At 44.7% G+C, this 57,671-nt stretch carries 52 protein-coding genes and 1 riboswitch (2 of these 53 cut by a window edge); of the genes, 50 read left to right on the top strand and 2 right to left on the bottom strand.

Going from position 1 to position 57,671, the window contains the following annotated elements:
• The 9 genes from NE665_RS06890 to NE665_RS06850 all read left to right on the top strand — a co-directional run.
• Positions 1-1,231, top strand: partial view of a PRD domain-containing protein gene (locus NE665_RS06890; protein WP_117444324.1) — the final stretch only. Its footprint begins 1,487 nt before the window's first position; only the last 1,231 of its 2,718 coding nucleotides appear in the window; its start codon lies beyond the left edge, outside the window; it ends in the stop codon at positions 1,229-1,231.
• Positions 1,232-1,651 (top strand): PTS fructose transporter subunit IIA, encoded by a 420-nt coding sequence (locus NE665_RS06885; protein WP_117444325.1) that lies wholly within the window; start codon positions 1,232-1,234, stop codon positions 1,649-1,651.
• 12 nt (positions 1,652-1,663) lie between these two features.
• Positions 1,664-2,128, top strand: a complete 465-nt coding sequence (locus NE665_RS06880) for a PTS sugar transporter subunit IIB (protein ID WP_117444326.1) — start codon at positions 1,664-1,666, stop codon at positions 2,126-2,128.
• Between the two features lie 20 nt (positions 2,129-2,148).
• Positions 2,149-2,913 carry a PTS sugar transporter subunit IIC gene (locus NE665_RS06875; protein ID WP_117444327.1) on the top strand — a complete coding sequence of 255 codons (765 nt, stop codon included), beginning with the start codon at positions 2,149-2,151 and terminating at the stop codon, positions 2,911-2,913.
• On the top strand, positions 2,897-3,712 hold the full coding sequence (locus tag NE665_RS06870) for a PTS system mannose/fructose/sorbose family transporter subunit IID (protein WP_117444328.1): 816 nt from the start codon (positions 2,897-2,899) through the stop codon (positions 3,710-3,712). Before NE665_RS06875 ends, NE665_RS06870 begins: the two co-directional genes overlap by 17 nt.
• Before the next feature lie 8 nt (positions 3,713-3,720).
• A complete protein-coding gene (locus NE665_RS06865) occupies positions 3,721-4,365 on the top strand; it encodes an RpiB/LacA/LacB family sugar-phosphate isomerase (protein WP_117444329.1) in 645 nt (214 codons plus the stop codon).
• Between the two features lie 379 nt (positions 4,366-4,744).
• Complete coding sequence (locus tag NE665_RS06860) at positions 4,745-6,373, top strand: AAA family ATPase (protein WP_117444331.1); 1,629 nt, start codon at positions 4,745-4,747, stop codon at positions 6,371-6,373.
• A gap of 374 nt (positions 6,374-6,747) precedes the next feature.
• Positions 6,748-7,764 carry an ROK family protein gene (locus tag NE665_RS06855; protein WP_117444332.1) on the top strand — a complete coding sequence of 339 codons (1,017 nt, stop codon included), beginning with the start codon at positions 6,748-6,750 and terminating at the stop codon, positions 7,762-7,764.
• Positions 7,761-8,645, top strand: a complete 885-nt coding sequence (locus NE665_RS06850; RefSeq protein WP_117444333.1) for a PHP domain-containing protein — start codon at positions 7,761-7,763, stop codon at positions 8,643-8,645. The genes NE665_RS06855 and NE665_RS06850 overlap by 4 nt, the downstream gene beginning before the upstream one ends.
• 125 nt (positions 8,646-8,770) lie before the next feature.
• Here the strand turns inward: NE665_RS06850 and NE665_RS06845 are convergent, their stop codons facing one another.
• A complete protein-coding gene (locus NE665_RS06845) occupies positions 8,771-9,688 on the bottom strand; it encodes a hypothetical protein (protein ID WP_117444334.1) in 918 nt (305 codons plus the stop codon).
• A gap of 467 nt (positions 9,689-10,155) precedes the next feature.
• Here NE665_RS06845 and NE665_RS06840 point away from each other — a divergent pair, with 467 nt between their 5' ends.
• From NE665_RS06840 to NE665_RS06800, 9 genes are all read left to right on the top strand, one after another.
• Entirely contained in the window at positions 10,156-10,596 is a 441-nt protein-coding gene (locus NE665_RS06840; protein ID WP_117444335.1) for a PTS glucose transporter subunit IIA, read from the top strand.
• A gap of 12 nt (positions 10,597-10,608) precedes the next feature.
• Positions 10,609-11,448, top strand: coding sequence for a PRD domain-containing protein (locus NE665_RS06835; protein WP_178760285.1), 840 nt, complete (start codon positions 10,609-10,611; stop codon positions 11,446-11,448).
• A gap of 344 nt (positions 11,449-11,792) precedes the next feature.
• Positions 11,793-13,178, top strand: coding sequence for a PTS transporter subunit EIIC (locus tag NE665_RS06830; RefSeq protein ID WP_117444337.1), 1,386 nt, complete (start codon positions 11,793-11,795; stop codon positions 13,176-13,178).
• Between the two features lie 90 nt (positions 13,179-13,268).
• Complete coding sequence (locus tag NE665_RS06825; protein ID WP_238134976.1) at positions 13,269-14,777, top strand: M81 family metallopeptidase; 1,509 nt, start codon at positions 13,269-13,271, stop codon at positions 14,775-14,777.
• On the top strand, positions 14,758-16,200 hold the full coding sequence (locus NE665_RS06820) for a M81 family metallopeptidase (protein ID WP_117444338.1): 1,443 nt from the start codon (positions 14,758-14,760) through the stop codon (positions 16,198-16,200). The genes NE665_RS06825 and NE665_RS06820 overlap by 20 nt, the downstream gene beginning before the upstream one ends.
• Positions 16,201-16,255: 55 nt before the next feature.
• The gene (locus NE665_RS06815) at positions 16,256-17,629 is read left to right on the top strand and encodes an aminopeptidase P family protein (RefSeq protein ID WP_117444339.1); all 1,374 of its coding nucleotides are present in this window, start codon (positions 16,256-16,258) and stop codon (positions 17,627-17,629) included.
• Positions 17,630-17,932: 303 nt separating this feature from the next.
• The gene (locus NE665_RS06810) at positions 17,933-19,357 is read left to right on the top strand and encodes a glycoside hydrolase family 1 protein (protein ID WP_117444340.1); all 1,425 of its coding nucleotides are present in this window, start codon (positions 17,933-17,935) and stop codon (positions 19,355-19,357) included.
• 166 nt (positions 19,358-19,523) lie between these two features.
• Positions 19,524-20,423: a MurR/RpiR family transcriptional regulator gene (locus NE665_RS06805; RefSeq protein WP_117444341.1), complete on the top strand. Its 900-nt coding sequence runs from the start codon at positions 19,524-19,526 to the stop codon at positions 20,421-20,423.
• Between the two features lie 140 nt (positions 20,424-20,563).
• Positions 20,564-22,030, top strand: coding sequence for a glycoside hydrolase family 1 protein (locus NE665_RS06800; RefSeq protein ID WP_117444342.1), 1,467 nt, complete (start codon positions 20,564-20,566; stop codon positions 22,028-22,030).
• Positions 22,031-22,192: 162 nt separating this feature from the next.
• On the opposite strand, the gene NE665_RS06795 is transcribed toward NE665_RS06800, so the two are convergent.
• Positions 22,193-23,692, bottom strand: a complete 1,500-nt coding sequence (locus tag NE665_RS06795) for a carboxypeptidase M32 (RefSeq protein ID WP_117444343.1) — start codon at positions 23,690-23,692, stop codon at positions 22,193-22,195.
• A 311-nt stretch (positions 23,693-24,003) separates the two neighbouring features.
• Positions 24,004-24,107: riboswitch (TPP riboswitch) on the top strand.
• A gap of 57 nt (positions 24,108-24,164) precedes the next feature.
• On the opposite strand from NE665_RS06795, the gene NE665_RS06790 reads away from it, so the two are divergent.
• From NE665_RS06790 to NE665_RS06635, 32 genes are all read left to right on the top strand, one after another.
• Positions 24,165-24,809: an HAD family hydrolase gene (locus tag NE665_RS06790; protein WP_117444344.1), complete on the top strand. Its 645-nt coding sequence runs from the start codon at positions 24,165-24,167 to the stop codon at positions 24,807-24,809.
• Positions 24,806-25,603 (top strand): bifunctional hydroxymethylpyrimidine kinase/phosphomethylpyrimidine kinase, encoded by a 798-nt coding sequence (gene thiD / locus NE665_RS06785; RefSeq protein ID WP_117444345.1) that lies wholly within the window; start codon positions 24,806-24,808, stop codon positions 25,601-25,603. The genes NE665_RS06790 and thiD overlap by 4 nt, the downstream gene beginning before the upstream one ends.
• Positions 25,604-25,851: 248 nt before the next feature.
• On the top strand, positions 25,852-27,549 hold the full coding sequence (locus tag NE665_RS06780; RefSeq protein WP_117444358.1) for a GGDEF and EAL domain-containing protein: 1,698 nt from the start codon (positions 25,852-25,854) through the stop codon (positions 27,547-27,549).
• Positions 27,550-28,225: 676 nt separating this feature from the next.
• On the top strand, positions 28,226-31,273 hold the full coding sequence (locus tag NE665_RS06775; protein ID WP_117444346.1) for a hypothetical protein: 3,048 nt from the start codon (positions 28,226-28,228) through the stop codon (positions 31,271-31,273).
• Between the two features lie 400 nt (positions 31,274-31,673).
• The gene (locus NE665_RS06770; protein ID WP_117444347.1) at positions 31,674-32,345 is read left to right on the top strand and encodes a response regulator transcription factor; all 672 of its coding nucleotides are present in this window, start codon (positions 31,674-31,676) and stop codon (positions 32,343-32,345) included.
• Positions 32,333-33,421: a HAMP domain-containing sensor histidine kinase gene (locus NE665_RS06765; RefSeq protein ID WP_117444348.1), complete on the top strand. Its 1,089-nt coding sequence runs from the start codon at positions 32,333-32,335 to the stop codon at positions 33,419-33,421. The genes NE665_RS06770 and NE665_RS06765 overlap by 13 nt, the downstream gene beginning before the upstream one ends.
• Before the next feature lie 101 nt (positions 33,422-33,522).
• Positions 33,523-34,893, top strand: coding sequence for an FtsX-like permease family protein (locus NE665_RS06760; protein ID WP_117444349.1), 1,371 nt, complete (start codon positions 33,523-33,525; stop codon positions 34,891-34,893).
• An 11-nt stretch (positions 34,894-34,904) separates the two neighbouring features.
• Positions 34,905-35,567, top strand: coding sequence for an ABC transporter ATP-binding protein (locus NE665_RS06755; RefSeq protein WP_117444350.1), 663 nt, complete (start codon positions 34,905-34,907; stop codon positions 35,565-35,567).
• Positions 35,568-35,582: 15 nt separating this feature from the next.
• Positions 35,583-36,806 (top strand): FtsX-like permease family protein, encoded by a 1,224-nt coding sequence (locus tag NE665_RS06750; RefSeq protein WP_117444351.1) that lies wholly within the window; start codon positions 35,583-35,585, stop codon positions 36,804-36,806.
• A gap of 23 nt (positions 36,807-36,829) precedes the next feature.
• Positions 36,830-37,381, top strand: coding sequence for a hypothetical protein (locus NE665_RS06745; protein ID WP_117444352.1), 552 nt, complete (start codon positions 36,830-36,832; stop codon positions 37,379-37,381).
• Between the two features lie 844 nt (positions 37,382-38,225).
• Positions 38,226-39,047: a ParA family protein gene (locus NE665_RS06740; RefSeq protein WP_002569249.1), complete on the top strand. Its 822-nt coding sequence runs from the start codon at positions 38,226-38,228 to the stop codon at positions 39,045-39,047.
• Positions 39,004-39,933: a ParB/RepB/Spo0J family partition protein gene (locus tag NE665_RS06735; RefSeq protein ID WP_006059569.1), complete on the top strand. Its 930-nt coding sequence runs from the start codon at positions 39,004-39,006 to the stop codon at positions 39,931-39,933. The genes NE665_RS06740 and NE665_RS06735 overlap by 44 nt, the downstream gene beginning before the upstream one ends.
• An 11-nt stretch (positions 39,934-39,944) precedes the next feature.
• Complete coding sequence (locus NE665_RS06730) at positions 39,945-40,217, top strand: DUF5720 family protein (protein WP_007862445.1); 273 nt, start codon at positions 39,945-39,947, stop codon at positions 40,215-40,217.
• Positions 40,218-40,245: 28 nt separating this feature from the next.
• On the top strand, positions 40,246-40,434 hold the full coding sequence (locus tag NE665_RS06725) for a hypothetical protein (RefSeq protein WP_006059571.1): 189 nt from the start codon (positions 40,246-40,248) through the stop codon (positions 40,432-40,434).
• A 67-nt stretch (positions 40,435-40,501) separates the two neighbouring features.
• Positions 40,502-41,380 (top strand): DUF6017 domain-containing protein, encoded by an 879-nt coding sequence (locus NE665_RS06720; protein ID WP_006059572.1) that lies wholly within the window; start codon positions 40,502-40,504, stop codon positions 41,378-41,380.
• Positions 41,381-41,416: 36 nt separating this feature from the next.
• Positions 41,417-42,184, top strand: coding sequence for a phage antirepressor KilAC domain-containing protein (locus NE665_RS06715; RefSeq protein ID WP_002589066.1), 768 nt, complete (start codon positions 41,417-41,419; stop codon positions 42,182-42,184).
• Positions 42,185-42,207: 23 nt separating this feature from the next.
• Positions 42,208-42,519 (top strand): DUF5720 family protein, encoded by a 312-nt coding sequence (locus NE665_RS06710; RefSeq protein WP_008723307.1) that lies wholly within the window; start codon positions 42,208-42,210, stop codon positions 42,517-42,519.
• Positions 42,520-42,619: 100 nt separating this feature from the next.
• Positions 42,620-43,120 (top strand): PcfB family protein, encoded by a 501-nt coding sequence (locus NE665_RS06705; RefSeq protein ID WP_117515807.1) that lies wholly within the window; start codon positions 42,620-42,622, stop codon positions 43,118-43,120.
• A complete protein-coding gene (locus NE665_RS06700; RefSeq protein WP_006059575.1) occupies positions 43,117-44,946 on the top strand; it encodes a VirD4-like conjugal transfer protein, CD1115 family in 1,830 nt (609 codons plus the stop codon). The genes NE665_RS06705 and NE665_RS06700 overlap by 4 nt, the downstream gene beginning before the upstream one ends.
• Before the next feature lie 219 nt (positions 44,947-45,165).
• On the top strand, positions 45,166-45,384 hold the full coding sequence (locus tag NE665_RS06695; protein WP_003525154.1) for a Maff2 family mobile element protein: 219 nt from the start codon (positions 45,166-45,168) through the stop codon (positions 45,382-45,384).
• A gap of 69 nt (positions 45,385-45,453) precedes the next feature.
• Positions 45,454-46,323 (top strand): VirB6/TrbL-like conjugal transfer protein, CD1112 family, encoded by an 870-nt coding sequence (locus NE665_RS06690; RefSeq protein ID WP_024724981.1) that lies wholly within the window; start codon positions 45,454-45,456, stop codon positions 46,321-46,323.
• 13 nt (positions 46,324-46,336) lie between these two features.
• Positions 46,337-46,882: an MT-A70 family methyltransferase gene (locus NE665_RS06685; RefSeq protein WP_002589060.1), complete on the top strand. Its 546-nt coding sequence runs from the start codon at positions 46,337-46,339 to the stop codon at positions 46,880-46,882.
• 14 nt (positions 46,883-46,896) lie between these two features.
• Positions 46,897-47,352, top strand: coding sequence for a PrgI family protein (locus tag NE665_RS06680; protein ID WP_117515823.1), 456 nt, complete (start codon positions 46,897-46,899; stop codon positions 47,350-47,352).
• Positions 47,309-49,708, top strand: a complete 2,400-nt coding sequence (locus tag NE665_RS06675; RefSeq protein WP_006059580.1) for a VirB4-like conjugal transfer ATPase, CD1110 family — start codon at positions 47,309-47,311, stop codon at positions 49,706-49,708. The genes NE665_RS06680 and NE665_RS06675 overlap by 44 nt, the downstream gene beginning before the upstream one ends.
• 2 nt (positions 49,709-49,710) lie before the next feature.
• The gene (locus tag NE665_RS06670; RefSeq protein ID WP_002569211.1) at positions 49,711-50,085 is read left to right on the top strand and encodes a DUF3851 family protein; all 375 of its coding nucleotides are present in this window, start codon (positions 49,711-49,713) and stop codon (positions 50,083-50,085) included.
• Entirely contained in the window at positions 50,078-51,787 is a 1,710-nt protein-coding gene (locus NE665_RS06665; protein WP_117470827.1) for a CHAP domain-containing protein, read from the top strand. Before NE665_RS06670 ends, NE665_RS06665 begins: the two co-directional genes overlap by 8 nt.
• Positions 51,788-51,816: 29 nt before the next feature.
• Positions 51,817-52,068: a DUF4315 family protein gene (locus tag NE665_RS06660; protein ID WP_002589133.1), complete on the top strand. Its 252-nt coding sequence runs from the start codon at positions 51,817-51,819 to the stop codon at positions 52,066-52,068.
• A complete protein-coding gene (locus NE665_RS06655; RefSeq protein WP_002589132.1) occupies positions 52,058-52,810 on the top strand; it encodes a DUF4366 domain-containing protein in 753 nt (250 codons plus the stop codon). The genes NE665_RS06660 and NE665_RS06655 overlap by 11 nt, the downstream gene beginning before the upstream one ends.
• 147 nt (positions 52,811-52,957) lie before the next feature.
• Positions 52,958-53,656 (top strand): hypothetical protein, encoded by a 699-nt coding sequence (locus tag NE665_RS06650; protein WP_008723343.1) that lies wholly within the window; start codon positions 52,958-52,960, stop codon positions 53,654-53,656.
• Positions 53,643-55,751, top strand: a complete 2,109-nt coding sequence (locus NE665_RS06645; protein ID WP_040381961.1) for a type IA DNA topoisomerase — start codon at positions 53,643-53,645, stop codon at positions 55,749-55,751. The genes NE665_RS06650 and NE665_RS06645 overlap by 14 nt, the downstream gene beginning before the upstream one ends.
• Entirely contained in the window at positions 55,748-56,026 is a 279-nt protein-coding gene (locus NE665_RS06640; RefSeq protein WP_002570998.1) for a hypothetical protein, read from the top strand. Before NE665_RS06645 ends, NE665_RS06640 begins: the two co-directional genes overlap by 4 nt.
• Before the next feature lie 6 nt (positions 56,027-56,032).
• Positions 56,033-57,671 carry the 5' portion of an LPD28 domain-containing protein gene (locus NE665_RS06635; protein WP_118651396.1) on the top strand. It continues 1,415 nt past the right edge of the window, so the window shows 1,639 of its 3,054 coding nt (coding positions 1-1,639); its start codon is at positions 56,033-56,035; its stop codon lies beyond the right edge, outside the window.

The raw sequence follows: 57,671 nt of genomic DNA, 5'->3' as shown, positions 1-57,671 counted from the left end.
TCCTCAGGGCTATCTGATCAGTGAGAAGCTGAGCTATGCACTGCTTGCAAATCTGGAGTTAGGGTTTGATGATATGGAAAAAGTTATACTCATGATTCATCTTGGCTTTTACCATGAGCATGCCCATCAGAATAAATACCTGTCCATTATTATCGCACATGGCTATTCCACTGCCAGCAGCATGGCCGAGGCCATAAATTCTCTGCTGGGTAGCTATCTGTTTGAAGCCTTTGATATGCCTTTGGATACCTCTATGCCGGATATTGCGGATCGCCTGAAACGCTATATCGATCGTTATACGATAAAAAATGATATCCTTTTGCTTGTGGACATGGGATCACTGGAGCATATTGATGAACAGCTGACTATGATAGACAATAAGAACATCGGCATCATCAACAATGTATCAACAAGACTTGCTCTGGATATCGGAGAATCCATATTGCAGGGAGCTGATATGGAGTCGTTATTAAGGAAAGCGGCAGAGCATTCTACAAGTACCTATACACTTGTAGAAAACAAGCAGAAAAAAGACTTGATAATTTTCATATCGGACAATGGAATCAAAATGGCGAATCGTATGCGGGAATTATTTGCGGATTCATTGCCGAAGGCGATTGATATTGAAATGCTTTCTATCGATTTATTGGATTTTAGAAATGATGATTATATGAATGAAATTGCAAAGGAATATAATATTCTATTTGTATCCGGTATCTGTTCCAGCATTGATTGTCCGAAGCAGTTTATATCACTGGAGGATTTGATTACCTCTAATCAGCTGGATTATCTGAGAACCTTGCTCAATAAGTATCTGACGATAGAGGATATAGATACATTTACGAGAAATCTAATCCATAATTTTTCACTTGGCAATGCATTGGATACCTTATCAATTCTGGATGCAAAAAAGCTGCTGGAGTTTGTAGAGGGTGCTGTCAATCAAATGCAGCTGCAGCTGGACCGCCGCTTCTATGGAAATACGCTAGCCGGATTGTATATTCATCTATGCTGTATGATTGAACGTCTGGTAACAAAGGAACCGATTACCAATCACGAGGGTTTACAGCAATTTGAGAAAGAAAACAGAAAGTTCATAGAGATAGTAAGAAGAAGCTTCACAAAGGTATGCAGCCATTATGGCGTAGAGCTATCTATGAGCGAAATATCCTATTTATATGATTATATTAAGGAAGACAAGCTGCATGGAACGCAAGAGGGGGATTTCTAAATGAAAACAAAAATTATTATCGCAAGTCATGGAAGATTTGCAGAAGGTATTATGGATAGTCTTAAAATGATTGCGGGAGAGCAGGACCATGTAGAACCGCTTTGTGCTTATATTGATCGTAGCGTTGACTATAGCGCACGCATACAGCAGCTGGTAGCTGATCATGATTATGAAAAGCAGCCGCTTCTGGTTATCACAGATTTGCTGGGAGGCAGTGTGAATAACGAATTCATGCGTTTTACAGAGGCATATCCGTTTTATCTGGTCTCCGGATTAAATCTCAGTCTGCTGCTGGAATTAGCACTGTATCCGGATGAATTAAAATCAGATACGATTCAGAAAATCGTAGAGCATAACAGTGATTATATAGTATTCTGCAGTGGAGATACTTTACACCTGCAGGAAGAAAACGATTTTTAGGAGGATGAACATATGATAAAAATGCTTCGTGTTGATCACAGACTTCTGCATGGACAGGTAGCCTTTTCCTGGACCGGGTATCTCGGGGTCAACTGCATATTGATCGCGAATGATGATTGTGTAACCAATGATCTGCGCAGAACAACGCTTCGCCTTGCCAAGCCATCCAGCTGTAAGCTGATTGTAAAAGGCATCGAGGAATCCATTGCGGCATTAAACAGCGGGAAAGCAGATAAATACAATCTGTTTATTGTTGTGGATAATGTAGCGGATGCCTATCGTCTTGCCAGTGAGGTGGACCGCATCCATAACGTCAACATTGGAGGTCTGAAAGCAGGAGAGCATACACATCCGCATCCCTCCAATCATAATATCAATTTTACAGATGAAGAGGAAATGATGCTTCGGGAGCTGATCGATAAGAATATTGATGTAGAGCTTCGTATGGTTCCCAGCGATCCCGTTAAGCGACTTTAAATGAAAGAGAGGAATAAAGTATGATACAAGCAGCATTGATAGCACTGATAGCTTTTCTTGCCTATATGGGAGATGCTCTTGGATATTCACAATATGACCGTCCGCTTTGTACCGGCGTACTGGTTGGTATCGCATTGAATGATGTGCAGCAGGGACTGATGGTGGGGGCCAGTCTGGAACTGGTCTACATGGGGACATTGACAATCGGAGGAGCATTTCCACCCGATATTTACACCGGTGGAATCCTGGGTACGGCATTTGCAATAACCACAGGCTCCGGTATCGAGGGGGCAGTTGCACTTTCCCTTCCGATTGCAACCTTCGCCTTGCTGATAAAACAGGTTATTTATACGTTTGTAAGAGGATTCTTTGTACACCGTGCAGACCGCTATGCATTACAGGGGAATGACTCCAAGGTAGCTGCCATGCATGTATGGTCAACTTTGGCATACTGTGTGCCGATGGCAATTGTAGTCGGAATTTGTTTCTATGTCGGAGGTCCTGCAGTTCAGGCAGTGCTTGATCAGATACCGGCATTCATTATGAAGGGATTGTCAGCTGCAAGTGGTATGCTGCCTGCCCTTGGCTTTGCCATGCTAGTGAAAATGATTATCAGTAAGGAGCTGGCTCCATATTTCTTTATCGGCTTTCTGATTGCCAGCTATCTGCAGATTCCTGTGCTTGGAATTGCATGTATCGCGATTTTGATTGCTCTGCTGGTTATTATGAATGATCGTAAGAAAAACAATATGGAGATGGGAGGTATGGATGATAATGAATTCTAATTCTATAGAGAAGAAGCTGACAAAAAAAGATTTAAAGCAGGTGTTTGTTCGTTCTATCGCGTATAATTCATCATTTAATTATGAAAGACAGTTAAATCTGGGATGGGCATTTTCTCTTATGCCGGTATTGCGCAAGCTTTATAAGGATGATGAGGAACAAATGAAAGCAGCATTGGCTCGTCATCTGGAATTTAACAATATCACCCCATTTATCTGTACGGTGCTATTTGGGATAACTGCGGCGATGGAAGAACAGAATGCGAATGATAGGGATTTTGATACCGAATCCATCAATGCTGTTAAGGTAGGACTAATGGGGCCGCTTTCGGCAATCGGTGATTCAATCTTTCTTGGAACACTGCGTGTGATCGCCGCAAGCCTGGGCTGCTCGCTGGCATTGAAGGGGAATATTCTGGGACCAATCATCTATCTGCTTATCTTCAATATTCCGAATTTTGCATCCCGTTATTTCCTGATGTTCAAGGGGTATGAGCTGGGTACCAGCTTTCTGAATAAGGTAGAGGAATCCGGCATCATGGATAAAATTTTCAAGGGAGCCGGTATTCTGGGATTGATGGTTATCGGTGGAATGGTCGCAACCAATGTCAGTGTTCCCCTGACGGTAGCCTACGACGATGTGAAAGTTCTGGACACCATTAACGGCGTTATGCCTAATCTTCTACCACTATGCTTTACCGGACTGATCTTCTATTTCCTGAAAAAGGATATTAAGGTAACCTATATTCTGGCTGGTATCATCCTGTTTGGTATCCTTGGTGCTGCCATTTCGATGTTTTAGGAGGTTATATGAAAATAGCGTTGATAAACGAAGATTCACAGGCAGATAAGAATGCCATGATATTTGATATTCTGAAGCAGGAAGCAGAGAAAAAAGGACATACGGTATTCAATTACGGTATGTATACGGAGCAGGATACTCATCAGATCAATTTTACGCAGATAGGGATTCTTGCAGCGGTTCTATTGCACAGTCACGCTGTAGACTTTGTCGTGACAGGCTGTGGAACAGGGCAAGGAGCTATGATTTCCTGTAATGCGTTCGCTGATGTTGTTTGCGGCTATGTCAATACACCACTGGATGCGTATTTGTTTACTCAGGTGAATGCCGGAAATGCGGTATCTCTGCCATTTTCCCAGTATTTTGGATGGGGCGCGGAAATCAATCTGCAGTATGTGTTTGAAAAATTGTTTGCACAGGAATTCGGCAGCGGCTATCCGCAATGCTATGCAGAAGGTGAAAAACGTAGCAGAGCACGTATGATGAAGGAAACAAAGCTGCCTGCCCAGTATGCATTGCTGGAAGCATTGCAGAGAACAGATCAGGAATTGCTGAAACAGCTTCTTGATTATCCACAATTTCAGGAGCAGTTTTTCAGAAATGCAAAGGATACACCTGTTACACAATTCATAAAAAGCCTGTTACATCCATAGGTTTAAATGATAAACATATAATATAAAATGCCATACAAATTCAGGACAGAAAATTGTAGCTGATAATAATGAAAATGCTAAGGAAAAGCAGCCATTTATAAGGGAGGTTCTTTCTTGCTTTAGGGTGTTTGTAAAAGGGAGACTTCAACTTCTATTGATAACTACAATAGTATTGAAGTCTCCCTATTTCAAGTTTACCTGCAATCGAGAAAGAACCATAAGGGAACCGGCTACAGCTTGCATGGATTTGCATAGGGAACAAAGAACAACCTATCACGATAAATGTTGCATTGCGAAATCAGTATTCTATATTTCTTCATTCGCAGGTTTCTATAAACTTAGAAATGCGATATAATAAGAAGAGAAAGTGAGTGATATCATGAAAAAAGGAATTCCGTTAGGAATCAAGAATTACAGAGAATTGAAAGAAAAAAATTATTATGTAGTTGATAAAAGTCTTCTAATTCAGGAATTTCTTGAGCGGATGGCAAAAGCCACGTTGGTTACACGGCCCCGCAGATTCGGTAAAACACTCAATATGAGTATGCTTGCAGAATTCTTCGATATCACAAAGAATTCAAAAGTAATTTTTGCAGATACTGCCATTATGAAAACAAAGTACGCAGAACATATGAACAGCTACCCGACAATATTTCTTTCATTTGCAGATGCAAAGGATAGTAAAAAACGGATTGTTGCATGCGTGAAAGAACAACTGCTTAAGGTGTATGATCAATACTCCTTTACATTGGAAAATTTGAGTATCTTTGAAAAGCCCCAATTTGATTCTATTTTGAAGGGACTGTCAAATTTGGATGATGGAAATCTGGAGACCGTTGATCGCGCCATCAGTTTTCTTATGACAAGGTGTCATCAATACTATGGAAAACGGGTCATGCTTTTTATAGACGAATATGACACACCTTTTATAGAAGCTCATACCGGAGGTTTTTATGAAGATGTACGCGGGGCGTTTGCTGCTTTGCTTCATACCTCACTGAAATCCAGCGATGATTTGGAATATGCCATGATTACCGGGATACAGCGTGTTGCGAAGGAGAACATTTTTAGTGATTTGAATAATATATTTGTATGCACAGTGAAGGATGCTGATTATGCAAGCTATTTTGGATTTACAGAGAATGAAGTTAAGAAGATGCTTGTTGATAACGGGATGGAGTATACAGCTGATGTAAAGGAAATGTATGATGGATATAACATTGGAGGCATCGACGTCTATAATCCATGGTCAATTGTGAACTATGTATGCAAGAAGGTATTGGCTCCTTACTGGATCAATACCAGTTCCAATACAATGATTAAAGAAGCAATGCAAAGCTGTGAACAGGATTTTAAGGATGATTATGAGAAACTTATCAAAACCGGTACAGTAGAAACATTGGTGAATTTTGAAACTTCCTTTTATGAATTGAAAAATACATCCAGCTTGTGGGGACTCTTTGTCAATGCGGGATACTTAACTGTACATAAGACTTTGGATGTACTTGAGGACATGTACTCCTTACGGATTCCTAATAATGAGGTCGCAAGAGAATTTCAATCACTGACGGTGTTTTTTCTGAATGTGGATGAAACCACGGTGGCAAAAATGTTTCAGGCACTAAAAACACAGAACTGGGATGAATTTTTGAAGAATTATCAGAAAATGCTGCTGGAGTCTGTCAGCTATTATGATTTAAGAAATGAAAATTCATACCACTCACTGCTTTTAGGTATGTGTATGTGGCTGCGAAACGATTATGAAATCGTCAGTAACAGGGAAAGCGGAGAAGGACGTTTTGATATTTTGCTCAACAGTAAAAACAATGCTCTGCCATCTATGCTGTTTGAATTGAAATACACGAAGGATGAGAATGTGAATCTGGAAGCATTAGCTGAAGCGGGTATGGAACAGATGAAAAAGAAAAAATATGGTATCGGTTTGGAGAACTGTGTTTATATCGCCTTGGCACATTGTGGAAAACGTGTTTCCATGAGCAGAGAATAAGATAATGAAAAGAAGTTTCGAGACGATTGTGTTTATGAAATAATCACAATCCACAAAGAAACTTCTTTTTATCTGTAGAGCTAAACGAGTGCCGCGGGTTTAAACTATTGTACAGATACCATAGGACAGGCGATACCTGCTTCAGCAGTTTCATAGTCTGCGGATTTCATCTTTTCACTTCGCATATTTTATCATGCTTTTGCATCAGACACTAATTTATATCAAATACAAAGAGCTTTTGTATTTTCAATAATGAATCTTCATATTCAAATTAAATTCCGTATATTTATACGGCACGTAGTTGACATTTTATGCAGCTTCCTGTACGATATAGATAACTTAATAAAGAATCTTTAAAAAGAGGCGGTGATCTATTGGCTTGGAATCCCATACAGATGAAACAGGAGAATCTATCTGTTTTACGAAACGTATTTCTCAAGCAGCGCAGTGCGACAAAACCGCAGCTGGCAAAGCTGAGTGGTTTAAGCGTTGTGACTGTCAATTCTTTAATCCATGAGCTTTTGGAAACCGGCGAAGTAATACAAAAGCAGATGCTTCCATCCGGTGGAGGACGACCCGCCCTGCAGTATCAGTACAACGCCCGCTATAAAATGGCCTTAACAGCGTATATGTATGTTCAGGAGGGAAGAGAGCGGTTATTTCTGGAGGTTCAGGACTTATTTCAAAATATGGTAGCATCCGATGCTTATGAGTTAGCAGACATGAATATCAATTTGCTGGAGGATGCCATTTCAAGGTGGATGAAACAGTATCCGACAATTTCGGTTATGGTCTTCGGTATTCCCGGTACGGAGCATCAGGGGAAGCTGAAGGTTATGGATTATGCAATCCTCCAATCACAGGAGCTATTCGCAAAACTACGCAGCACCTATCAGGTGCCTGTGCTTATAGAAAACGATATCAATGCGGCTTTATTCGGCTACTGTCAGCGACAGCATATACGTCAGGAATGTACGGCGGGTCTGTATTTTCCAAAAAAGTATCCACCGGGTTCGGCACTCTATATCCGCGGGGATATTTATCGCGGCGCGAACCACATGGTAGGCGAGCTTGATCAGCTGCCACTGGGCGTTAATTGGCGGGAACAGAATATCAGTGATGAGCAGCAGCTGCATAACATGGATTTGCTTATACAAAGCATCGCCTGTATGTACGATCCGCAAGCGCTTCTGATTTATTGTGACGCAATGGATGAGGCATTGCTAAAAAGGCTCATTACTATCGTAAAGACGGAGTGGAAGGTGCTGACGCCTCCAACGATGATCTTACGTAGCAGTATTCACGAGGATTTCTCACTGGGCGTCAGAGAAATAGCTGCGAGAGAGCTTTTTGATCAGATAATACGGAAAGAAAGAGGTACTTCATTATGAAAAAACTTGATTTGCATATGCATTCCAAATATAGCGACGACGGGCAGTATGAACCGACAGAATTATTGAAAATGTGCAAAGCTGCCGGTCTGGATATGATGGCCATTGCCGATCATAACAGTGTGAGAGGAAGTCGGATTGCACTTCGCCACCAGCAGGAATATGGTATCACCTGTATCCCTGCTATTGAAATAGATGCCGTATCACAGGGCGTCGGCTATCATATTTTAGGATACGGAATTGATGTTCATAATCCTGTATTTGATGAAATTGAGGAGCATGTGGCTTCTCAGGAACGTGAAGCAAGCAAGCGACGCCGTAAGCTTGTGCGGGAATTGGGTATCTCCTTTGATGAAAAGCGTATTCAGGAATTAAGCCCCGGCGGTATCACTACGGGAGAGGCAATCGGTGAGGCTGCTATGGAGTATGATGTGGAAAAGAAAAACCCGCTTCTGCAGCCATATTATCCGGGGGGAGAGCGCAGTGATAATCCTTTTGTGAATTTCTATTGGGATCTATGCGCACCGGGGAAACCGGCCTATGTGGAAATCGTCTATCCAAGCGTCCATGCTGTTGTCGAACTGCTCCACCAGCAAAAAGCATTGGCAATCGTTGCACATCCGGGTATGAATGCCGCAGAGCAGCTGGATCGCATCCAGGATTTACTGAAGCTTGGAATTGACGGATTTGAGGTATTCAGCTCCTATCATAGTGAACAGCAGACGCAATTCTATTATGATCTGGCAAAGAGCAATGGGCTGTATATGACCTGCGGAAGTGACTTCCATGGGAAGACAAAGCCTGCCGTACACATCGGTATGTGCAGCATGGAGGAAGAAGAAAACAAACGTTTGGTGCGCAGGTTGGAAGCATTTGCGTGAATATGGAAGGGCTGTGGTAACCGGCAATAACCGCAGCTTTTTTTATAGGAATACCGCCGCTTCCACCTTGCTTTCTATCCTATACACAGAAGAAATACAGGCATGGATTGTAAATTTTCCAATCATCAGCAGGCAATGCCTGCACGTTCCAGTCCTCCCTGTGTAAAATGCCAGCTTTTGATTAGTTTGCCTCTACATAAAAGAGTCAAAAAGGCCTCTCCCTGCAAGGTTTCCTGAATCCTTCCCTGCATGGCTCCCTGTTTTGGAGAAGCAAGGGTGCTTCCCTTTTCACCAGACAAGCGTATACGCAACTCGAGAGGATATTGCTTCAGCACGATTTGCTGGCTTTTCCTGTCCTCTATGACTCGACACCCCAGATAGGTCGCAAAGCATAGCTGTTTTCCGTGAATCATCAAGACGCAGATACAGCCCTGAAAGGAGCCGGTAAGAAATGGAATATGTGCAAGAGAAAAGAAAAAGCAGGATGCTGGATCCTCACAGTTGTTTGACTGAAACCAGACATAGGAGGAGGGAAACGAGGTGCCGCGGTCTTTCTCCATATACCCACTGCCATGAATTGCAATGCAGGTCTTCCCTAGCCAAAGTGTTCCGCTGACAGTGTGGTGCAAGGAGATGATAGAATGCACGCACTCCATCGGCATATAAGAGAATGGACCCATAATCGTCGGCGCATACCGGGAGGTGTGCAACGGTGTTAAGGAGCTGTGCAGCAGGTTTGCCTGCAGATTCGGCAGTCGTAGCGTTATGGAAGTCATCGTCAGACGGTTTCCTCTGATTTTGAGAAGAAACGGATGCTTTTGTATCGCTACAGCCTTCCATGGATATTCCACATAGCGGCTCTTGTTGGTATGTGTGTCAAGAAACTGAATGAATGCACTTTTTTTATCGCGGCTGATTTGCAGTCCGAAGATTATTGCAAAGCTGATGTCTTTCGTATGCACACGAACATACCAGCCCTCAAACCAGGGCTTGTCTACGTTTGGCATATGCAGTGCGAATTCCTGTTCCAGTGATGATATCATAAGCAGCCTCCTATTTGTATGTCGGATGGAATAGTGTATGTGAGAAGTATGCATCCTATACCATACAGCATAACTTTGCGATAAAAATGTGGTCTGCATACAGTGATGATTTATCTGCATATGCGTTTAAATGGATGAAAACGGGAGATGGGAGCATATGGTATGATAAATTCCAAGCATAAAAAAATGTGAAAAATATACAGATATATGGTATTGACAACGCTTTCAACAGGATGCTATACTGTAGGTGCGGATAAAGAAATGACTGGATTGTAATTCTTAACTAGATTTTAGGAAGCAAGACCTATCAGTAAATCCAATTTTTGGTATGATAACGTCTTGCTTTTTTGTGTTATCTTATAAAAGTGCAAGAGAAGCTGGATGAGCGAAAAGAAAAAGGGTTGACTTAAAAAGCTTCATTCGCAAAGAGAAACAGAAATTTGGATAATAAACAGGAGGGAAAGAAAATGGAAGTATTATGTAGTCCGGTGAACGGCAGAGCTACCAGGCTGGAGAATGTACACGATGAGATGTTCTCGGAAAAAATGCTGGGAGACGGTATCGCGGTGATACCGGATGAGAATGAATTGATGAGTCCGGTAGCGGGAACGGTAACCATGATTTATGAAACACAGCATGCGATCGGCATTCAGACGGATTTGGGAACCGATATCCTGATCCATATCGGTATCGATACCGTACAGCTGCATGGAGTACCGTTTCAGACGAAAGCAAAGGTTGGAGATCATGTTCAGCAGGGAGATTTGCTCACCATCGTAGACTGGAATCTGATAAGAAATAAAAACATGGATGTTATTGTACCGATAATTGTAACAAATAAAAGGGTTGAACAAATGAAAACAAATGGGGAAATCAAAGTGGGGGAGCCTTTGTTTGAGATAGTGTAAGCGGGTGCTCTTATGCAAATCAAGAAAATTTATAACAATAACATTGCCATGGTCAAAAACGAGGTTGGGGATGAGGTCATCCTGGTAGGAAAGGGCATTGTATTCGGACTGAAAAAAGGGGATGAAATTCAGGCGGATAAAGCGGAGAAGAAATTCGAGCTGAAGGGGGAAGCGAAGCATAAATTTGAAAAAATGATTCAGGATACACCGATCGATTATATTCTGGTTTCTGAGGAAATCATTGCGTATTTCAAGGAGAACAGCACGAAAGCACTGAATGACGGTATTTATGTAACACTCACCGATCATATAGCGAATACCATAGAGCGCATACGCATGGGGATCGATTTCGACATGACGATGCTGTTAAATGTGAAATCATTATACAGAGAGGAGTATAAGCTCGCTTTACATGCAATCGAAATGCTGCGCAATGCATTTCATCTTCACATTGACGACAGTGAAGCAAATTTTATAACGCTGCATATCGTCAATGCCGAGCTTACCTCCAATATGATGGAAATATATACCATTACATCTATCCTGGAAAGCATCAGTACGATCGTATTGCAAAGCTTTCATGTCGATGTACAGGATAATTATGATTTTGACCGGTTCCTCATTCATTGCCGCTTCTTTGTGCAGCGCATTGTCAATGCGGAAGCCGGTGTGCATCACTCAACGGCAAATCAGGCAATCTTTCAGATGATGAAGGAACAGAGCATACAGCAATATGCCTGTGTGAATCAAATCGCAGAGATGCTGGAAAAGAAGTATGAATACTTTGTCAATGATGAGGAAAAATTATACTTTCTGATTCATTTGAATAAATTAACGAAGGACAGCGTTTAGAAAAAGGTGGAGTCCTGAATAGCATACCAAAAAAGCCTGCGGAGAGTTTTTGAAATACCGGTACGGCATCGTCAGCTTTCTCTTGTTTCACTGGTTTCAAAAGGGATCGCTATATGCGATATGTACCTGTATGATGTTGCGTAAAGCTTGGGGACGAATGGTACTTTCTGCGACGGTATGTATGCTTCAGGTTCTGATAGAAAATCAGTGAGAAAGGGATATAGAGAAGGGTAGCTCAGCTATACCATATCTATACTAGGTAGATGGCAGGCAGCATTGGATGGTGACGGTAGATCCGGCCAAACCTCTTAGAAAATTTATTTTCATTACAGGAGGAAAAAAATATGGCAAAATATACAGAAATGGCCAAAGGTGTATTGACGAATGTTGGCGGAATTGAAAATATTACATTCGTTGAGCATTGTGCGACGAGATTGAGAATTCATTATAAGAGCAAAAGCAAGGTTGATGTGGAAGCCCTGAAAACGGTGGACCGTGTTGTTGGGCTTGTTGAAAAAGCCGGACAGGTACAGATTATTATCGGTCCGGAAGTCAATGATGCATATAATGAATTTCTGGATGTTTCCGGCTTCAAGGTAACGGACGAGCATCAGACGATGGGAAATGATTCATCCGATGATGATCAGGAAAAGAACTTCATGTATTATTTAAATGTTTTTGGAAACAAGTGTGCGGCAATCTTTATGCCGATCATTCCGGCTATGATTACCGGCGGTTTGATTCTGGCAGTGAAAAACCTGCTGGTAAACTACTTCGGTATGAGTGCGGATGGCGGAACTGCGACACTGCTTCTGAATATCTTCACGGCCGGCTTCTCCTTCTTCCCAATCTGGATTGGGTATTCCTTTGCGAAATCATTGCGTATGGAACCGATCATGGGTGGCTTTTTAGGAGCTGTCCTGTTTGTATGCAGTGATGCGAAGGGGCTTGATTTCCTTGGACTCAGTGTACCAACCGTAACCTATGCAGGCAGTGTGTTCCCGATCATTCTGGGTGTGGCTGTCATGTATTTCGTTGATAAATTCCTGAAGCGTGTCATACCGGAAATGTTCGTGTATTTCTTAAAACCAATTCTGACAATGATCATCGTTGTTCCTATCACCTTGATTGTTTTAGGACCGATTGGTACCGTGTTAAGCAACAGCGTCGGTGCTGCTATTCAGGCAGTCATGAGTGTTGCCGGCTGGATCGCAATGCCTATTCTTTCTGCCTTATATCCATATATGGTTATGCTTGGGCTGGACAAGGCATTTACGCCGATCATGGCGCAGTCCATTGCGGAAATCGGCTATGATCCCTTTAATATGGTTATGGGTCTTGTATCCAATTTATGTATTGGTGGCAGTGCACTTGCAGTTGCGTTCCATCTAAAAGACAAAGCGAAAAAGGGTATGATTTCATCCTTTGGTATCACAGCATTGTGCGGTGTTACGGAGCCTGCCTTCTATGGTTCCCTGATCATGCGGCCGAAATGTCTGATTGGTACTGCAATCGGTGCGGTTTGCTCCGGTCTTGTTGCTGGAATCTTCGGTCTTCAAAATTATGTTGTCGGCGGATGTCCGGGTCTGTTATCCTTCTTCTATTTCCTGCCGGCTGATGGTTCTACGGGGAATATCATCCTATATTTTGTAGTAGCGGCGATTGCTATTATCGTATCCTTTGTGGCAACCAGCTATATTCTTAAAAAAACAGATACTGTGAAAGAATAATGTAAGAAAAGACTTTGACGAAACTGTATTTGTTGAAGTCTTTCTTTCAAATGTAATAAGTAAAGGAACGAAGAACACGGAGGTAAGAACATGAAGGTATTCGTTGGTGAGTTTGTCACAGAATCCAATGCAAATATCCCTACTACTTGTACGTTAAAGCAGTATGATATTGGATTTGGAGAGGATTGTATTCAGAAAATGGGAATTCGTGATGTTTTTGAAAGAAACGATGTCACGCTGATTCCCAGTATATATGCAAATGCCGGAGCTTCCGGTGTTGTTGAGAAAGAAGCATTTACTTATATTGCGCATGCTTTTATCGATACGCTAAAAAAGAATTTGCATGAAATCGACGGTATTTTCCTAATGCTGCATGGTGCCAGTGAGGTGGAGGAGCTGGGCTCCGGAGATCACTATATTTTAAAAGAGCTGCGTAAACTTGTCGGACCGTATTTGCCGATTGCGATTGTATGTGATCCGCATGGTAACTTATGTAAAGAATATGCAGAGTCGGCTACCATCCTGCGAAGCTATCGCGAATCCCCGCATACGGATGCACATGAAACGATGGAGAAGGTAGCGGAAATGCTATGTGAGCTTTTGAAAAACCGGCGTAATATTCATGCGGTATATCGTAAGCTGCCTATGATTCTGGGCGGAGAACAAAGTGTATCAGCAGATGAGCCGGTGCTATCGATCAACCGGTATATGGATGAACTGGAACAGGACGATCGTATTTTAAGCTGTTCCTGGCATGTCGGGTATATCCGTCATGATTGTGATGTTGCAGGCTGCGGTATCATTGTTGTTCCCTATCGTGAGCAGGATATGCCTTATGCACAGGATGCTGCAGATCGTCTGGCTACCTATGTATGGGAAAAGCGTCATGAATTTCATTATACAGGCCTAACTGCTTCACCTTCCAAAGCATTGCAGATGGCACTGGATTTTCAGGATAAGCCCGTGTTTATCACGGATTCCGGTGATAATGTAACTTCAGGGGCAACCGGGTGGAATACGTATATACTGCGTCAGGTGCTGCGTACGAAAACGACAAAGAAATTTTTATTTGCGACCATATGCGATCCAGCAGCCTACCAGATCGTATCCCAATGTAAGGTTGGGGAGGAAATTTCTATTCGCCTGGGCGTAGGCTTCGATGCGCTGAGCCAAGCAGTAGAGCTGGATGCTGTTGTGAAAAGCAGTGGAAAGCTGACCGGCTTTATGATGCTTGATCATACCTCTGTTTTTGGACACTGTGTCAATATTCATGTGAAGCAAACCTCTATCGATATTATGGTTGCGGATACCGGCTGGGCAGTTTGTGAGCTGCATCAGTTTGTCAGCGCGGGGATCGATGTTGATGCGTATGATGTTATCGTCGTAAAGCAGGGATATATATTCCCGGATTTCAAAGCAAAGGGAAAGCTTTGTGTCATGTCCCTGACAGAAGGGGCAACGCTTCAGGATACGGCACGACTGCCGTTTAAACGTATCATGCGTCCTATGTTTCCAATCGATGATATGGAAAGCAATGTTGGAATGAATGGATACGGATTATATTATGAGGAGGAAGCTGATGAAAATTTTAGCAGCTAAATTTGTATTGGAGGCAAATGCCCATGTACCAATGAAATGTGATTTGGAGAATGTGGCGTTGTCTTATGGAAAGGAAGCAGTAAGACACATGCAGCTTGGCGATGTGTTTGCGGCAGAGGATATCGAACTCATTCCGGTTATCTGTGCGGATGCAGGATGCAGTGGGGTGATGAAAAAATCCTGTTTTACGTATATCGAACAGCGCATCCTACAGGCTGTAAAAGAACATATAAAGGATTTGGACGGTATCTATCTTCACCTGCACGGTGCTAGCTTTGTAGAGGATATCGGTTCCGGTGAGCATCACCTGCTGCACTGTATTCGCAGGATCATTGGTCCCTATCTTCCGATAGCAATCTCTTGCGATCCGCATGGAAATCTGACAAAGGAATATGTGGAAAACACGACCATACTTCGCAGCTTTCGGGAAGCACCGCATATCGATATTCCGGAAACGGTGCAATTTGTATGCCGTGCATTGGTTCAGGAAATACGAAATCGGATGAATATGCGTCCTGTATACCGCAAGCTTCCGTTGATTCTGGGAGGAGAACAGAGTGTATCGGCGGATGAACCGGTTCGTTCCATCAATCAGTTTATGAATGAACTGGAAAAGGATGAGCGGATACTGAGCTGTTCGTGGCATGTCGGGTATTTGCGTCATGATGCTCCGGAAGCAGGCTGTGGTATTGTCGTAGTGCCAAGTGCACAGGCCTTTCAGGCTTACGCAGAAGAAACAGCAGATCGGCTGATGAAGTATGTCTGGGATAAGCGTCATGAATTTCATTATACAGGGCTTACCAAATCGCCGCAGGAGGCATTGCAGACAGCTCTTGATTTTCCGGATAAACCGGTGTTTATCACGGATTCCGGGGATAATGTGACCTCTGGGGCAATGGGGGCAAACACATTTATATTGCGACAGGTGCTGGCTTGTGAAAATCTGAAAAAACGCTTTTTGTTTGCCGCAATCAACGATCCCGCAGCGTATCACCTGCTGGAACAACATGATGTGCAGGAGCAGGTTCATCTGCGCCTTGGTATGGATATGGATACCTGTTCAGCAGCAGTAAAGCTGGATGTTACCATACTTGCAAAGGGCCGGCAGGAAGGAACGCATATGTATGGGGAAGAAGGCGATTATGGAGGTCTGGTTAGCGTATCGGTAAAGGGGAAGCCGATAACGATTGTTGTTACGGATAATAATCATTCATTTGTGGAAAAGCACCAGATTGATGCGTGCGGTATTGACTGGGATGATTATGATGTCATCGTTGTTAAGCAGGGGTATATCCATCCGGAAATGAAGGAAAAAGGGAAGCTGTGTATCATGTCCTTAACGGATGGGGCAACCTTGCAGGATACAAAGCGGATACCGTTCAAGCTGATTATGCGTCCGATGTATCCGCTGGATGATATGTAGAAATGGTCAACGCAAGTGAGTACGATAAAGAACTGTATGAGAAAGGAAGAACTGTATGATTAAGTTAAAAGAAGTGGAAGCACCAATGCTGGAGGAAGGGCTTATCCCTGTGATGCTGAGCGATGAAACCATGCAGAATCGTAAGGCATGTCTGCTTGAAAAAATGCAGAGGGATGGCTTTGATGCCGTTGTCGTGTACGCAGATTTGGAGCATGGCAGTAATTTTGAATATCTATGCGGGTTTCTGCCGCGCTTTGAGGAAGCACTGCTTGTTCTTCATGCGGATGGAAAGGCATTTATGGTGTTGGGAAATGAAAATTTAAACAAGGCGGAAAAAGCCAGAATCGAAGCGGTTCCCATCCATATGCCACATTTCTCCCTGCCGAATCAGCCGATGCAGACAGAGAAAAGTGTTGCGCAAATACTGGCATCCTGCGAGTTGGAAAAAGCAGAAAAAATCGGATTGATTGGATGGAAGAATTTCACCAGTCAGGTAGAGGATAATCATCTGCTGTTTGATTTGCCGTATTTTCTTGTTGAGGCATTGAAGACGCTTTGTCAGAAAGCGCAGTTTACCAATGCAGCGTATCTGCTCATTGGAGAAAACGGTGTACGAACGACCAACAATGCGAATGAATTTGCACACTATGAATATGGGGCAGCATTGGCAGGGAATTGCATACTGAAGACTATGGATCGTCTGGAGGTAGGAAAAACGGAAATGGAAATGGCGGAAACACTTGCAGCGGACGGACAGCGTCACAGTGTTGTTACCATCATGGCGACAGGAGCCCGTTTTGAAAAAGCCAATCTGTATCCGGGAAATAAACAAATCCAGTGTGGTGATAAAATTTCCATTACTACAGGCTTTAAGGGAGGCCTGCAGAGTCGTGCAGGCTATGCAGTGGAATGTGCTGAGCAGCTGCCGGAGAAGGAACAGGAGTATCTAACGGCGGTAGCGATTCCTTATTTTCAGGCAGTAAAAGTGTGGCTGGAAACCATTAAAATCGGGATAAACGGAAACGATTTGTATGAGGCGATTGAGGCTGTATTGCCAAAGAAGGCGTATGGCTGGACACTGAATCCGGGTCACCTGTGTGCTGATGAGGAATGGATGTCTTCGCCGATTTATCCGCAATCTAAGGAAGCATTACAAAGCGGTATGCTGTTTCAGATTGATATTATTCCAAGTGTAAACGGCTATGGCGGAGTCAGCTGTGAAAGTGGAATTTTACTGGCAGATGAAGCCTTACGAAAGGAAATCGCAAGGGAATATCCGGCTGTGTGGGAACGCATAGTGAAACGCAGAGCGTATATGCAGGAGGTGCTGGGGATTCACATTCATGAAGACGTGTTACCGACAAGTATGGCAACGGCGTATCTTCGGCCATACCTGTTGAAAAAAGAAATGGCACTTGTCAATGCATGAAAATAAAGTAAAGATAAGAAAGCTGAAAACCCTGCGCGTAATGGGATGCGATTTTGAGCATACCGTTACGCATCCTGCGTAGGCAAGAAAAGCATCATGGAACTACACGAACGACATAGGGTGCTTTGTATGGAACGTTCTTGCATAAGTAGCTGATTCCTGCACGAACGGGAATCGGAAGATATTGAGATGCTGCTTCGTATGAAGGATGCTTTATCATAAAAGGATATTTATGAAATAAAATTAAGGGAAGCGAAAAAAGTATAAGAATGCATCCGATCGGATGCAGAAATGGAGGCTATCATGAAAACGACAAAGAAACAGAAATTTTTATGGGGCAGTGCTACCGCTGCATATCAATGTGAAGGCGCCTGGGATGCGGATGGAAAGGGCTTAGGTGAATGGGATGTGTTTTCTCATGGAAATCCGTTGAATATCAATGGTGCAACAGGGGATGTATCCTGTGATTTTTACCACCACTATAAGGAAGATATCGACATGCTGAAGGCCGGCGGACAAAATACATACCGTTTTTCCATCTCCTGGGCAAGGATTCTTCCAAATGGAAGAGGTGCCGTGAATCAGGGCGGTATAGATTTTTACAACAAGGTTATAGATTATTGCCTGAAGCAGGATGTAGAGCCGAATGTGACCTTGTTTCATTATGATTTACCGGAAGCCATTGCAAAGGAGGGCGGCTGGGAAAATCGGGCCATTATCGATGCGTTTGCAGAATATGCAAGAGTTTGCTTTACCGCCTTTGGTGACCGTGTAAAGCTGTGGGTTACGATCAATGAACCGAAATACTATGCATATTGCAGTAATATGGTAGGCAATTATCCTCCCAATCACCGTCATGACTTTAACCGCTATTTTACAACGGTCTATCATGAAGCAGTAGCCAGTGCAAAGGCAGTGGCAATCTATCATGCGCTCAAGCTGAACGGGACAATCGGTATTGTACATGATTCCAGTAATGTGGAGGTAGCACCAGATACAAAGGAAAAAGAACGTGTTCGTATGATTGCAGATCTGTTCTATAACCGTATCATACTTGATACGGCATGCAAGGGGGAATTTCCCGGTGCACTGATACCTTTATTGCGGGAGTATGGTATGGATACCAAGTATATTCGGTTTGAGGATATGCTGGTATTCCAACAGGGAAAAGTGGATTTCCTTGGTATGAATGTATACAATCGCTTTTATATTACGGACTACTCTGCAGGGAAAACGGAGGTCTTCCATAACAATAAGGGGGCAGGCTCCAATGCAAAGGAGGGAATCCGAATCAAGGATTGGTATGAAACAGCGATCGATCCAAATACGAAACGGAATTTATGGGGGCGAGAAATTTATCCGAGGTGTATGTACAATACTCTGATGGAAATCAAAGAACGATATGGGGATATTCCTGTGTATATCACAGAAAACGGGCATGGCTGCTATGAAACACCGGATGCTGACGGATACGTAGAGGATGATGAACGTATCGACATGATGCAGGGATATATCGACTATATGTTTAAAGCGATGGAAGACGGCTGTAATGTATGCGGCTACTATGCCTGGTCTACGATGGATTTATACAGCTGGGTCAACGGTTATGAAAAGCGCTATGGACTTGTGCGGGTGGATTTTGATGATCACAACAAGCGATATCCGAAAAAGAGCTATTACTGGTTCAAGCAGCTGATTGAAGATTATCGAAAAGCAGAAGAAGGATAATCAGCTTGTATAGATTTGCAGGATACAGGATTGCTGTTCCCTTTTCTTGAAAAAGAACGGGAAAGAAGAATGAAATCAGATCAGAAAGCAAGGCATATCAGGGTAGATGGTAAGGTCTTGCTTTTTGGTATATGCGTGAAAAACATGAAATAAGAGAGGTGTTTGTATGCTGCTTATACAGATTTTGAAAAGAGGAGAGCATTTTTCAAATATAGATAGCATTATTGCGGCCTTCATATTGGAAAAAGGGATGGATCTGAGCACTGAAACAGTTCGTTCCATTGCAGAGAATACATATGTTTCTCCAGCTACTGTAATGCGTTTTTTCCAAAGACTTGGCTATAACGGGTATCGCGCATTTAAAAAGGATTTTTTAGAAGAATTAACATATTTTTCTTCGCATTTTCAGCAGATTGATCCCAATATTCCCTTCCTTGCACAGGATGATGGGAAGATGAGAACTAATAAACTGGCTGCTTTGTTTAAAGAAACTATCGATGATATCTTATCACTGGCGGATTATGCAATGCTGCAGAAAGCAGATCAGGCGCTTATAAAGGCAGAGCTTGTCTATGTATACAGTGCAGGGATACAAATTGGACTGTGTGAAATATTCAAGGACAAAATGATAAAGATAGGAAAGACTGTCATTGTATCGAATGTTATCGATGAGCTATACTACAGTGCTTGCTTTACACAAAAGGAGGCTGCATTTATTCTTGTATCCTATTCTGGTGAAACCAAAAACATTTTAGAGGTTGCCGCAAAATTAAAAGAACGCAAGATCTCATGTATTGCTATTACCTCGTATGGCAATAATACACTTTCAAAGTATTCGGATTGCTGCTTATACGTATCTACAAGAGAAAGGTTAAATACCAAAATAGGTGATTTTGGTTTCAATATCTCTGTACTGTTTCTGATGGATGTTTTATATTCCTATTCCTTTGCTTCCGACTATTTTGGAAATTATCAGAACAGACAAAGCTTCTTAACCAGTTTTGAACAGAATAGAGGAGATATGAAGAAACTGATAAGAAATCCCATACTGATGGATGATAAATAAATGGAAAAACGGTACAGTGTTTCGCAGGTGTAAGGGAGGCAGAGTGTTTTTTTAGTACTGTGTTTTTATATCCGGAATCATGATTGTGTTTGAAGAAGCAGAAAGGTATAATTTGCTCACAAACGTGAGGAGGATGTATTATGAAACAGTATCAGGATAGTTTTCCAAAGAATTTCTTATGGGGTGGCGCTACTGCAGCCAATCAATTAGAGGGTGGATTCCAGGAAGGAGGAAAAGGACTTTCTACTGCGGATATGACGCCGTTTCGGAAGGATGCTGCAGCGAAGCATACACCTGTTATGGATGCTTCCTATGATGAAATCAAGACATATAAAGCGAATGGTTTCCGTGGAAATTTTCCAAAACATAGAGGGTGTGATTTCTACCATCATTGGAAAGAGGACATTGCATTATTCTCAGAGATGGGTTTTCGCTGCTATCGGATGTCAATCGCATGGACAAGGATATTCCCGACAGGCTTTGAAACCGAGCCAAATGAGGAAGGACTTCTGTTTTATGACAACGTATTTGATGAATGTAGGAAGTATCATATCCAACCAATCGTAACGATTTCACATTATGAAATGCCTATTGAAATAACCTTGAAGTTAAATGGATGGGAAAGCCGGAAAACGATAGATTTGTATTTGAAGTATTGTGAAACGATATTCAAAAGATATAAGAATAAGGTTAAGATGTGGATTCCATTCAATGAAATGAATCAAATGACGACTGTCCCCTATGTAGGTGGTGGTTTGTTATTGGAAAAAGCAAAAACAGACAACCTGCTGGAGGTGGAGTATCAGGCGATTCACCATCAGCTGATTGCAAGTGCAATGGCTGTGAAGTTGTGCAAAGAGATCATAACGGATGCAAGAATAGGGAGTATGATTGCTGTTATTGACCCATATCCGGAAACCTGCCATCCTCTGGATGTATTAGAGGCATTGAAGGAAAATCAATTAAATATGTTTTATCTGGATGTAACTGTGCGGGGGTATTATCCATCCTATATGGCAAGATATTTTCATGAACATGATATTCATATAAATATGGAAGCAGGGGATGAAGAAATATTCCGAAAGGGCAACGTTGATTTTATAGCTTTTAGTTATTATATGAGCTATATTGCAACTCATAGCAGTAAGCAGGGGGAAAGCAAAAACAGTGTTATCATGGTAGATAAGGTAAACCCTTATCTGGAGGTGAGTGACTGGCGCTGGCCCATTGATTCCGTTGGCTTAAGGATCGTATTAAATAAGCTTTATGACCGGTTTCAGCTGCCAATTCTTATTGCGGAGAATGGACTAGGCGCAGATGATGTTGTGAGTGAGGATGGATTGATTCATGATTCATACAGAATTGATTATATAAGAAAACATATCCTAGCGGTCAAAGAGGCAATCAGAGATGGCGTCGATGTTATTGGCTATACGATGTGGGGACCAATCGATATCATATCGCAGGGAACCTGTGAAATGAAGAAACGCTATGGCTTTATATATGTGGATGCGGATAATTACGGGAATGGAAGCTATGCCCGTTTACGGAAAGATTCTTTTTACTGGTATACGCGCGTGATAGAATCAAACGCTGAGGAACTGTAGAAATGCCCGCTTTACAAAATATTTAGGGTAACCCATTTGTAACTATGCATTCCTGTAGAAGCGGGATAGCGTAAAATAAAAATGCTGGATTACCGATAAAAAAAACGAAAGGCCTTCGCATGGAGCGTATCCTTTCGTTTTCTTTCTATTCTGTTTTATTGTTTAATCTGCAGAAATCTGATACAACTGTGCATACTTGTTCTTGAGATATTCGATGTAATACTTCGGATCAAAGGCCTCTTTGCATACTTCCATCATCAGCTCATCTGCATCTTTGAAGGCACCATACTGATGAATATTCTCCTTCAGCCAGCCGCTGATTCTTTCAAAGTCACCGGTATGCAGCGCTTCTTCCACGTCAATATCCTGTTCCATCTGGTGATAGAACTGAGCCGCAAATGCACTTCCCAGCGCATACGTAGGGAAATAGCCCAGCAGTGCACCGCCCCAGTGCATATCCTGTAAGATTCCATCCTTTGCATGTTCTGGACGGATACCCAGATATTCTTCGTATTTATCATTCCACATCGTATCCAGATGATCATAATCTGCTGTGCCGTTGAAGATTTCCTTCTCCAGCTCATAACGAATCAGAATATGAATCGGATAGGTCAGCTCATCTGCTTCCGTACGGATGAAGGAAGGCCGGGATACATTGATCATTCTCATAAAATCATCCAGAGAAACAGCATGAAGCTGGTCAGGGAAATGCTTTTGCAGCTTTGGATAATTCACTTCCCAGAATGCGCGGTTTCTTCCAATGTGGTTTTCCATAAACCGTGACTGTGATTCATGCATGGCAGTACCGATGCCACTGAACAAAGAGGTTCCTTCGTACGCTTCCTTCACCTGCAGCCCATACAGGGCATGCCCGTACTCATGAATGGTGGAAAAAATCGCAGACATGAGATTATGTTCATGATAATGCGTTGTAATGCGTGCTTCGTGAGCGGAAAAGAAGCTCGTGAACGGATGCTCGGTTGTCGTCATATAGCATTCCTTGTCATTGACCTGCATATAGTCCAGCAGCTCCTGCATGAAGGCCGCCTGCTCCTTCGTATCAAAGGCTGTAAACAGCAGGGAGTCATCAATCGGCGTTCCCTCCTTCAACAGCGTTTGCAGGAACGGAAGCAGCTCCTTTCGGATCGCATCAAAGAAGCGGTCATAATATGCGATATCGGTATTGATCTGATAGCTGTCCAGCATAAAATCATAATCGCTTTTCTTCGCTGTGACATAGGACAGAACCTCCTTCTGCTTTTCTATGACGTTGATCAGATGCGGCTTAAACAGCTGGTAATCGTCCTGTTCCTTTGCCTCATGCCATGCGGCCTCACTGTCCGCAATGGTTTTGCTGTACTCCACGTATACCTCTCTTGGAAGCACACGCAGATCGTTCAGCTCCCGCAACAGCAGCTGCAGCTCTTTCTTGCGTTCTGCACTTACATTCTCCTGTTTTGCCAGTTCTTCAATTTTCTCAATACTTTCCTTATTCGCCATTTGATCGAAGGCTTCTCCCGATAAAATTGCCGACATGCGGTTGCGGTAGGGAATGCCGTTTTTTGGTGCAATCGTGGCCTGATCATAATACATTGTGCTCAGTGCCATCTGATAGGCATTCTTTTTTTCTTTATACTCATGAAAAAAAGCTTCTAAATCCATGTTATCACCTCTGTTATGTATTGTATCACAGCTGGAGAAGAAACGTAACTGTTCCTAAGAAAAAGATGAAGCGTGATCGCGTGAAAGAAAGTAAGATTGTTATAGAAATAAACGCTTTCGTTAAAACTTTCATGTCCATGCGAAAAGTGTGGGGAAACATATGATAATGCAAGCCATTCACAAAAGTCCTGCTTCCGGATTTCATCATGCAGTCCGCTGCTTATATACTTCCAGCCAGCATGCATCCATAAAAAGCTTTGTCACAAGATACGAATGCTTGTTGACGAAGCTATGTGGAAATGATATGATGTGCATGGAAATAAGGGAGCTTGTAGACAGGCTGAGAGGAAGTTGTGAACTTCGACCGATTACCTGATTTGGATAATGCCAACGTAGGGACTGCACATAAAACGCGGGTTATGCATACATGGCATAGCCCTTTTTTCATTATTCATGGAAGGAGGTTCAGCATATGAAGGGTTACATATTTGATTTGGATGGCACGCTGATGGACTCCATGTGGGTATGGGAGGATCTGGCAGTGGTATATCTTCAGGCAAAGGGAATCAAAGCCGCTGATAATCTCAGTGAAGCATTGCAGCTGATGACGATGACAGAGGCTATCCGTTATCTGAAGGAGAGGTATGCAATACCGGATTCTCTGGCACAGATGCGTACAGAGGTTTATACAATCATACGGCGACGCTACAAGCAGGAGGTTGTTGCCAAGAAGGGCGCTAAGGCCTGTCTGGAAAGATTGCACGCAGCAGGTATGCGGATGGGTGTTCTGACGGCATGTGAGCGGATTTGCGCAGAAGAGGCCCTGAAGCGAAACGGTCTGCTGGAGTATCTGGATTTTGTCGCAAGCTGTGAGGAGCTGCCCTATGATAAGCAGGATGGACGTCTGTTTGCGCTCATGCCTGCCATGCTGCATACGGATAAGGCGGAAACGATGTTTGTAGAGGATGCCCTGCATGCCATTCGGACATTGAAAGCGCATGGCTTTCATGTTACCGCAGTGTATGATGCTGCCGGCAAGGAGCAATGGGATGAAATTTGTACACTGGCGGATGCCGCCTTATTGTCGCTGGACGATTTGAAAGGAGAATGCATATGAAAACGGTTCTAACGATTGCCGGAACTGATCCTACGGGAGGAGCCGGAGCACAGGCTGATTTAAAAACCTTTATGGCACATGAGGTATATGGAATGAGTATTCTCACAGCACTGGTGGCGCAGAATACAACCGGTGTAACTTCCATCATGAATGTAACACCGCAATTTTTAGAGGAACAGTTTGACTGCGTCTTCACGGATATCCGTCCGGATGCGGTAAAAATCGGCATGGTTTCCCGACCGGAGCTGATCACTGTCATTGTGGAAAAGCTGAAGCAGTATGCAATCGAGCGTATTGTCGTTGATCCGGTTATGGTCAGCACCAGCGGTTCCGCTCTGTTGGAGGAGCCTGCGCTGGAGCTGTTGAAAACAAAGCTGCTTCCTCTTGCCGATATCATCACCCCCAATATCCCGGAGGCAGAGGTTTTGAGTGGCATGCGGATACATGACCGCAGGGATATGCAAAGGGCCGCTGCTGTAATTGCACAGGACTATGACGGGTATATTCTGATGAAGGGCGGGCATTCCATGAATCGTGCCGATGATTTGTTGGTATATAAGGAAGATGTTCACTGGCTTTGCTGTGAAAAAATCGATAACCCAAATACTCATGGAACCGGTTGTACATTATCCAGTGCCATCGCCAGCAATCTGGCAATGGGCTATGATATGACGAGTGCGGTAGAACGGGCGAAGGCGTATATCAGCGGAGCGCTGCGTGACGGTCTTGATCTGGGAAAGGGCAGTGGTCCTTTGAATCACTGCTGGAATATCAAGCAGAAGCAGCCGCTGTAAGAGCTGTGTCTATGAAACAGCTGTACATAAATCGGTAGGTATTTTATTATGTGTGATGCTGGTGTGATATATTTTTCGCTGGTGCTACATTGCGGTCTGAAAAACCATCCATTTAGGAAAATGATGCAATCTTTTTCATGCAGATGTGGTATGATATAGGAAGAAAGAGCTTCTTAAAAATACAGGTTTATTTAACGATTCATTCTGCCATTTCAAAGAAGCCTGAAATTAGAAACGGGGTTGTTGCTATGAAAAGCAGTAAGGAGATTCTGGCTGAATTCCAGCTGGATCCATGGATGTTGTATGATACCATAGTCAATAGTACGGATGATTACATTTACCTTGTGAACATGCAGGAGGATCGTGCTTTAGTTTCTGAAAACATGCTCCGGGATTTTGATCTTCCCGATCTTATTGTCCCTGGACTGATTCCGTTGTGGGGGAATCTGGTTCACGAGCGTGACCGCCAGCGATTTGATGATTCCATTTCGGCAATGCTGAATGGAGAAACCGATGAGCACAATGTGGAGTATCAGGTTCGCAATCGTAAAAATGAATATATCTGGGTCATCTGCAGAGGTCTTTTAAAACGCAATGAGCAGGGAGATCCGATTTTCTTTGCCGGCATTGTGACCAATTTAGAGAATAAAGGCAAAATAGATTCCATCACCGGACTGTTTACCCAGACAGCCTGTGAAAATTCTGTTACACAGCTGCTGGAGCATGGGAGAACAGGCGGTATTCTGTTGCTTGGGCTCGATGATTTCTCTCATATCAATGAATTGAACGATCATATTTTCGGAGATGCAGTCCTGCGTCAGTTCTCACAGACCATGCAGCGCCTTCTTCCTGCATCGGCACGCATGTATCGCTTTGACGGAGATGAATTTGCTATTGTATATGAACAGGCAACACGCAAGCAGGTGCGGGAGCTATATAAAATCATACATGCATACTGCAACAGGCGTCACAGTATCGATAATACCGGCTATTTCTGTACGGTGTCCGGCGGTATTGCGATGTTCTGTGAGGATGGCGATAACTATCTGGATTTGATTAAGTTTGCGGACAATGCACTGGAGGCAAGTAAATACCGCGGAAAGAATCAGTGCACCCAGTTTTCACATGAGCTTGTACAGATCAAGCGCCGCCGTTTATCCATTACGAATCAGCTGCAGAATAGCGTATTGCGCGGTATGCAGGATTTCTATCTCGTATATCAGCCCCTGATCAATGCTGCCAGTATGAAGGTGGAAGGGGCAGAGGCCTTGCTTCGCTGGTCAAGCAGTGAATATGGTAATGTCAGACCGGATGAGTTTATCCCCATTCTGGAATCTGCTGGATTGATTCATCAGGCAGGGAAATGGGTATTTCAGGAGGCTGTTCGTACATGTAAGGAATGGGTGAAGGAGCAACCGAAGTTCGTGATGAACGTGAATTTTTCCTATATACAGATGCTGAATGAGGATCTTCTGCCTTTCATACGCAGAACACTGAGGCAGGCGGATTTGTCTGCGGAGCATATCGTCATTGAGCTGACAGAAAGCTGCTTCGTGACGGAGATGGATGCGCTGAAGCGTTCCTTCCAGCAGCTGCGGGAAATGGGAATCCGCATTGCCATAGATGATTTTGGTACCGGATATTCCTCTTTGGGTATGCTGTCACAGATGCCGGCGGATATCGTGAAAATCGATCGGCTGTTTATTTCCTCCATACATGAAAATTCCTTCCATCAAAGCTTTATCAATGCTGTAATTCAGCTGTGCCACAGTGTCGGTATCCGCGTTTGTGTTGAGGGGGTTGAGGAGCAGGAGGAGCTAAAGGTCGTACGGGATATTCAGGCAGATAATATCCAGGGCTTCTATTTTTCAAAACCGGTGGAAAAGATTGTATTTCAAAATCGGTTTCTTGAAGAAAGTGTCAATAATCTTGTTACGGAGCATTGAATTTAAAACGAGAAAACTGTCATAAAAACGAAAAAGCACTCATCCTGAAATTGGAAAGAAGTGCTTTTTCTATAGGAAAAACTTCTATTTTTGGCAATCCTAATCGACCTTTTGTTCTAGTTTTTTTGAAGTATATTGACCGATTGCGATGATTTTCTATCACTGTTTTATGAGGCAGATACGGCTATGTATGAAGCAAAAAAGAAAGGTAAAATCAACTTGTAATTTACGAGAATAGTTTCCGTTTTCAAATAGTGCCTCAACGAAATGTGGGGTATGTAAAACCGGAAGTAGTGATTAAAAAGACAAAAGATCTGCTTTATCAAATAAAAAGAGCTCCTTGCTTAGGCTCTGATATAATTGCTGGTATTCAAGTGTTCTTGACGTTATTATTTGTTTGATTCTTTAAAGGTTAACATATAGAGTGGAATTTAAAAATAAAGCTTAAATAAAGGGTTTTTAAGCATTTTTAACTATTGAATAATACAAATGTCGTGACTATAATGGATACAAGGAGGGAGATGAAAAGGAGTACTGTAAAATAAAGCTTTATAGTTTTGTAAAGCAAGAGAGAGGTGATGAGGAGATATGACCGGTTTTGTAATATTATGAGTATTAAGATTTTAGTGAAATAAAAATGAATGTTAGCTTTTAGTCGGATAGGAGGAAATCAGAATTGAAAAAGAAAAATCGGAGAAATACAAACAAAGGCAGAATAGCGATTTTAATGGCTTTGGCAATGAGTTTGATGATACCGGGGACGTTACATGCAGCAACATCTTATAAGGAAGAAACACCACAGTTATATTCTAGTGATGTAACAAAACCTGTTATTGAAAAAATTGAAATGGAAGGTAAAGGTAGTAGTGTAAAAGCAGGAGGGGCACTACCAATCAAAATTTGGGCTTATGACCAGGATGATGGAATTCAGGACATCTCAGTTAATGTTTTATACTCGTCTGCTGATAACAGAGTAGCGGAGAATACATTCAATGTTTCTGGTGACGCTGGAATAGACAAAAATTATGTTATTGAAATTCCTGCAAAGCAAGGTGGATATGTGAAGGCAGAAATAGTAAATATCACAGTTACTGATAAGAACGGCAATTATGAAAATGCGACAGTCAGTGATGAACAAGGTCAGCCTTTATATTATTTTACCATCACGGATTCACAATCGCAGTCTGTAGCTATTCAAAGTATTGAGATTAATAAAAATAAAGGAACGTTAAATCACGAGGATAATTCAGGTATAAGTATAAAAGTAGCAGATAATCAGTTTGATAATGTTAATCATCTATATGCAAATTTTCAAAATACAGAGACAAAAGATGAATATAGCTATGATTTGTTTAATAATGAAGGTGGAACAGAGACAAATATTTACACTGGAACAATATATGCCTATTCCAATATGAGTAATGGAAAATGGGAATTGCAATCCGTAACTGCAGATGGTAAGGATGATATTCTGATTGATATAACACATGACGGGATAAATCTAGCAGATTACTGGTTTAATCTTGCCGGGGAAACAGGAAAGAAAGATACAACACCACCAGTGATTACATCATTTGATATGAGTCATAAAGGTGAATTTGTTACAGCAGGAGATGTTGTGACGTTTGAACTAAAAGCGACTGATGATGGAGAATTGTCTAAAAATGCATATATTGAGTTAACGGCAGCTTCAGATATTGCTAATAAATATCAGAACATAGATCTGCGCTATGATGAGCAAACACAAAGCTATCGCGGTGAGTTTAAAGTTCCAGATACATTATATCCTTGCGAATGGTATTTAAACTACATACAGCTGCATGATGTATCCGGAAACTGGACTGATTCCAGTGAATATATTAATTCTTTTAACTCCAATCCGTTTTATATAAAAATGAAAAGTAATGATACATTCACAAATCCGGTGTATGATTTAAATATCTCTTTTTATGCTTTAAATGAAAAAGGCGAGTATACACAGCTTAGCAATTGGGAAAAGAAACAGGTAGCACGACGGACGACTTTAAAAGAGGCAGGAATTACTATTCCTACTATTACTACATCCTATAAAGGATTGAAGTTTAAGGGCTGGATGGATGAAAGAGGAAAGAAAATAGACGAAAATACAGAAATAACAGATACAATGAGATATATGGAATTCTATGCAGTCTATGATCAGATGATTATGCCTGTATATCATATTTATCCAGATAAAAATTTATTGAAAAAAGAAGATAAAACGATGCACATTGTGTCTTATGGTACGACCTATAATCAGCTTATTTCTGAATTAAAAAAATATACACCTGATGGTTTGTATGATGGAGAAAGCTTTAAAGGTTGGAGCGTGAATAACAATTCAACAAATATGAGTGACAAACTGGATAGTGAAATAAAATTTTCACCTTACAATAGTATTTATTTAAATGCAGAATATAATAATAAGGTTATTGTAGAAGTAGATCAAAGCTATTTTGATACTGAGGCTTTAGACTCCTACAAGGAATATTTATATATGTTGGATGAAGGCGCAACATATGGGGATTTTGTAAAAATATTGCAGAAAATGGCGGCACCTGTATCTTACAAAGGGCTTCGCTTTAAGGAATGGAATATTAGTACATATGATGAGTCATATGATAAAAAGTTAGAGAATTATAATTGTGTATATATGCGTGCGAATTATGAGAATCATCTCGTACGGTTCTTAATTGACAGCCGGTTTAAAAATTACGATAATTATTATGCAGGTAGAGCAGCAGGGGGAGGCATACTGGATTCAGAAGTAGCATATAGAAAAGCTATTGTTGCTGAACATAATGAGAGAATAACCGTTCCAGATTTATCTGGCTTCAAAGCAATTAAGTGGATTGATGTAAAACCGGAGGGTGATAACCTAGTTATTAAAAATGATATGACCTTTAGAGGCTATGACAAACAAGATGGAACTGGAGAAACAATAAAGCCTGAGCAACCTGTAACACCGTCTACTCCGGAAAAACCTTCTTCCAAGCTTTCGGATAAAGTGATAGAAAGTGTTGTGCAGGATATTAAATCTGCAAAAAAGGGAGATAGAATTGATGTAGCAATGGGAGATGCATTGATTGTCCCAGTTGATATCCTATCTGAAGTGAAAGGAAAAGATGTCACAATAAATTTGCACATGAACGGCTATACCTGGTCTATCAATGGAAAGGATATCGTTGCCGATAATCTGAAGGATATCAATCTGGAAGTCACGTTTGATTCAAATGCAGTGCCAAGTAAAACAGCACAGGCGTTGGCTGGAAACAATCCCGTAAAACAATTATCTTTAACGCATAATGGTGATTTTGGTTTTAAAGCTGATTTGTCATTCAACATAGGCTCTGAATACAAAGGAAAATATGGAAATCTTTATTATTATGATAGTGATGGAAAACTCGTTTTTCAGAATGCAGGAAGAATTGATGAGAATGGAAATGTTTCTTTAAGTTTCTCTCACGCTTCTGATTATATAGTTGTGATCACAGATAAGAAAACTATTGAAAATAACGATAAGGAGCAGATCAAAAACCAAAATAAAAAAGATACAGATACCACAATGAAGGAAAATGAAAGCATAGACAGTGTATCACCAAATACGGGAGATACTACAAGTTCATCCGCATTGTTATTGTTATGTATTACTTCTTTGCTAGTTGGTTTTGCTTGTATTGGCAAAAGAGCAAAAGCAAGAAAATAACTGATTTATTGGAATAAATAAAAGCAGGAACATCATGATATGGTTCTTGCTTTTTATATAGATATCATATGAAAATTATAATGCATGTGTGATGAAAGCTAGAAATGGTATATATTGTTTAATGAAAAGTTTAACGATAAGCAGTATTTTTATGCCAAAAGGAAAAGAGAGAAAGTGAAGGGAGCATCAATGTCAGTAATCAAACGAAATAAAAGATAATAATGTAAGTGTACAAGCATCGGTAAACTCTTTTCATTAGGAAAAGAAAGAACAAAACTGAAGAATTGAGAAAGAGAAAAGCAACAAGCAAAAATGAAACGGTCTTCCTTTTTTTTATAAACTACGCTATCATTGAGAATAGAGGTTATATGAATTCTACATGTAAAGGAGAATCATAAGAATGAAGCTATTGATTATAGAAGACTTTGTGGAGCTGGCTGTCAAAATGAAAGAGGCACTGGAGGCAATCGGGTTTTATGTTGATGTTGCTAATAATGGGAACAGTGGAGAAGAAAAAGCGTTTGTAAATAAGTACGATGCCATCCTGCTCGATTTGAATCTGCCGGATAAGGATGGCATTGATATCCTGCGCTTTCTAAGAGAAAATGATATCGCGGTACCGATCATCATTATAACCGCAAGGGATGAGCTTAAAGACCGGGTGTCAGGTCTGGATTACGGAGCAGATGATTATCTTGTAAAGCCATTCCAGCTGGAAGAACTGCGAGCGCGAGTACAGGCAGTCATTCGCCGATTTTATGGCCGCCATCATTCTGTGATCAATATCGAAGGATTGTGTATTGATAGCAGAGCAAGAACAGTGACTCTTCACTCGCAGCCCGTTGCGCTGCTTGCGAAGGAATTTGATATTCTGGAATATCTGGCTATACGGTATCCGGAAATTGTTTCCAGTGAAGAGCTTGCGGAGCATGTGTATGATGAGAGCTTTGATCCGTTTTCTTCTGCTCTTCGGGTACAGCTTACCAGACTGCGGAAAAAATTAAAGCAGTCTGCATCATCCGATATCCTGGTGACAATACGCGGAAAGGGCTACACGCTATGTCTAAAATAAACATGAAAATCACCACAGTACTGCTTGTATATGCATTACTGGTTACTGGAATATTTGTTGGTGGTATTCTGTCTTTTGCATCCTATAGCAATAATGACAGGGTACAGGCATACATGGACAGCAATCTTATGGAAAAGGATCCTGCATCCAACGAGGAAGTGATAGGGAACCCTAATCAGGAGACTGACACGAAGCGACTACAAGATCTACAGAAGTATTCTGATTTCTATCGAGAAGAACTGATGAAGCGAATTGCTGTGATTGCTGTTTTCTTTTGCGCATTTCTGATCACATCCTCATTCATCCTCTGGATCATTCTAAAAAAAATACAGCAGAAAGAGAATCTGCGAATTGCCGCACAATTGCATTCAATACAGGAAATGCATGATTTTGCGAGTGACGATCCTGTACTTGCGAAAGCTTTTTCCAGTATCAAAGAGGAATTTGAACATCATATCGCAGATTATAAACGTCTACATACCTATTTATCACATGAACAGAAAAATGCGCTTTCCCTGTTGCGAGCCAACTTGGAGCTGCACCATGAGGAAGCCTGTTTGAAAAACATTGAAGAATTAACCATGGGGATAGATGATCTGGTAACCTTGAGTGAAAATAGAGAGGAAAACCAGCTGCAGGCGGTTGATATCATTATGCTGTGTGCAGAGGTTGTGGATAGATACATACCGCATTATCCACAGCTTCAATTTGATTTTGATGAGGATACTCTATATGTATGCGCCAAGCCGCGATGGATCAGCTCAGCCCTGCATAATCTGATAGACAACGCTATAAAATATGGTGAAGAAAAGCCTGTTCATGTTCTGATTGAGAAAGACGCTGACACGGTTCTCATCCATGTTCAGGATCATGGCATAGGGATCGCAGAGGATCAGCAGGAGAAAATCTTCCAACAGAATTATCGTATCAATGAATTGAATAAGGATGGTTATGGCATCGGACTGAGCTTGGTCATGCATGTATGTAAACTATGTGAGGGCAGGATCACCTGTGTCAGTAAACGAATGGAAGGCAGCACCTTCACCCTGTGCCTTCCGTTGTATTATAAGGTTTAAGCACCCAATATCGTTTTTTTCGATAATGGGTGTTTTTTTCTTACATGTAACATTCATGTAACATTGCATATGATATCCTTGCCTTGTGAGGAGCTGATGAGATGTATCTTATAAAACATGCAATTGCCAATCTTGGCAGAAATAAAGGAAGAAATGTAATTCTGGGTGGAATGCTGCTACTGGTTCTGTTCAGTTCTACGACAGCGATTATGATCTATCACGCTGCTGGTGATCAGATCCGCTCCTATAAGAAGCAATTTTCTGCTTTTGTTATTCTGTATCGCGATAATGAAAAGCTGCAACAGACACAGAGCTATACAGAACCGTCATGGAAGGATCTGGAAAAATATGCAACGTCAAAGCTGTTGAAAAGTGTAAAATTCATTGGCAGTGCTCCTGTCTCTTTGGAAAATGCAAAGGCATTGGATGAATCGAGCAGTGATGTTTCCGGATTTGACAGGGAATCCCTTTCCGGGGTACAGACCAGCAAGCCATCTACCAATATGCTGTTTGCCACCGATCAGAAAGAAATCAATGATGAATTTAAAAATGGTATCCGTAAGCTTGTACAAGGAAGAGTTTTTGAGAATAAAAATGAAATCATCGTTTCCCAGCAGCTGGCAGAATTAAATGGCTGGAAGTTACATGATGAAATCGTTCTGCGTTTTCCAAATCCGGGAAAAGATGCGAAAACAGTAAACATGAAGCTGGTAGGCATATATGAGGATCATGTGGCAGCTTATGAAAATAAAGATTTGAAAATGCCGCTCGTCAACCGGGGAAATGAAATCATGACATCATTACAGACACTGCGTGCTGTACAAACACCGTTGATTAGTATAACTGCGAATTATCGAATCAAAGATCCTGCAAGGATAAAAGAATTGGAAACGGAATTTCATGAAATGGGATTGCCTGCATATTTTGCACTGAAAACAGATACAGCCATGTATCAGAAACTGATAGCGCCACTTGAGAGCCTGCAGAATATGGCTGGAATATTTCTCATTCTGGTGCTGGTTGTCGGAAGCTGTGTACTTGTCGTAATTTCCATGTTGGCGATTCGCGAAAGAATGTATGAAATTGGTGTACTACGCGCTATAGGAATGAAAAAACACATCTTGGTTGCAGGGCTGCTTATGGAAATCTGTATTCTAACAGCAATCACTCTAAGTCTATCCTTTGCAGGAGCCAAAGCGGCTAGCGGACCAATTGCAGCACAGCTTTTTCAGGAGCAGAAGCAGCAATCATCAAAACTTCCGGATGCAAGTGAAGCAACAGCGTATTCTGCTATTGGAGGTTTTCAGGATAATTCCGGAACCGTAACGAAAACACTGCAGACAGAGATCACAGGAATCCTTGTGCTGGAAGTAGGAACTGCCGCATTCCTGTTTGCAATTATATCCAGTGCTGGCGGTATCTACTATGCCATGCGCTTTGAACCAAGACGCATTCTGTCAGAAAGAAATTAGGAGGAACTTGTATGAGTATATTAGCACTGAAGGATATCAGTTATCATTATGAGGATAGTACCCAAGAAGTTTTGCATCACATAACGTCAGAATTTGAAAAGGGCGTTTTGTATACGATCGTAGGAAAATCAGGCGCAGGGAAGAGTACGCTTCTTTCTCTGCTTTCAGGTCTGGATATCGCTACCGGAGGTGAGGTTCTCTATAAGGGAAATTCTTTGAAAACGATGGATCGTGATACATATCGCGCACAGAGCATCGGTGTTATTTTCCAGGGATATAATCTTCTGACCAATGCATCCGCTATTGACAATATCGTATTGGCGATGAACATCTCAAAAGATAAAGAAAGAAATAAGAAGCAGCGAGCTTATGCGCTGCTGGAAACGGTAGGTATTTCAAAAGAAAAGGCAGATCGTAAGGTCTTAAAGCTATCTGGCGGAGAACAGCAAAGAGTAGGAATTGCACGGGCTCTTTCTCATCATCCGGATATCATTATCGCTGATGAACCAACAGGGAATCTGGATCATGAAACAGAAAAGGATATTATGGAAATTCTTCAAAAGCTGGCGCATGAGCTACAAACCTGCGTCATTATCGTAACGCATTCACAAGGAGTCAGTGCCTATGCAGATACCTGCTTCCGTCTGGAAAACGGATGTCTCTATGAGCATTAAAGGCAGGGTGATGGTATGTATTTGATAGCTTATGCATTTTCAAATCTGATTAGAAACAAGGGTCGTAATATCATGCTAGGTGTCATTTTACTGGCTACGACTGCACTCTCTGGAACAGCACTTATTTTATATGCATCGGCTGATCGTATGGTCGAACAGTATAAAGCGGAATACGGAGTAAAAGTGTTATTACAAAGAAGTATCCATGCTAAAAAAATAGAACCGGCAGTACTTTTATCCTTTTCTGAATCGACTTATCTGCATTCCTACACATTTAACGCAAAAGCTGCGATGTATTCTTCTACACTGGACGCATTGAAAGAAGAGAAGGAAGCTGCCAGCCAGCCTAAGTTCTATATAAAGGCATCTACGACTGCGGATAAGGATTTTAAACAAAAGACAAAGGTGATTATCAAAGGCAGGATGTTCAAACAAGGAAATGAAGTGGTTATCAGTAAGGAATTGGCCGAGCTGAATCGCCTCACAATTGGAAGCCGGTTTCAGCTACAGAGGAAAATTGATGGCTCAGCTTCTGAATATATCGTTAGTGGTATCTATGAAGATCTGTCACTTGGTAATAAAACAGCTCCAGCACCTTTACTGGATCCGGCGAATGAGATTTATACCAGCTTTTCGTCCTTTATCAACAGTGACGCGTTTAAAAAGCAGGGAGAAATCGAGAGTGTTTTTTATCTAAACCAGCCCTCTGATCTGAAGCTCTTTCAAAAGGAAATCAAGGAAAAGGGATTGCCAGCAGGCTATGAAGCAAAAATGGATAGGAAAGGTTATGAGGAAGCAATAGCACCTGCAGAATCATTACAGCGAACTGCATCATTGTTTGTTTACGGCATCCTTGCGGCAGGAACACTGTTTCTGCTTTTGATAACTGCCTTCTCCATTCGGGAACGTAAATATGAAGTTGGAGTTCTGCGTGCAATGGGAATGAGCAGAGGACAGGTGATACAGATTCTGCTCTGGGAGACATTGATGATCTGCGGAAGCTGTCTGTTGCTGGGATTGGGAATTGCAGCAATACTTGGACCTAACCTTGGACATCAGCTGCTGTTAAATCAGTACGTAGGTGCAGAGAAGCTGTCGAACATATCCATTCAGATGGAGTGGCATACCGCTATGGTTCTGTGTTTGGCAATGCTGGGGGCAGGCAGTATTACAAGCATATTGGCAATTCTATCGATTGTACGTTTTGAACCGCGTAAGATTTTATCAGAAAGAAACTAAATATATAAACGGAGGTAATGAAAATGAATATAACAAAGAAATTAGCACTTACATTTGCTGCAGTTAGCGTACTGGCCGCAGGCTGTAGCAGCCAGAGCAGTCCATCAGAAGCAAATGCCGTGAATAATCAGTCCAAGGTTCACACTCCTGGAACACAAAATCCACCTGCTGAAAATTTTGATGAATTCAATGACAGTGGGGATGCGAACAACGGAGGAACAACAGGTGGCAAGGAACCGGGAGAAAATCAGTCCTGGGATTATGCAAACGGCTTTTCTATCCGAGAACTGGAGAGTGCATTGCGCCATACTGGCGCCATAACCTCAGTTGGAAAACCGTTTGATGTATCCGGCACGAATATGACAGCGGCAACACAATATGGAAATATCGTAATCGGAGAATATAATTGGGATAAGATTGATGAAACAGTAGAGATTTATGAAAAGAAGAGTATGGAAATCCGTGGGAAAAAAGTAAGGGTTGCCAATATGATTGGCAATTATCTACTGATTGTACTGGAAGGAGATATCTCACAGGAATCCATCGCTTCATTTTCCGCTGTCGGTGGTTTATAAAAACACAGAAGATTGAAAAGGTAGTGTACGGATATGATAATTCACTATGTGCTTCGGCCTTTAAAGATGCAGGAATAGAATTAGGTGGGAATTGAAATAAATCTAAAGATTGTATTCTATATAAAAAAGGGATCATCTGTAAACACGTTTCCTTTGCATGAAGAAAAAGAGTAATATGACATGGATCCTGCTACTATCCTATTCACGCTTCTTTTCTGTTTTCACAAGTATAAGAGGTCTAAAATGCTCTTTCACTTATGGTGAGATAAATTGAAATTTGATGTTAAATACTTATGATTATTTACATAAGGAATGGTAATCAGACTATAATTTGAAACATAGATAAAATAGATACATCGATAGTAAATACAAAAGTAAGGACAGCTTAGAAATAAAAAAAGCACATCAACATTTTGCTGTCAATGTGCCTAAAACCCTTTCATATGGCGTCCCCGATTGGACTCGAACCAACTACGTTCCGCTTAGGAGATGGACCCAGTGCATATATTCCCTATCAACAGGGATAAAGAAAATGCAGTTATATCAAGGCTTTTCTCCATGTTCTCTATAAACCTTGTACAAGCAAAATCAAGCAAAAACAAAGGATTTTAGCCCCCTATTGTTTGCACTCTGTTTGCAAAGGCGCGAAATTTGGCGTTAGCCAAAAGTTCAATTCCCGTCGAGACTTAATTATATTCATGGTATCGTGGACATAGTTTACCATACATAGAGGTTCATTACAAGAGGTATTGAGCCAGTGAAAGTGCCTGTTTTATCTTTCTCAGGAAAGGTAAAGCAGGCACTTTTTTTCATATCTAAACTTAGAAAGAAATGAGGTGAAATCATGAATACACAGATTATTGCCATAGCCAACCAAAAAGGTGGTGTCGGCAAAACAACCACTTGTGCCAATCTTGGAATTGGTCTGGCGCAGTCCGGGAAGAAAGTCCTTCTGATTGACGGAGACCCACAGGGAAGCCTGACCATCAGCTTGGGCAATCCTCAGCCTGATAAGCTGCCCTTTACACTGTCAGACGCTATGGGCCGTATTTTGATGGATGAACCAATTCGTCCCGGCGAGGGTATCCTGCACCACCCTGAGGGCGTAGACCTGATGCCTGCGGACATCCAGCTATCTGGTATGGAGGTATCTCTGGTAAACGCTATGAGCCGAGAAACCATTCTGCGACAATATCTGGACACGCTGAAGGGGCAATACTCCCATATCCTTATTGATTGCCAGCCCTCCCTGGGTATGCTTACGGTCAATGCACTGGCTGCCGCTAATAGGGTTATAATCCCCGTCCAGGCAGAGTATCTTCCAGCTAAAGGTTTGGAGCAGCTTTTGCAAACTATCAATAAGGTTCGCAGACAAATCAATCCCAAGCTGCAAATTGATGGGATTCTGCTGACGATGGTAGACAGCCGAACCAATTTTGCCAAAGAAATCTCCGCTCTTCTGCGCGAAACCTATGGCAGTAAGATCAAGGTGTTTACATCAGAAATTCCTCATTCTGTCAGGGCTAAAGAAATCAGTGCTGAAGGAAAAAGCATTTATGCCCATGATCCTAATGGCAAAGTGGCTGAGGGCTACAAAAATCTGACGAAGGAGGTATTGAAACTTGAAAAGCAGCGCGAAAAAAATAGAGCTGGCCTCAGTAGATGACCTGTTTTCTACAGAAGAAAGTCGGCAAGACGAGCAACTGGAAAAAATTCAGGAAATTCCCCTATCTGAACTGCATCCGTTCAAGGATCACCCCTTCAAGGTCAAGGATGATGATGCAATGATAGAAACCGCAGACAGCATCAAAAAGTATGGTGTGTTGGTTCCTGCGATTGCCAGACCACTGCCTGATGGCGGTTATGAGCTGGTAGCCGGTCACAGACGCCGCAGAGCCAGCGAATTGGCCGGAAAAGAAACCATGCCTGTCATTGTGCGCGACTTGGATGACGATGCTGCCACAATTATTATGGTTGACAGCAATTTGCAGCGAGAAAATCTGCTCCCCAGTGAAAGGGCTTTTGCCTACAAAATGAAGCTGGAAGCCATTAAACATCAAGGAGCAAGAACAGACCTGACTTCTGTTCAAGTTGAACAGAAGTTGAGCGCCAGAGACCAGGTGGCAAAAGAAGCCGGTGAACGAAGCGGTATCCAGGTAATGCGATATGTTCGTTTGACTGAACTGATTCCAGAGCTTTTGGATATGGTGGATGAAAAGAAAATCGCATTTAACCCAGCCTATGAACTCTCTTTTTTGAAACCGGACGAACAGCAAATGCTGGTGGAAACAATGGACTATGAGCAGGCTACCCCTTCTCTCTCTCAGGCTCAGCGAATGAAAAAGTTCAGCCAGGAAGGGAAATTGTCAGAAGATGTGATGCTTGCCATCATGTCAGAGGAAAAAAAGGGTGATCTGGATAAAGTGACCTTGAGCAGCGATACCTTACGAAAGTATTTCCCCAAAAGCTATACACCGGCCAAAATGCAGGAAACCATTATTAAACTGCTGGAACAATGGCAGAAAAAACGCCAACGAGATCAGGAACGATGAAGGGAGAGCCTATGAAAGATATTGCAGCAAGGGAACTGAAAGGCCACAACATTCTTGCAGTGGAGCGATTTTGGGACAGCACTTTCTGGATGATTGAGTTTACTGTCTTGCGCCCTACTGCTTATGGAGAACCTGGTGACGAAATGAGGCTTTTTCTCACAGAGGACGGGTATCAGTCAGCTCTGCAAAGCCAGCAGCGTCGAGAAATCAAAATTAAGAGATATGCCCATGTTATTGAGGGGCATATCCTCGACTTCAAGCCTAAAAAACACCGTCGTTCATAACCGATACAACGAAAGGAAAGGAATGAATATGTGTACTGTAAGAGAAATCCGAGAAGCTATTCAAGAAGATTGCCGCTCACAGCGTGATATGGAATCCACCGAGATTGACCGTGTTTTTCAAACCTTACCATTTTCTCAGGAAAGGGATCTGTTTGATAAACCACCAATGCCAAAACGCCCCTACCGACGCAAGAAAAAAGATACAGACAGACCCTAACCGCTGCCACAATTCTTTTATGAATTGCGGCTTTTTTCATACCTGAGAAATGAAAGGAGTGAAGTAAATGGCTGTTTTTCGTGTAGAACGCACTGGCGATTACACGGTTATGAGCAATTTTCATCTAAAAGACAAACGACTTTCTTTGAAGGCAAAGGGTCTCTTGTCGCAAATGTTATCTCTGCCTGATGACTGGGATTATACGCTGTCAGGACTCAGCTATATCAATCGAGAAAGCAAAGATGCAATCCGCTCTGCTGTCAATGAGCTTGAAACAGCCGGATACATTCGGCGCAGACAGACAACTGATGCTTCTGGTAAATTCGCAGCCAATGAGTATACCATTTTTGAGCGTCCCATCGAGGGAGAACCGATGTTGGATAAGCCGTTGTCGGAAAACCCGATAACGGTAAACCCGTCAGCGGTAAATCCGTTACCGGAAAATCCAACACAATTAAATACTAAGAAATCAAATACCCAAAAACAAAATACTCATGGATCAAATACCGATTCCATTCCCTTCCGGGAAACAGCGGCGGTAATACCGCCGGAACGGAAAGGAAGGGATGCGATGTCTGTCACAGAGATAGAAAATTATCGGGAATTGATTTTGGAGAATATCGAGTATGATTGTCTGAAGCAGCGTTATCCTCTCTACCTGGATGACCTGAATGAGATCGTAGAGCTGTTGGTAGAAACGGTCTGTGCCAAACGAAAGACCACCCGGATCTCTGGTGCGGACTTTCCTCATGAAATTGTACGCTCCCGCTTTTTGAAGCTGGACAGCTCTCACATCGAGTTTGTCATGGACTGTCTGCAAAAGAACACCACCCAGGTACACAACATCAAGCAGTACCTGCTTGCAGTGCTGTTCAACGCTCCTACCACCATGAATAACCACTACACTTCACTGGTAAATCACGATATGCACGCAGGCGGCTGGTAATCAGCCGCTTTTGTATTACACCAAAGGAGGCACAGCATGAATCAGATTGAAATTTTCAATAGTCCAGAGTTCGGAAGCATTCGCACTTTGGAACAGAATGGCAAAGTATTATTTTGCGGTACAGATGTGGCAACAGCGCTGGGATATACCAATCCACGCAAAGCCGTCCGCGACCATACCAGGGGTGGAACGAAATGTTCCATAGGGGTCCAGACTGGGAAAAAGGCAGATGGAAGCCCCGCGGTACAAATGGTCGAAATGCTCTTTATCCCCGAAGGTGATCTATATCGTCTGATCGCCCATAGTAAACTGCCGTCAGCGGAACGGTTTGAACAATGGGTGTTTGATGAAGTTCTACCTGCCATTCGCAAGCACGGAGCCTATCTCACAAAAGAGAAGTTGTGGGAGATAGCCACTTCTCCGGAAGCTCTGATAAAGCTCTGCTCCGAGCTGCTTGCTGAGCGGGAAGAAAATGCGTCGCTACGAGAGGAAAATGCCCTGCTGGAGAGTAAGGCAGCCTTTTATGATTTGTTCATCGACCTCAATCACAGTACCAACCTCCGCACCACCGCCAAAGAGTTGCTTGTCCCGGAGCGTCGGTTTGTCCGTTTCCTTCTGGAAAAGCGTTTTGTGTACCGCACCGCATCCGGTAATGTACTGCCCTATGCAAAGCCAGCCAATGAAGGACTGTTTTGTGTCAAAGACTACTGCAATCACGGGCATATCGGCTCCTATACGCTGATAACCCCGCAAGGCAAACTCTACTTTGCTCAGCTGAGAGACATGATTTTGATGGTTGTATGAGAGTGGGAAAGGAAGTGAGTTTTATGCCAGAAGGCAAAACAATCGGTCAGCTGATGGAAGAAATGCGCCAGAAAGCTGGAGCGCAGAACTATCACGGCCATGACTACATGGATCTCCAGCGATTTGCTGAGAACACCCGGCACATGATTATTTTTGATGTGCTGACGCATGACTCCCCGGTGGGCTGGAAAGGTGAACGAACCCGCCTGTTTTTGTCAGATAAGGGCTATGAAAAAGCTCTGGACAGTCAGGCAAAGGGACAGATCAAGATTCTCAGTCATGCAAAGGTCAGAAATGGAGATTTGCTCTATGACCGTTCTGAGCAAATTCGTTGAGGGCGGTTCGATGAAGAAATACCTTCTCCGGCGGCTGGTGGTCCCGCCTTAGAAATAAATGCACCACCCCTGCACATTTTGTGGAAAGGAGGCGATGAAAATGCAGGAAGAAGTGGAAAACAGGACTTTAACGCTGGTTGTCAGCGGAACAAAGTTCACCGGCAGGCTGCTCAAAGCCGCCATCAGCAAGTACCTTGCCCACCGCAAGGAAAAGAAGCTGCAAAAGCAGAGAAGCCGTGACGCGCCTGTGAAGCCCCAGGGCAAGCAGACGGTGAAACAGCTGATTGGTCAAAACCAAGGGGTTTCCAACATCGAGATCACCGACCCCTCCATCAAGGAGTTTGAGAAGATCGCCCGGAAATACGGCGTGGACTATGCGGTGAAGAAGGACCGCAGCAGCTCCCCACCCAAGTACCTGATCTTTTTCAAGGGTCGGGACGCGGATGCCCTGACCGCTGCTTTTACCGAGTACACCGGGAAAAAGGTCAGAAAGGCGGAGAAATCCGAGCGCCCGTCCGTGCTGGCAAAGCTGAGCCAGTTCAAAGAACTGGTAAAACACGTCGTCGTGGACCGGAACAAGCGGAAGGAGCTGGAACGATGAAAAAGCAGCTGAACATCAAAAAGCTCATTTTGCTGAATCTGCCGTATATCCTGATGGGGCTTTTCTCCACCAACTTCGGTGAAGCGTGGCGGATGGCCGTGGGTGCGGACGCTTCGGCAAAAATGCTCTCGTTCTTCTCCACGCTGCCGGTGGCGCTGGCCAGCTGGTGGCCCAGCCTGCACCCGCTGGACCTGCTGGTGGGCCTGTGCTGCTGCGGCGGCCTGCGGCTGGCTGTGTACCTGAAAAGCAAGAACGCCAAGAAGTACAGGCACGGCATGGAATACGGTTCCGCCCGGTGGGGAACCCATGAGGACATTACACCCTACATCGACCCGGTATTCCAGAACAATGTGATTCTGACGAAAACGGAGAGCCTGACAATGAACAGCCGCCCCAAGGACCCAAAGACCGCCAGAAACAAAAATGTGCTGGTGATTGGCGGCTCCGGTTCCGGTAAGACCCGCTTCTGGCTCAAACCGAATCTGATGCAGATGCACAGTTCCTATGTGGTCACAGACCCGAAGGGAACCATTTTGGTGGAGTGCGGAAAAATGCTCCAAAGGGGCGCACCCAAGCTGGGGAAAGACGGAAAGCCTATGAAGGATAAGCACGGCAAGGTCATTTATGAGCCGTACCGAATCAAGGTCCTAAATACCATTAACTTCAAGAAGTCCATGCACTATAACCCTTTCGCCTATATCCATAGCGAAAAGGACATCTTGAAGCTGGTAACAACGCTGATCGCCAATACCAAAGGCGAAGGCAAGGCCGGAGACGATTTCTGGGTAAAAGCAGAAACCTTGTTGTACTGCGCGCTTATTGGCTATATCCATTATGAGGCTCCGGTGGAGGAACAAAACTTCTCCACCCTCATTGAGTTCATCAACGCCATGGAAGTCCGTGAGGATGACGAGGAGTTCAAAAACCCCGTAGACCTGATGTTTGATGCACTGGAAGCCGAGAAGCCAAACCACTTTGCGGTGCGCCAGTATAAGAAATATAAGCTGGCCGCCGGAAAAACAGCCAAGTCGATTTTGATTTCCTGCGGCGCTCGCCTTGCCGTGTTCGACATTGCAGAGTTGCGTGAGGTCACGGCTTATGATGAGCTGGAGCTGGATACTCTGGGAGACAGGAAAACTGCCCTGTTCCTCATCATGAGTGACACTGATGACAGCTTTAATTTCCTTATATCCATGTGTTATACCCAGCTGTTTAACCTGCTCTGCGAAAAGGCCGACGATGTGTACGACGGCAGACTGCCGGTTCATGTGCGCTGTCTGATCGACGAGTGCGCCAACATTGGCCAGATACCCAAGTTGGAAAAGCTGGTGGCCACCATCCGAAGCCGTGAGATCTCCGCCTGTCTGGTGTTGCAGGCGCAGAGTCAGCTCAAGGCGATTTATAAGGATAACGCAGATACCATTATCGGAAACATGGATACTTCCATCTTTCTGGGCGGTAAGGAGCCGACCACTCTCAAGGAGCTGGCCGCCGTGCTGGGTAAGGAAACCATCGACACCTACAACACCGGAGAGAGCCGTGGGAGGGAAACATCCCATTCACTCAACTATCAAAAATTGGGGAAAGAGCTGATGAGCCAGGATGAGCTTGCTGTTATGGATGGCGGCAAGTGTATCCTCCAGCTGCGCGGTGTGCGTCCTTTCCTTTCGGATAAGTACGACATCACCAAGCACCCCAATTTCAAGTACACTGCCGACGCGGATGACAAGAACGCTTTTGATATTGAAGCATTCTTGTCCGCAAGGCTGAAACTCAAGCCCAATGAGGTCTGCGATGTATATGAAGTAGACACAAAGGGCGCTTAATTTCGTTCCGCTTTAGAAGGGAGTGATCTTATCTATTCGCCGCATCTGCCCTCTATGGGCCATTGGCGTACAAAGCGGACAATCGCGAGAAAAAATAATGAAAAAGGAGGACAGCCGGAATCATGCCCCCGGAAACCGGGCGGCAGATTGTTCCGGCTTTTGTATGCCTATGAAACATGACAAACCTATTTTTTAATCAGATTCCGGCTAACAAACTATATGGCATTTTTTGAACAGGCAATCACCGTTCTTCAGACCCTCGTTATCGCGCTCGGTGCCGGTCTCGGTATCTGGGGCGTTATCAACCTGCTGGAAGGTTACGGCAACGACAACCCCGGCGCCAAGAGCCAGGGCATGAAGCAGCTCATGGCCGGTGCTGGTGTAGCCGTGGTAGGCATGGTCCTTGTACCTCTGCTCTCCGGGCTTTTCTCTGTCTAAGCGTCTCCGTATGAAATCCTTGCCGCTCCCGCAGTTTTGCGGGGGCGGCGGAAAGGAGGTTGACACCGTATGGATTTCTTACTTGAAGCCCTGACAAATTGGCTGAAAGAAATGCTGGTGGGCGGCATTATGAGCAACCTTTCGGGGATGTTTGACAGTGTAAACCAGCAGGTCGCGGATATATCCGTACAGGTAGGCCAGACCCCACAGGGATGGAATGGCAGTATTTTCAGCATGATTGAGAATCTGTCCAACTCCATCATGGTGCCGATTGCAGGCGTGATCCTGGCTATCGTGATGACCGTAGACCTGATCCAGATGATCGCAGACAAGAACAACCTGCATGATGTGGACACCTGGATGATTTTCAAGTGGGTGTTCAAATCAGCCGCTGCCATCCTCATTGTCACAAATACATGGAATATCGTGATGGGCGTCTTTGATATGGCGCAGAGCGTAGTGGCGCAGGCGGCAGGGGTTATCAATTCGGATGCGTCCATTGACATTTCCTCAGTTATGACCGATCTGGAACCGAGGCTGATGGAAATGGATCTGGGACCGCTGTTCGGACTGTGGTTCCAATCCCTCTTTATTGGCATTACTATGTGGGCGTTATATATCTGTATCTTTATCGTTATTTATGGCCGTATGATCGAAATCTACCTTGTGACTTCGGTGGCTCCCGTTCCAATGGCTGCAATGATGGGTAAAGAATGGGGCGGTATGGGACAGAATTACCTCCGATCCCTGCTGGCGCTGGGCTTTCAGGCGTTTCTCATTATCGTCTGCGTGGCAATTTATGCTGTGCTGGTGCAGAACATCGCTCTGGAAGATGACATCATCATGGCAATCTGGAGCTGCGTGGGCTACACCGTACTGCTGTGCTTTACGCTGTTCAAAACCGGCAGTCTCGCAAAATCAGTCTTTCAGGCGCACTAAAGGAGGGTTCTGTATGAAAAAATATCAAATCATTTACGCAGACCCGCCATGGAACTACAAAGTATATTCCAAGAAAGGATTGGGACGCAGTGCAGAAAGTCACTATCCGACCATGAGTATCGAGGATATTTGTGCGCTGCCAGTAGGCAACTTGGCGGATAAAGACTGTGCCTTGTTTTTATGGGTCACGATTCCATGTTTACTGGAAGGTCTCTCAGTTCTGAAGGCATGGGGATTTACCTATAAAACCGTCGGCTTTGTTTGGGTAAAGCAAAATCGAAAGGCAGATAGCTTGTTCTGGGGAATGGGATATTGGACGCGCTCCAATGTGGAACTTTGTATCCTCGCAACGAAAGGACATCCCAAGCGTATAAACGCAGCTGTTCATCAGGTCATTGTCTCTCACATTGAAGAACATTCAAAAAAACCGCAGGAAGCCAGAGAACGCATTGTCTCATTGATGGGTGATCTCCCGCGCATAGAACTGTTTGCTCGTCAATCCACACCCGGTTGGGATGTGTGGGGAAATGAAGTGGACAGCTCTATTTCATTCCCATAAAGGAGGTGGATAATATGGCTTATGTACCCGTACCCAAAGATTTAACCAAAGTCGAAACCAAGGTCATGTTCAATCTGACACGAAGGCAGCTGGTCTGCTTTACCGCCGGGGCGCTTGTAGGTGTACCGCTGTTCTTGTGGCTCCGTGAGCCTGCGGGAAACAGCATGGCTGCCATGTGTATGATGCTGGTCATGATGCCCTTCTTCCTGCTGGCAATGTATGAAAAGCATGGACAGCCCCTGGAAAAGATCGTGGGCAACATCCTCAAAGTAGCTGTGATCCGTCCCAAGCAGCGTCCCTACCAGACCAATAACTTTTATGCCGTATTAAAGCGGCAGGAAATGCTCGATAAGGAGGTGTATGACATTGTTCACCGCAATGAAAAGCTGGCTGCGCCGTCTGCTGGGAAAACCGGAAGAAAAGACCGTGCATCCGGTAAAGACAAAGAAAAAGCTGTCCCGCGCCGATAAGAAGCAGATCGAAGCGGCCATTGCCCGCGCCAACCGCACGGACAAAAAAGGAAAATCGGCACAGGACAGTATCCCCTATGAACGAATGTGGCCGGACGGGATCTGCCGCGTATCGGACAGCCACTACACAAAGACCATTCAGTTTCAGGACATCAACTATCAGCTCTCCCAAAATGAAGATAAGACCGCGATCTTTGAGGGCTGGTGTGATTTCCTCAATTATTTCGACAGCTCGATTCACTTCCAGCTGTCTTTTTTGAACCTTGCGGCATCGGAGGAGACCTTTGCCAACTCCATTTCCATTCCGCCCCAGGGGGATGCCTTTGACAGTATCCGTGAGGAATATACCACGATGCTGCAAAATCAGCTGGTCAGAGGCAACAACGGTCTCATCAAGACCAAATACCTGACCTTTGGTATCAACGCTGACAGCATCAAAGCCGCCAAGCCCCGTCTGGAGCGTATTGAGACCGATATACTCAATAACTTCAAGCGTCTTGGTGTAGCCGCCAGAACATTGGACGGTAAGGAAAGGCTTTCCCAGCTTCATGCGGTATTCCACATGGATGAACAGCTCCCGTTTCAGTTTGAATGGGACTGGCTGGCTCCTTCCGGCCTGTCCACGAAAGATTTTATTGCACCAAGCTCCTTTGAGTTCCGCACCGGCAAGCAGTTCCGTATGGGCAAGAAATACGGGGCTGTTTCTTTTTTGCAGATTTTAGCCCCAGAGCTGAATGACCGTCTGCTGGCTGATTTTCTGGATATGGAAAGCTCGCTCATTGTGAGTATGCACATTCAGTCGGTGGATCAGGTGAAAGCCATCAAAACGGTAAAGCGTAAGATTACCGATCTGGACCGCAGTAAGATTGAGGAACAGAAAAAAGCAGTCCGCGCCGGATACGACATGGACATCATTCCTTCTGACCTTGCCACCTACGGCAGCGAAGCGAAAAAGCTGTTGCAGGATTTGCAGAGCCGAAACGAGAGAATGTTCCTGGTCTCCTTTTTGGTGCTGAACACAGCGGACACCCCCCGTCAGCTTGGAAACAACATCTTTCAGGCAGGCTCTATTGCCCAGAAGTATAACTGCCAGCTGACCAGACTGGACTTCCAGCAGGAAGAAGGGCTGATGAGCTGTCTGCCCCTGGGACTCAATCAGATCGAGATTCAGCGAGGGCTGACCACCAGTTCTACGGCTATCTTTGTACCATTCACCACACAGGAATTATTCCAGAACGGCAAGGAAGCCCTGTACTACGGCATCAATGCCCTGTCCAACAACCTCATCATGGTGGATAGAAAGCTGCTGAAAAACCCCAACGGCTTGATTTTGGGTACGCCGGGTTCCGGTAAGTCTTTCAGCGCCAAGCGTGAGATTGCCAACTGCTTTTTGCTTACCAATGATGATGTCATCATCTGTGACCCGGAAGCGGAGTACGCACCTCTGGTGGATCGTCTGCATGGGCAGGTCATCAAGATCTCGCCTACCTCAACCAACTACATCAATCCGATGGATCTGAACCTGGACTATTCGGATGATGAAAGCCCGCTGTCCCTCAAGTCTGACTTTATCCTCAGCTTGTGTGAGCTGATCGTGGGCGGTAAGGACGGATTGCAGCCGGTGCAGAAAACCATCATCGACCGTTGTGTGCGTCTGGTCTATCAGACCTACCTCAATGACCCGCGCCCGGAGAATATGCCCATACTGGAGGACCTATATAACCTGCTCCGTTCACAGGAGGAAAAGGAAGCCCAGTATATCGCCACGGCCCTTGAAATCTATGTAACCGGCTCCCTCAATGTGTTCAATCACCAGAGCAATGTGGACATCAACAACCGCATTGTCTGCTATGACATTAAGGAGCTGGGCAAGCAACTCAAGAAAATCGGTATGTTGGTGGTCCAGGATCAGGTGTGGAACCGCGTTACCATTAACCGCGCTGCCCACAAGTCCACCCGTTATTACATCGACGAGATGCACCTGCTTTTGAAGGAGGAGCAGACCGCCGCTTATACGGTGGAAATCTGGAAGCGATTCCGCAAATGGGGCGGTATTCCGACAGGTATCACCCAGAATGTCAAAGACCTTTTGAGCAGCCGCGAGGTGGAGAACATCTTTGAAAACTCCGACTTCGTGTATATGCTCAACCAGGCAGGCGGAGACCGTCAGATTCTCGCCAAGCAGCTGGGCATTTCCACGCACCAGCTTAGCTATGTGACCCACTCCGGTGAGGGCGAGGGCCTGCTGTTCTATGGCTCCACCATCCTGCCCTTCGTTGACCACTTCCCGAAGAATACTGAGCTTTACCGCATTATGACCACCAAACCCCAGGAACTGAAAAAGGAGGATGAATAACTATGAAACAGAATATTTGCGAACTTGATACCATGATTTTTTTCCGTGAGGCATTGGAGGCTCACGAATTCATGTTGCTTCCGGTAATGGCCTCCGCTGTTGTTGAGTGTCGTACCGCTGACAAAGAACTCAAAACCTTGAATGAGGATGGCGAAATTGGTCTTGCCCGTCTCTTTTCGATTTGGGCGAATATGATGTGTGCCCCTGGTGCAGCAACCATTGTAGGGTGCAGACCTATCACAATGCTCTCTGAGATTCTGGCGCAAGTCCATGCGTATCTCACCGTGCATCCGCTATATGATCCGGAAGGTTTGGCCCTCTATGTGGAGCTGCACCACATGATGGATGCCATCCTAATGGGTGATTGGTTTGAATAAAGAGCCGCGCCTGCGCTTTACTGATGAGGAACGGGCTGACCCTGCACTGGAAAAGCCGATCCGCAAAACGGAGAAAGCTACGGCCAGAGCAGATAAGGCGCAGGCCAATATTCCAAAGAAAAAAGTCAGACAGACGGTCATTGACCCGGACACCGGGAAAAAGACCTCGAAGCTGACCTTTGAGGACAAGAAAAAACCACCTTCCAAACTTTCTCAAGGGGTTAAGGAAGCTCCCGTCCATCTGGTCGCGGGCAAGTTTCACAAAGAGATCCGGGAAACAGAACAGGACAATGTGGGCGTGGAAAGCGCCCACAAGTCCGAGGAGGCGGTGGAGACCAGCGCTTATCTGGTGCGGGAGGGCTATCGCAGCCACAAGCTGAAGCCGTACCGCAAAGCAGCCCAGGCCGAGCAGAAGCTGGAAAAGGCAAATGTAAATGCCCTGTACCAGAAGTCCCTACGGGAAAATCCTCAGTTTACCAGCAACCCTCTCTCCCGCTGGCAGCAAAAACAGAGTATCAAAAAGCAGTATGCCGTCGCCAAGCGCACCGGTCAGACTGCCGGAAATACCGCCCAGGCTGCGTCCAAAACCGGAAAAGCCGCAAGGACGGTAAAAGAAAAGGCACAGCAGGCAGGGGCATTCGTCATGCGCCACAAGAAGGGCTTCCTGATGGCAGGGGTTTTTTTCCTCATCGCCTGTATGCTGATGAATACCATGTCCTCCTGCTCTATGATGGCACAGAGTATTGGTTCTGTAATTTCCGGCACTACCTATCCATCGGATGACCCGGAAATGCTGGCGGTGGAGGCAGATTATGCAGACAGAGAAGCTCGGTTGCAGGAGAAAATCGACAACATCGAAAGCAGCCACCCAGGGTATGACGAGTATCGCTATAACCTGGATATGATTGGCCATGACCCCCATGAGCTGGCGGCAGTTCTCTCTGCTGTCTTGCAAGGCTATACACGCCACAGCGCACAGGCAGAGCTGGATCGTGTGTTTGATGCACAGTATCAGCTTACGCTGAGAGAAGAAATTCAGATTCGCACTTACACTGACGAAGATGGTGATGAGCATGAATATGAATATCGTATTCTCCATGTAACTTTAACAAGCCGTTCCATTGCCTCTCTTGCGCCAGAACTACTGACTCCGGAGCAGATGGAGATGTACCAGGTCTACCGACAGACTATGGGCAATAAGCCGCTGTTATTTGGTGGCGGTTCTCCCGATACAGGTGTTTCTGAAGATTTGACTGGTGTTGAATTTATCAATGGCACCCGCCCCGGCAATCCGCAGCTGGTGGAACTGGCGAAAAGTCAGGTGGGCAATGTGGGAGGACAACCTTATTGGAGCTGGTACGGCTTTGACTCCCGTGTGGAATGGTGTGCCTGCTTTGTATCATGGTGCTATGGTCAATCCGGTCGAACGGAACCACGCTTTGCTGGTTGTCAGTCTCAGGGTGTTCCGTGGTTCCAGTCTCATGGACAGTGGGGCGCACGAGGATATGAAAACATCGCCCCCGGTGATGCCATTTTCTTCGATTGGGATCTGGATGGTTCCGCAGACCATGTGGGAATTGTTGTCGGCACCGATGGCAGCCGTGTTTATACCGTGGAGGGAAATTCCGGCGATGCCTGCAAGATCAAAAGTTATGACCTGAATTATCAGAGTATCAAGGGCTACGGCCTGATGAACTGGTAACAGAGATTTTTTAGAAGGAGTGATAGACGATGGCAAAGAACAAAATTGAACGCATTGACCAGGAGATTGCTAAGGTCCGCGAGAAGATCGCAGAGTATCAGGAAAAGCTCAAGGCGCTGGAGGTACAGAAAACCGAGGCAGAAAATCTGGAGATCGTCCAGATGGTGCGCGCACTGCGTATGACCCCGGCTCAGCTGAGCGCCATGCTGTCCGGAGGCACAGTTCCCGGCAGTTTTGCTGATGACAACAACGAACAGGAGGAAAACAGCTATGAGGAATAAACGATTGCTCCGAACACTTTCCGCCCTTTGCCTGACGCTGGTGCTGGCATCGGGCTTTACCGTTCCCGCTTTTGCCCAGGGCGCAGCGCCGCCCCCGGCAGAGGATACCACCAATGACAGCAATGTGGTGGTGGAAGAAACGGAAAAAGCACCTCCGCTGACCCCGGAGGGCAACGCCGCTCTGGTGGATGATTTCGGGGGCAATAAACAGCTCATTACCGTTACCACCAAGGCGGGCAACTATTTTTATATCCTGATCGACAGGGCCAACGAGGATAAAAAGACTGCTGTTCACTTTCTGAACCAGGTGGATGAAGCGGACCTGATGGCGCTGATGGAAGATGGAAAACCCAAAGAGGAGCCGCCTGCTGTGTGCAGCTGCACGAAGAAATGTGAAGCAGGGGCAGTTAATACGGCCTGTCCGGTCTGTGTAACTGATAAGAGTAAATGTACGGGAAAAGCACCGGAACCTCCGGCAGAAACACCGGAGCCGGAAAAAGAGAAGCCTGCCGGACTGAACCCGGCTGCGCTGATCCTTCTGCTGGCTCTGCTGGGCGGCGGTGGCGTATTTGCCTACTTGAAGCTCGTTAAGAATAAGCCTAAGACCAAGGGCAATGACAGTCTGGACGATTATGATTATGGTGAGGAAGATTCCGAGGAATGGGAAACCGAAGATGAGGAAGTCCTTGAGGATGGTTTTGAGGGTTCTGACCCTAATGAGGAACGCGATAGAGCAGATTGAACCATTTGAGCGTAGCGTATTTCAAATCATTGCGGGATAAGGGACAGAGGACAGGGAGAAATTCCTGTCCTCTGCTGCTCTACTCACTCTCTTACTGTAAATCCACACCCAAAATCAGCACATGGTCAAAGAAAGGAGGACCTCACAATGAACACATGGAACTGGTTATTACACTTTCTGATTATTTTTGATCTGGTCGCCTTCGGAATTTACTTTGGAGGAGACATTCTTTTCACTGCTATCAGCAAAGTTCAAAAAAAGTCAAAGAAGGACGATGACTTGGATCTTTATGATTTTGAAATTGAGACCGCACCCCAAAAGCGCTCTTTATGTGTGGACTCAATCCGAATGCTTTATTCTGGTGAGATAGATGAATTTGTGGAAAAGGAACTGTTGCCTGATGCAGCGGAGACCATGAACGCTTTATCTGAAGCTGAAAAAACAGCAGTTAGCCTGTTACTAAAAGCTTATATCGGTTTTTTGAGCGAAGAAGCAACGGTAGATGAACAAAGTTTTCCCATGGTTAAGGAACTGTTGTCTTATACACAGGGCAGCAAAGAAGATGGTGAAAAAGATGCCATAGATTGTCTGATGGAAGATACGGTCAGCAGAACCCACAGACATCGAGAATATTACAACAATTATCAACGCTATCAACTGATGCAGGTGGATAAAGAGCGTGTGATTATGGCCTGCAATATCATAATCAATGATTTGATTGGCAGGTTGTACCGATATGATTATCGCTTTGGCTATGACATTACACTTGCCTCAGAACACAGCATTGCAAAAAAACTGTCTGATAATTGGCAGAATGAATGGGAGGCTGAAGATGATGAGATATAAACTGGTAATCGCTGAAAAACCATCGGTTGCACAAAGTCTGGCTGCGGTAATCGGTGCAACTGCTCGTAAGGATGGGTATCTGGAGGGTAACGGCTGGCGTGTCAGCTGGTGCGTGGGCCATCTGGCTGGTCTTGCGGATGCAGACAGTTATGATCCCAAGTATGCCAAGTGGCGATATGATGACCTGCCTATCCTGCCGGAGCATTGGCAGATGGTGGTGGGAAAGGATAAGAAAAAGCAGTTTGATATTCTCAAAAAGCTGATGAACGCCCCAGATGTGACCGAAGTGGTAAATGCCTGCGATGCCGGACGCGAGGGCGAGCTGATCTTCCGCAGCGTCTATGAGCTGGCAGGCTGCCAAAAGCCGATGAAAAGGCTCTGGATTTCTTCAATGGAGGACTCCGCCATAAGGGAGGGCTTTGCAAACCTGCGTCCAGGTGTAGATTATGATGGACTTCGGAAAGCTGCTCTCTGCCGTGCCAAGGCCGACTGGCTGGTAGGGATCAATGCCACAAGGCTTTTTTCCGTGCTGTACCACCGCACCCTCAACATCGGGCGCGTGATGTCCCCAACGCTGGCACTCATTGTCCAGCGAGAAGCTGAAATCGACACATTTAAGCCGGTTCCTTTTTATACCGTGGCGCTGGAGCTGCCCGGTCTTACCGTATCCGGGGAGCGCATAAGTGACCGAGCAAGCGCAGAGCAGCTGAAAGAAGCTTGCCAGGATGCAGCTGTCACAATCAAAAAGGTGGAGTGCAAGGAAAAGTCTGAAAAGCCGCCTGCCCTCTATGATCTGACTACTCTGCAAAGAGATGCCAATCGCCTGCTTGGATTTACAGCCCAGCAGACCCTGGACTATCTGCAAAGCCTGTATGAAAAGAAGCTCTGCACCTATCCCCGTACTGACAGCCGCTATCTGACCGGTGATATGGCAGACAGCCTGCCGGTGCTGGTGAATCTGGTTGCCAATGCTATGCCGTTTCGCAAAGGGATCGCCATTACCTGTGATCCGCAGACGGTCATCAACGATAAGAAAGTAACCGACCACCACGCAGTAATTCCCACCCGAAATCTCAAGGATGCAGACCTTTCTGCCCTTCCTGCGGGAGAAAAAGCAGTGCTGGAGCTGGTGGCCCTGCGTCTGCTGTGCGCCGTGGCCCAGCCCCATATCTATTCGGAAACCGTTGTGATTGCAGCGTGTGCCGGTGGGGAATTTACCACCAAAGAAAAAACGGTGAGGCACCCCGGATGGAAAGCACTGGAGGACGCTTACCGTGCCAAAACGAAGGATGCAGAGCCGAAAAAAGAGGGTGCAGAGAAAGCCGTGCCAGAGCTGACTGAAGGACAGACCCTTTCGGTTTCTGCGGCAATCGTCAAAGAAGGCAAAAGCAGTCCGCCCCAGCACTTTACGGAGGACACCCTGTTGTCCGCGATGGAGACTGCCGGAAAAGAGGATATGCCGGAGGATGCCGAGCGAAAAGGTCTGGGAACACCGGCCACTCGTGCCGGTATTTTGGAAAAGCTGGTATCTGCCGGTTTTCTGGAACGAAAAAAGAACAGGAAAACGGTGCAGCTTCTCCCTTCCCACGATGCAGTCTCCCTGATCACAGTCTTGCCGGAACAGCTGCAATCGCCGCTTCTGACTGCCGAGTGGGAGTACCGCCTGGGAGAGATCGAGCGCGGGCAGCTTGCCCCGGAGGAGTTTCTAGACGGGATCAGCACCATGCTGAAAGATCTGGTGGGAACTTATCAGGTCATCAAAGGAACTGAGTACCTGTTCACTCCGCCCCGTGAGGTGGTGGGCAAATGCCCTCGCTGCGGCGGTGAAGTTGCAGAACTGCAAAAAGGCTTCTTCTGTCAGAATGATTCTTGCAAATTTGCAATCTGGAAAAATAACAAATGGTGGGCTGCCAAGAAAAAACAGCCGACCAAGGCTGTGGTGTCTGCACTGCTTAACGATGGCCGTGTCCGTGTGACGGGGCTATATTCGGAGAAAACCGGCAAGACCTACGATGCCACTGTGGTTTTGGAGGACGATGGACAGTACGCCAACTTCAAGCTGGAATTTGATCAGCGGAAAGGAGGCAGCCGATGAAGCTCTCTTTAGTGGAACGGGAAACCATTCTCCTTTATAACCAGGCAGAACCAATGGCTGAGGTCTACACCCACGATCCCCGTCTGATGGAGAAGCTGGAACTGCTGGCAAAAAAGCACCCCGACCAGATCACCCGAAAGGACGCCCATAACTTTACCGTCCCAAAGCGGTGTGTATCAGTCCGGGAGCCATATAGCGCAGAACGCCGCAAAGCCGCCAGTGAGCGTGCGAAAGCTGCCGGATACCAGCCCCCTGTGAGAAAGTCCAGCAGTTAAAGGCACATGGCAGAGAATGTATTTGAAGCAGTCAAGCAGTCGGTCAGCACCAGAGATGCGGCAGCGTTTTATGGGATCGAGGTCAAACGAAATGGCATGGCCTGTTGTCCCTTTCACGATGATAAGAACCCCAGCATGAAGCTGAACGAGGAATATTTCTACTGTTTCGGCTGCGGAGCTACTGGCGATGTGATCGACTTTACCGCAAAGCTCTTTGACCTCTCCCCAAAAGAAGCGGCAGAGAAATTGGCACAGGACTTTGGCCTGATCTATGACAGTCAGGCCCCTCCCCGCAGGAGGTATGTCCGGCAGAAAACCGAGGCACAGCAGTTTCGTGAGGATCGGCAGCGGTGTTATCGCGTACTGTCCGATTACTACCATCTGCTGAAAAAATGGGAGAGCGACCATTCTCCCCGGACACCGGAGGAGAAACCGCACCCCCGCTTTGTGGAAGCAATCCATAAGAAAATCTATGTGGAGTACCTGCTGGATCTTTTTCTTTATGAAAGTGAAGAAGAACAAAAGGCATGGATTGCAGAACACACAGCAGAAATCACACACTTGGAAAGGAGATTGAAAATCATGGCTGAGAACAAACCCACCAACCGAGAGCGGCTAAGGGAAATCACAGACGGCATCGAGCAGGGCATCAAGGAACTGTTTGAGAGTGAAAAGTATATGCGCTATCTGTCCGTTATGTCCCGCTTCCACCGCTATTCGGTAAACAACACCATGCTCATCTATATGCAGAAGCCGGACGCCACTTTGGTAGCCGGATACAATAAGTGGAAAGCCCAGTTTGAGCGTCATGTTAAAAAGGGAGAACATGGCATTACCATCATCGCCCCCACACCGTACAAGAAGAAAATCGAGGAGCAGAAACTGGACCCGGATACCAAGGCTCCGATTTTGGATAAAGACGGAAAGATCATCACAGAGGAAAAAGAAATCGAGATCCCCATGTTTCGCCCGGTCAAGGTCTTTGATGTGAGCCAGACTGATGGGAAACCTTTGCCGGAGCTTGCTTCCTCCCTTTCCGGAAATGTGCCAAATTATGAGGCATTCATGGAGGCCCTGCGCCGCAGTGCGCTGGTGCCGATCACTTTTGAAGCAATGGCCGCCGATACGGACGGCTATTTTTCTGCCGATCATCAGAAAATTGCCATTCGCCAGGGCATGAGCGAGGTGCAGACGGTTTCGGCCACGGTTCATGAGATTGCCCACAGCAAGCTCCACAATCAGAAAAAGATTCAGATTGCCAATGACGAGCAATATCAGGAGATCGAGCTGTTTGATAAACCCGGTCTGTTCTCCAATGGGCGGATTGTCCGTGATAATCTGCCGGAGGACGTTTATTGCTATGACCTGCGCGGTTCTGACTACGACCCCGGAGAGCAGGTCTGTGTAGAAGAACGAGTGGTTGTAAACCATGCAGGTTCCGTTCTGCTGACAGAGCCGTTGGAGCTGGCGGAAGATGGACGCCTGATGCTGACCGAGGAAGAAGGGCTGAATTTTGTTGGCGGCTTTTCTACCCTCGCCCAGTTTTTGCAAGAACAGAGGAAAGACCGCCACACGGAGGAAGTGGAGGCTGAAAGCATCTCCTATGCAGTCTGCAAGTATTTTGGCATCGAGACCGGAGAAAACA

The sequence above is a fragment of the Clostridium sp. DFI.1.208 genome (assembly GCF_024463855.1).
Lineage (GTDB): Bacteria > Bacillota_I > Bacilli_A > Erysipelotrichales > Erysipelotrichaceae > Clostridium_AQ.
Note: the sequence above shows the minus strand (reverse complement) of the source record. Positions and strands in the feature narration are given on the sequence as shown.

What these genes read in the sequence shown, in the direction of transcription:
- NE665_RS06820 (WP_117444338.1), top strand. Translation starts at nt 14,758, where the DNA reads ATGAAAATTTTAGCAGCTAAATTTGTATTGGAGGCAAATGCCCATGTA.
- NE665_RS06780 (WP_117444358.1), top strand. Translation starts at nt 25,852, where the DNA reads ATGAAAAGCAGTAAGGAGATTCTGGCTGAATTCCAGCTGGATCCATGG.
- NE665_RS06815 (WP_117444339.1), top strand. Translation starts at nt 16,256, where the DNA reads ATGATTAAGTTAAAAGAAGTGGAAGCACCAATGCTGGAGGAAGGGCTT.
- NE665_RS06825 (WP_238134976.1), top strand. Translation starts at nt 13,269, where the DNA reads ATGAAGGTATTCGTTGGTGAGTTTGTCACAGAATCCAATGCAAATATC.
- NE665_RS06695 (WP_003525154.1), top strand. Translation starts at nt 45,166, where the DNA reads ATGGCATTTTTTGAACAGGCAATCACCGTTCTTCAGACCCTCGTTATC.
- NE665_RS06690 (WP_024724981.1), top strand. Translation starts at nt 45,454, where the DNA reads ATGGATTTCTTACTTGAAGCCCTGACAAATTGGCTGAAAGAAATGCTG.
- NE665_RS06655 (WP_002589132.1), top strand. Translation starts at nt 52,058, where the DNA reads ATGAGGAATAAACGATTGCTCCGAACACTTTCCGCCCTTTGCCTGACG.
- NE665_RS06750 (WP_117444351.1), top strand. Translation starts at nt 35,583, where the DNA reads ATGTATTTGATAGCTTATGCATTTTCAAATCTGATTAGAAACAAGGGT.
- NE665_RS06830 (WP_117444337.1), top strand. Translation starts at nt 11,793, where the DNA reads ATGGCAAAATATACAGAAATGGCCAAAGGTGTATTGACGAATGTTGGC.
- NE665_RS06645 (WP_040381961.1), top strand. Translation starts at nt 53,643, where the DNA reads ATGATGAGATATAAACTGGTAATCGCTGAAAAACCATCGGTTGCACAA.
- NE665_RS06800 (WP_117444342.1), top strand. Translation starts at nt 20,564, where the DNA reads ATGAAACAGTATCAGGATAGTTTTCCAAAGAATTTCTTATGGGGTGGC.
- NE665_RS06720 (WP_006059572.1), top strand. Translation starts at nt 40,502, where the DNA reads ATGGCTGTTTTTCGTGTAGAACGCACTGGCGATTACACGGTTATGAGC.
- NE665_RS06770 (WP_117444347.1), top strand. Translation starts at nt 31,674, where the DNA reads ATGAAGCTATTGATTATAGAAGACTTTGTGGAGCTGGCTGTCAAAATG.
- NE665_RS06810 (WP_117444340.1), top strand. Translation starts at nt 17,933, where the DNA reads ATGAAAACGACAAAGAAACAGAAATTTTTATGGGGCAGTGCTACCGCT.
- NE665_RS06740 (WP_002569249.1), top strand. Translation starts at nt 38,226, where the DNA reads ATGAATACACAGATTATTGCCATAGCCAACCAAAAAGGTGGTGTCGGC.
- NE665_RS06640 (WP_002570998.1), top strand. Translation starts at nt 55,748, where the DNA reads ATGAAGCTCTCTTTAGTGGAACGGGAAACCATTCTCCTTTATAACCAG.
- NE665_RS06885 (WP_117444325.1), top strand. Translation starts at nt 1,232, where the DNA reads ATGAAAACAAAAATTATTATCGCAAGTCATGGAAGATTTGCAGAAGGT.
- NE665_RS06725 (WP_006059571.1), top strand. Translation starts at nt 40,246, where the DNA reads ATGTGTACTGTAAGAGAAATCCGAGAAGCTATTCAAGAAGATTGCCGC.
- NE665_RS06880 (WP_117444326.1), top strand. Translation starts at nt 1,664, where the DNA reads ATGATAAAAATGCTTCGTGTTGATCACAGACTTCTGCATGGACAGGTA.
- NE665_RS06670 (WP_002569211.1), top strand. Translation starts at nt 49,711, where the DNA reads ATGAAACAGAATATTTGCGAACTTGATACCATGATTTTTTTCCGTGAG.
- NE665_RS06790 (WP_117444344.1), top strand. Translation starts at nt 24,165, where the DNA reads ATGAAGGGTTACATATTTGATTTGGATGGCACGCTGATGGACTCCATG.
- NE665_RS06760 (WP_117444349.1), top strand. Translation starts at nt 33,523, where the DNA reads ATGTATCTTATAAAACATGCAATTGCCAATCTTGGCAGAAATAAAGGA.
- NE665_RS06680 (WP_117515823.1), top strand. Translation starts at nt 46,897, where the DNA reads ATGGCTTATGTACCCGTACCCAAAGATTTAACCAAAGTCGAAACCAAG.
- NE665_RS06650 (WP_008723343.1), top strand. Translation starts at nt 52,958, where the DNA reads ATGAACACATGGAACTGGTTATTACACTTTCTGATTATTTTTGATCTG.
- NE665_RS06765 (WP_117444348.1), top strand. Translation starts at nt 32,333, where the DNA reads ATGTCTAAAATAAACATGAAAATCACCACAGTACTGCTTGTATATGCA.
- NE665_RS06685 (WP_002589060.1), top strand. Translation starts at nt 46,337, where the DNA reads ATGAAAAAATATCAAATCATTTACGCAGACCCGCCATGGAACTACAAA.
- thiD (WP_117444345.1), top strand. Translation starts at nt 24,806, where the DNA reads ATGAAAACGGTTCTAACGATTGCCGGAACTGATCCTACGGGAGGAGCC.
- NE665_RS06700 (WP_006059575.1), top strand. Translation starts at nt 43,117, where the DNA reads ATGAAAAAGCAGCTGAACATCAAAAAGCTCATTTTGCTGAATCTGCCG.
- NE665_RS06840 (WP_117444335.1), top strand. Translation starts at nt 10,156, where the DNA reads ATGGAAGTATTATGTAGTCCGGTGAACGGCAGAGCTACCAGGCTGGAG.
- NE665_RS06710 (WP_008723307.1), top strand. Translation starts at nt 42,208, where the DNA reads ATGCCAGAAGGCAAAACAATCGGTCAGCTGATGGAAGAAATGCGCCAG.
- NE665_RS06860 (WP_117444331.1), top strand. Translation starts at nt 4,745, where the DNA reads ATGAAAAAAGGAATTCCGTTAGGAATCAAGAATTACAGAGAATTGAAA.
- NE665_RS06850 (WP_117444333.1), top strand. Translation starts at nt 7,761, where the DNA reads ATGAAAAAACTTGATTTGCATATGCATTCCAAATATAGCGACGACGGG.
- NE665_RS06865 (WP_117444329.1), top strand. Translation starts at nt 3,721, where the DNA reads ATGAAAATAGCGTTGATAAACGAAGATTCACAGGCAGATAAGAATGCC.
- NE665_RS06875 (WP_117444327.1), top strand. Translation starts at nt 2,149, where the DNA reads ATGATACAAGCAGCATTGATAGCACTGATAGCTTTTCTTGCCTATATG.
- NE665_RS06660 (WP_002589133.1), top strand. Translation starts at nt 51,817, where the DNA reads ATGGCAAAGAACAAAATTGAACGCATTGACCAGGAGATTGCTAAGGTC.
- NE665_RS06730 (WP_007862445.1), top strand. Translation starts at nt 39,945, where the DNA reads ATGAAAGATATTGCAGCAAGGGAACTGAAAGGCCACAACATTCTTGCA.
- NE665_RS06805 (WP_117444341.1), top strand. Translation starts at nt 19,524, where the DNA reads ATGCTGCTTATACAGATTTTGAAAAGAGGAGAGCATTTTTCAAATATA.
- NE665_RS06845 (WP_117444334.1), bottom strand. Translation starts at nt 9,688, where the DNA reads ATGATATCATCACTGGAACAGGAATTCGCACTGCATATGCCAAACGTA.
- NE665_RS06835 (WP_178760285.1), top strand. Translation starts at nt 10,609, where the DNA reads ATGCAAATCAAGAAAATTTATAACAATAACATTGCCATGGTCAAAAAC.
- NE665_RS06795 (WP_117444343.1), bottom strand. Translation starts at nt 23,692, where the DNA reads ATGGATTTAGAAGCTTTTTTTCATGAGTATAAAGAAAAAAAGAATGCC.
- NE665_RS06715 (WP_002589066.1), top strand. Translation starts at nt 41,417, where the DNA reads ATGAATCAGATTGAAATTTTCAATAGTCCAGAGTTCGGAAGCATTCGC.
- NE665_RS06705 (WP_117515807.1), top strand. Translation starts at nt 42,620, where the DNA reads ATGCAGGAAGAAGTGGAAAACAGGACTTTAACGCTGGTTGTCAGCGGA.
- NE665_RS06870 (WP_117444328.1), top strand. Translation starts at nt 2,897, where the DNA reads ATGATAATGAATTCTAATTCTATAGAGAAGAAGCTGACAAAAAAAGAT.
- NE665_RS06745 (WP_117444352.1), top strand. Translation starts at nt 36,830, where the DNA reads ATGAATATAACAAAGAAATTAGCACTTACATTTGCTGCAGTTAGCGTA.
- NE665_RS06755 (WP_117444350.1), top strand. Translation starts at nt 34,905, where the DNA reads ATGAGTATATTAGCACTGAAGGATATCAGTTATCATTATGAGGATAGT.